The sequence below is a fragment of the Nonomuraea sp. NPDC005730 genome (genome assembly GCF_040630865.1).
Lineage (GTDB): Bacteria > Actinomycetota > Actinomycetes > Streptosporangiales > Streptosporangiaceae > Nonomuraea.
This window is the reverse complement of sequence record NZ_JBEXYK010000015.1, coordinates 110,327-164,221: the sequence shown is the minus strand read 5'-3', so window position 1 is coordinate 164,221 and position 53,895 is coordinate 110,327. Positions and strand designations below refer to the sequence as shown.

General features: G+C 71.5%; 53 protein-coding genes and 1 pseudogene. 32 read left to right on the top strand and 22 right to left on the bottom strand.

The features are described 5' to 3' along the window. From ABZ444_RS20470 to ABZ444_RS20455, 4 genes and pseudogenes are all read left to right on the top strand, one after another. Positions 1-413: pseudogene (locus ABZ444_RS20470) on the top strand (IS982 family transposase); the annotation flags it as partial. Between the two features lie 113 nt (positions 414-526). Next, complete coding sequence (locus ABZ444_RS20465; RefSeq protein WP_357998966.1) at positions 527-1,690, top strand: amidohydrolase; 1,164 nt, start codon at positions 527-529, stop codon at positions 1,688-1,690. Positions 1,691-1,717: 27 nt separating this feature from the next. Continuing rightward, positions 1,718-4,240: a Tex family protein gene (locus tag ABZ444_RS20460; protein WP_357998963.1), complete on the top strand. Its 2,523-nt coding sequence runs from the start codon at positions 1,718-1,720 to the stop codon at positions 4,238-4,240. Between the two features lie 326 nt (positions 4,241-4,566). Further along, positions 4,567-5,697, top strand: a complete 1,131-nt coding sequence (locus tag ABZ444_RS20455) for a hypothetical protein (RefSeq protein WP_357998960.1) — start codon at positions 4,567-4,569, stop codon at positions 5,695-5,697. Between the two features lie 535 nt (positions 5,698-6,232). Here the strand turns inward: ABZ444_RS20455 and ABZ444_RS20450 are convergent. The 8 genes from ABZ444_RS20450 to ABZ444_RS20415 all read right to left on the bottom strand — a co-directional run bounded on the left by ABZ444_RS20450 (position 6,233) and on the right by ABZ444_RS20415 (position 13,329). Then, on the bottom strand, positions 6,233-7,126 hold the full coding sequence (locus ABZ444_RS20450) for a sigma-70 family RNA polymerase sigma factor (protein ID WP_357998957.1): 894 nt from the start codon (positions 7,124-7,126) through the stop codon (positions 6,233-6,235). A gap of 10 nt (positions 7,127-7,136) precedes the next feature. Further along, entirely contained in the window at positions 7,137-7,523 is a 387-nt protein-coding gene (locus ABZ444_RS20445; RefSeq protein WP_352327166.1) for an STAS domain-containing protein, read from the bottom strand. Between the two features lie 52 nt (positions 7,524-7,575). Continuing rightward, positions 7,576-8,553, bottom strand: coding sequence for a phosphotriesterase-related protein (locus ABZ444_RS20440; RefSeq protein WP_357998954.1), 978 nt, complete (start codon positions 8,551-8,553; stop codon positions 7,576-7,578). Between the two features lie 110 nt (positions 8,554-8,663). Further along, positions 8,664-10,061: a methionine--tRNA ligase gene (locus ABZ444_RS20435; RefSeq protein WP_357998951.1), complete on the bottom strand. Its 1,398-nt coding sequence runs from the start codon at positions 10,059-10,061 to the stop codon at positions 8,664-8,666. A gap of 134 nt (positions 10,062-10,195) precedes the next feature. Beyond that, positions 10,196-10,699, bottom strand: coding sequence for a TrmH family RNA methyltransferase (locus ABZ444_RS20430; protein WP_357998948.1), 504 nt, complete (start codon positions 10,697-10,699; stop codon positions 10,196-10,198). A 92-nt stretch (positions 10,700-10,791) separates the two neighbouring features. After that, entirely contained in the window at positions 10,792-12,039 is a 1,248-nt protein-coding gene (locus tag ABZ444_RS20425; RefSeq protein WP_357998945.1) for an APC family permease, read from the bottom strand. A gap of 103 nt (positions 12,040-12,142) precedes the next feature. Then, positions 12,143-12,601, bottom strand: a complete 459-nt coding sequence (locus ABZ444_RS20420; RefSeq protein WP_357998942.1) for a universal stress protein — start codon at positions 12,599-12,601, stop codon at positions 12,143-12,145. Positions 12,602-12,711: 110 nt separating this feature from the next. Continuing rightward, a complete protein-coding gene (locus ABZ444_RS20415; protein WP_357998939.1) occupies positions 12,712-13,329 on the bottom strand; it encodes a DUF998 domain-containing protein in 618 nt (205 codons plus the stop codon). Positions 13,330-13,545: 216 nt separating this feature from the next. Between ABZ444_RS20415 and ABZ444_RS20410 the strand changes: the two genes are divergently transcribed. Together ABZ444_RS20410 and ABZ444_RS20405 are read left to right on the top strand one after the other, a co-directional pair. Next, complete coding sequence (locus tag ABZ444_RS20410; RefSeq protein WP_357998936.1) at positions 13,546-13,896, top strand: MerR family transcriptional regulator; 351 nt, start codon at positions 13,546-13,548, stop codon at positions 13,894-13,896. Further along, positions 13,893-14,867, top strand: coding sequence for an aldo/keto reductase (locus tag ABZ444_RS20405; RefSeq protein WP_357998933.1), 975 nt, complete (start codon positions 13,893-13,895; stop codon positions 14,865-14,867). The genes ABZ444_RS20410 and ABZ444_RS20405 overlap by 4 nt, the downstream gene beginning before the upstream one ends. Here the strand turns inward: ABZ444_RS20405 and ABZ444_RS20400 are convergent. Next, a complete protein-coding gene (locus ABZ444_RS20400) occupies positions 14,864-16,003 on the bottom strand; it encodes a low temperature requirement protein A (RefSeq protein WP_357998930.1) in 1,140 nt (379 codons plus the stop codon). The genes ABZ444_RS20405 and ABZ444_RS20400 overlap by 4 nt on opposite strands. Before the next feature lie 10 nt (positions 16,004-16,013). Then, positions 16,014-16,946, bottom strand: a complete 933-nt coding sequence (locus ABZ444_RS20395; RefSeq protein WP_357998927.1) for an anti-sigma factor RsbA family regulatory protein — start codon at positions 16,944-16,946, stop codon at positions 16,014-16,016. Positions 16,947-17,125: 179 nt separating this feature from the next. On the opposite strand from ABZ444_RS20395, the gene ABZ444_RS20390 reads away from it, so the two are divergent. After that, complete coding sequence (locus ABZ444_RS20390) at positions 17,126-17,680, top strand: DUF1707 domain-containing protein (protein ID WP_357998924.1); 555 nt, start codon at positions 17,126-17,128, stop codon at positions 17,678-17,680. Here ABZ444_RS20390 and ABZ444_RS20385 read toward each other — a convergent pair. Both ABZ444_RS20385 and ABZ444_RS20380 read right to left on the bottom strand, forming a co-directional pair. Next, positions 17,650-18,762, bottom strand: a complete 1,113-nt coding sequence (locus tag ABZ444_RS20385) for an aromatic ring-hydroxylating dioxygenase subunit alpha (RefSeq protein WP_357998922.1) — start codon at positions 18,760-18,762, stop codon at positions 17,650-17,652. The two genes, ABZ444_RS20390 and ABZ444_RS20385, sit on opposite strands and share 31 nt — an antisense overlap. Positions 18,763-18,825: 63 nt before the next feature. After that, positions 18,826-19,920 carry an NAD(P)/FAD-dependent oxidoreductase gene (locus ABZ444_RS20380; protein WP_357998919.1) on the bottom strand — a complete coding sequence of 365 codons (1,095 nt, stop codon included), beginning with the start codon at positions 19,918-19,920 and terminating at the stop codon, positions 18,826-18,828. A gap of 50 nt (positions 19,921-19,970) precedes the next feature. Here ABZ444_RS20380 and ABZ444_RS20375 point away from each other — a divergent pair, with 50 nt between their 5' ends. The 4 genes from ABZ444_RS20375 (at position 19,971) to ABZ444_RS20360 (ending at position 23,394) form a co-directional block, all read left to right on the top strand. Beyond that, positions 19,971-20,534, top strand: coding sequence for a TetR/AcrR family transcriptional regulator (locus ABZ444_RS20375; protein ID WP_357998916.1), 564 nt, complete (start codon positions 19,971-19,973; stop codon positions 20,532-20,534). 89 nt (positions 20,535-20,623) lie between these two features. Continuing rightward, positions 20,624-20,992 (top strand): hypothetical protein, encoded by a 369-nt coding sequence (locus tag ABZ444_RS20370; RefSeq protein WP_357998914.1) that lies wholly within the window; start codon positions 20,624-20,626, stop codon positions 20,990-20,992. A gap of 115 nt (positions 20,993-21,107) precedes the next feature. Then, positions 21,108-22,571 (top strand): DUF2079 domain-containing protein, encoded by a 1,464-nt coding sequence (locus ABZ444_RS20365; RefSeq protein WP_357998912.1) that lies wholly within the window; start codon positions 21,108-21,110, stop codon positions 22,569-22,571. A 31-nt stretch (positions 22,572-22,602) separates the two neighbouring features. Continuing rightward, positions 22,603-23,394: an NAD(P)-dependent oxidoreductase gene (locus tag ABZ444_RS20360; RefSeq protein ID WP_357998910.1), complete on the top strand. Its 792-nt coding sequence runs from the start codon at positions 22,603-22,605 to the stop codon at positions 23,392-23,394. On the opposite strand, the gene ABZ444_RS20355 is transcribed toward ABZ444_RS20360, so the two are convergent. After that, positions 23,391-24,473, bottom strand: coding sequence for a glycosyltransferase (locus ABZ444_RS20355; RefSeq protein WP_357978286.1), 1,083 nt, complete (start codon positions 24,471-24,473; stop codon positions 23,391-23,393). The two genes, ABZ444_RS20360 and ABZ444_RS20355, sit on opposite strands and share 4 nt — an antisense overlap. A 38-nt stretch (positions 24,474-24,511) precedes the next feature. On the opposite strand from ABZ444_RS20355, the gene ABZ444_RS20350 reads away from it, so the two are divergent. The 3 genes from ABZ444_RS20350 to ABZ444_RS20340 all read left to right on the top strand — a co-directional run bounded on the left by ABZ444_RS20350 (position 24,512) and on the right by ABZ444_RS20340 (position 29,906). Then, on the top strand, positions 24,512-25,330 hold the full coding sequence (locus ABZ444_RS20350; protein ID WP_357998908.1) for a PIG-L family deacetylase: 819 nt from the start codon (positions 24,512-24,514) through the stop codon (positions 25,328-25,330). A 49-nt stretch (positions 25,331-25,379) separates the two neighbouring features. Beyond that, a complete protein-coding gene (locus tag ABZ444_RS20345) occupies positions 25,380-26,435 on the top strand; it encodes a lysylphosphatidylglycerol synthase domain-containing protein (protein WP_357998906.1) in 1,056 nt (351 codons plus the stop codon). A gap of 66 nt (positions 26,436-26,501) precedes the next feature. Further along, positions 26,502-29,906, top strand: coding sequence for a BTAD domain-containing putative transcriptional regulator (locus tag ABZ444_RS20340; RefSeq protein ID WP_357998904.1), 3,405 nt, complete (start codon positions 26,502-26,504; stop codon positions 29,904-29,906). Here the strand turns inward: ABZ444_RS20340 and ABZ444_RS20335 are convergent. Beyond that, complete coding sequence (locus ABZ444_RS20335; protein WP_357998902.1) at positions 29,875-30,390, bottom strand: hypothetical protein; 516 nt, start codon at positions 30,388-30,390, stop codon at positions 29,875-29,877. The two genes, ABZ444_RS20340 and ABZ444_RS20335, sit on opposite strands and share 32 nt — an antisense overlap. Positions 30,391-30,545: 155 nt before the next feature. Here ABZ444_RS20335 and ABZ444_RS20330 point away from each other — a divergent pair, with 155 nt between their 5' ends. Further along, positions 30,546-31,067 carry a VTT domain-containing protein gene (locus ABZ444_RS20330; RefSeq protein WP_357978301.1) on the top strand — a complete coding sequence of 174 codons (522 nt, stop codon included), beginning with the start codon at positions 30,546-30,548 and terminating at the stop codon, positions 31,065-31,067. Here ABZ444_RS20330 and ABZ444_RS20325 read toward each other — a convergent pair. After that, positions 31,064-31,255: a DUF1508 domain-containing protein gene (locus ABZ444_RS20325; RefSeq protein WP_357978304.1), complete on the bottom strand. Its 192-nt coding sequence runs from the start codon at positions 31,253-31,255 to the stop codon at positions 31,064-31,066. The two genes, ABZ444_RS20330 and ABZ444_RS20325, sit on opposite strands and share 4 nt — an antisense overlap. A 102-nt stretch (positions 31,256-31,357) precedes the next feature. Here ABZ444_RS20325 and ABZ444_RS20320 point away from each other — a divergent pair, with 102 nt between their 5' ends. Next, a complete protein-coding gene (locus ABZ444_RS20320; protein WP_357998900.1) occupies positions 31,358-32,212 on the top strand; it encodes a serine hydrolase in 855 nt (284 codons plus the stop codon). 21 nt (positions 32,213-32,233) lie between these two features. Here the strand turns inward: ABZ444_RS20320 and ABZ444_RS20315 are convergent, their stop codons facing one another. After that, positions 32,234-32,854, bottom strand: a complete 621-nt coding sequence (locus tag ABZ444_RS20315) for a hypothetical protein (RefSeq protein WP_357998897.1) — start codon at positions 32,852-32,854, stop codon at positions 32,234-32,236. A 195-nt stretch (positions 32,855-33,049) separates the two neighbouring features. Between ABZ444_RS20315 and ABZ444_RS20310 the strand changes: the two genes are divergently transcribed. After that, the gene (locus ABZ444_RS20310) at positions 33,050-33,343 is read left to right on the top strand and encodes a hypothetical protein (RefSeq protein ID WP_357998894.1); all 294 of its coding nucleotides are present in this window, start codon (positions 33,050-33,052) and stop codon (positions 33,341-33,343) included. Positions 33,344-33,347: 4 nt separating this feature from the next. On the opposite strand, the gene ABZ444_RS20305 is transcribed toward ABZ444_RS20310, so the two are convergent. The 3 genes from ABZ444_RS20305 to ABZ444_RS20295 all read right to left on the bottom strand — a co-directional run bounded on the left by ABZ444_RS20305 (position 33,348) and on the right by ABZ444_RS20295 (position 35,437). Beyond that, positions 33,348-33,797 carry a group II truncated hemoglobin gene (locus tag ABZ444_RS20305; protein ID WP_357998891.1) on the bottom strand — a complete coding sequence of 150 codons (450 nt, stop codon included), beginning with the start codon at positions 33,795-33,797 and terminating at the stop codon, positions 33,348-33,350. 61 nt (positions 33,798-33,858) lie between these two features. Then, positions 33,859-34,671, bottom strand: coding sequence for an RNA methyltransferase (locus ABZ444_RS20300; RefSeq protein WP_357998888.1), 813 nt, complete (start codon positions 34,669-34,671; stop codon positions 33,859-33,861). After that, on the bottom strand, positions 34,664-35,437 hold the full coding sequence (locus ABZ444_RS20295; protein WP_357998885.1) for a DUF4184 family protein: 774 nt from the start codon (positions 35,435-35,437) through the stop codon (positions 34,664-34,666). The genes ABZ444_RS20300 and ABZ444_RS20295 overlap by 8 nt, the downstream gene beginning before the upstream one ends. A 141-nt stretch (positions 35,438-35,578) precedes the next feature. Here ABZ444_RS20295 and ABZ444_RS20290 point away from each other — a divergent pair, with 141 nt between their 5' ends. From ABZ444_RS20290 to ABZ444_RS20250, 9 genes are all read left to right on the top strand, one after another. Further along, the gene (locus tag ABZ444_RS20290) at positions 35,579-36,217 is read left to right on the top strand and encodes a hypothetical protein (protein WP_357998882.1); all 639 of its coding nucleotides are present in this window, start codon (positions 35,579-35,581) and stop codon (positions 36,215-36,217) included. 224 nt (positions 36,218-36,441) lie between these two features. Continuing rightward, positions 36,442-38,124, top strand: coding sequence for a substrate-binding domain-containing protein (locus tag ABZ444_RS20285; RefSeq protein WP_357998879.1), 1,683 nt, complete (start codon positions 36,442-36,444; stop codon positions 38,122-38,124). A 139-nt stretch (positions 38,125-38,263) separates the two neighbouring features. Next, on the top strand, positions 38,264-39,817 hold the full coding sequence (locus ABZ444_RS20280; protein ID WP_357998876.1) for a sigma factor: 1,554 nt from the start codon (positions 38,264-38,266) through the stop codon (positions 39,815-39,817). Positions 39,818-40,091: 274 nt separating this feature from the next. Beyond that, positions 40,092-40,460, top strand: a complete 369-nt coding sequence (locus ABZ444_RS20275) for a hypothetical protein (protein ID WP_357998873.1) — start codon at positions 40,092-40,094, stop codon at positions 40,458-40,460. Next, entirely contained in the window at positions 40,457-41,587 is a 1,131-nt protein-coding gene (locus ABZ444_RS20270; protein ID WP_357998870.1) for a GNAT family N-acetyltransferase, read from the top strand. The genes ABZ444_RS20275 and ABZ444_RS20270 overlap by 4 nt, the downstream gene beginning before the upstream one ends. Before the next feature lie 149 nt (positions 41,588-41,736). Then, the gene (locus ABZ444_RS20265; RefSeq protein ID WP_357978338.1) at positions 41,737-42,570 is read left to right on the top strand and encodes a glycosyltransferase family 2 protein; all 834 of its coding nucleotides are present in this window, start codon (positions 41,737-41,739) and stop codon (positions 42,568-42,570) included. Between the two features lie 11 nt (positions 42,571-42,581). Then, entirely contained in the window at positions 42,582-43,523 is a 942-nt protein-coding gene (locus ABZ444_RS20260) for a glycosyltransferase family 2 protein (protein ID WP_352351952.1), read from the top strand. After that, the gene (locus ABZ444_RS20255; protein WP_357998867.1) at positions 43,520-44,323 is read left to right on the top strand and encodes a polysaccharide deacetylase family protein; all 804 of its coding nucleotides are present in this window, start codon (positions 43,520-43,522) and stop codon (positions 44,321-44,323) included. Before ABZ444_RS20260 ends, ABZ444_RS20255 begins: the two co-directional genes overlap by 4 nt. Further along, positions 44,316-45,632, top strand: a complete 1,317-nt coding sequence (locus ABZ444_RS20250; RefSeq protein WP_357998864.1) for a hypothetical protein — start codon at positions 44,316-44,318, stop codon at positions 45,630-45,632. Before ABZ444_RS20255 ends, ABZ444_RS20250 begins: the two co-directional genes overlap by 8 nt. Before the next feature lie 148 nt (positions 45,633-45,780). Here the strand turns inward: ABZ444_RS20250 and ABZ444_RS20245 are convergent, their stop codons facing one another. Then, the gene (locus ABZ444_RS20245) at positions 45,781-46,215 is read right to left on the bottom strand and encodes a hypothetical protein (protein ID WP_357998862.1); all 435 of its coding nucleotides are present in this window, start codon (positions 46,213-46,215) and stop codon (positions 45,781-45,783) included. Positions 46,216-46,783: 568 nt separating this feature from the next. Between ABZ444_RS20245 and ABZ444_RS20240 the strand changes: the two genes are divergently transcribed. The 5 genes from ABZ444_RS20240 to ABZ444_RS20220 all read left to right on the top strand — a co-directional run bounded on the left by ABZ444_RS20240 (position 46,784) and on the right by ABZ444_RS20220 (position 51,898). Further along, positions 46,784-48,958: a hypothetical protein gene (locus ABZ444_RS20240; RefSeq protein ID WP_357998859.1), complete on the top strand. Its 2,175-nt coding sequence runs from the start codon at positions 46,784-46,786 to the stop codon at positions 48,956-48,958. A gap of 109 nt (positions 48,959-49,067) precedes the next feature. Beyond that, positions 49,068-50,234, top strand: a complete 1,167-nt coding sequence (locus ABZ444_RS20235) for a DUF418 domain-containing protein (RefSeq protein WP_357998856.1) — start codon at positions 49,068-49,070, stop codon at positions 50,232-50,234. 75 nt (positions 50,235-50,309) lie between these two features. After that, complete coding sequence (locus tag ABZ444_RS20230; RefSeq protein ID WP_352351957.1) at positions 50,310-50,648, top strand: winged helix-turn-helix domain-containing protein; 339 nt, start codon at positions 50,310-50,312, stop codon at positions 50,646-50,648. Next, positions 50,648-50,914 carry a hypothetical protein gene (locus ABZ444_RS20225; protein WP_352326042.1) on the top strand — a complete coding sequence of 89 codons (267 nt, stop codon included), beginning with the start codon at positions 50,648-50,650 and terminating at the stop codon, positions 50,912-50,914. Before ABZ444_RS20230 ends, ABZ444_RS20225 begins: the two co-directional genes overlap by 1 nt. 9 nt (positions 50,915-50,923) lie before the next feature. Beyond that, positions 50,924-51,898, top strand: a complete 975-nt coding sequence (locus ABZ444_RS20220; protein ID WP_357998853.1) for an NAD(P)-dependent alcohol dehydrogenase — start codon at positions 50,924-50,926, stop codon at positions 51,896-51,898. Here the strand turns inward: ABZ444_RS20220 and ABZ444_RS20215 are convergent. Continuing rightward, positions 51,895-52,353, bottom strand: a complete 459-nt coding sequence (locus tag ABZ444_RS20215; RefSeq protein ID WP_357998850.1) for a DUF2867 domain-containing protein — start codon at positions 52,351-52,353, stop codon at positions 51,895-51,897. The two genes, ABZ444_RS20220 and ABZ444_RS20215, sit on opposite strands and share 4 nt — an antisense overlap. A gap of 52 nt (positions 52,354-52,405) precedes the next feature. On the opposite strand from ABZ444_RS20215, the gene ABZ444_RS20210 reads away from it, so the two are divergent. Next, positions 52,406-52,981, top strand: a complete 576-nt coding sequence (locus ABZ444_RS20210; RefSeq protein ID WP_357998847.1) for a TetR/AcrR family transcriptional regulator — start codon at positions 52,406-52,408, stop codon at positions 52,979-52,981. Positions 52,982-53,101: 120 nt separating this feature from the next. Here the strand turns inward: ABZ444_RS20210 and ABZ444_RS20205 are convergent, their stop codons facing one another. Further along, positions 53,102-53,881: a methyltransferase domain-containing protein gene (locus tag ABZ444_RS20205; protein WP_357998844.1), complete on the bottom strand. Its 780-nt coding sequence runs from the start codon at positions 53,879-53,881 to the stop codon at positions 53,102-53,104. Between the last annotated feature and the right edge of the window lie 14 nt (positions 53,882-53,895).

Below are 53,895 nucleotides of genomic sequence, written 5' to 3'. Positions count from 1 at the left end.
TCGCGCTGAGCGGGGCCAAGGCCGATGAGCGCGAGGTGCTGCTGGGCATGCTGGCCACCGCTCCCCGGGTACTGGCCGACCATCGGCATCCGACGCTGATCGCCGACCGGCAGTTCTACGGCCGCGCCTTCGAACGCGAGCTGGCCGAAGGCGGGGTGCGGCTGCTACGCCCGGCCCGGGCCGGTGAGGCCGAGCGGGCCGGCGCACAGCTGTTCAAGCCGTTACGCCAGACCATCGAGTCGATCAACCAGACCTTCAAAGGCCAGCTGGACCTGGAGCGACACGGCGGACGCACGCCGGCCGGAGTCATCGTCCGCATCTTCGTCAAGGTTCTGGCTTTGACCGCGGCCATCTGGCACAACGATCACACCGGACAGCCGATCAAGAGATCACTCACCCGCTACGACCACTGATCACCCCGACCCCTTGGACTCAACCATCTAGCCGCCTCCGCCGTCGCGGGCGGCTCACGACCCTCACGTCCGGGGCACGGAAATCGTCGGTGCCACCCTTTAGGGTGCTGGGCATGACCGACGTGCTGATCCGCGGCGGGCGGCCCTGGGGGCTCGCGTTCCCGGCCGACCTGCTCGTCCGCGACGGCCGCATCCACAGCGTGGGCCCGTCCCTCGACGCGCCCGGCGCCCTCGTCCTCGACGTCTCGGGTCAGCTCGTCCTGCCCGGTCTCGTCGACGCCCACTGCCACCTCGACAAGACGCTCTACGGCGGCCCCTGGGTCCCCCACTCCGCCGACGACTCGCTGGCCGGCCGCATCGCCAACGACCTGGGCCGCCGCGCCGAGCTGGGGGTGCCGAGCGCCGAGCGCGCCGGCGCGCTGCTGGCCCGGATGAGCGAGGCCGGCACCACGCACGTGCGCACCCACACCGACATCGACCCGTCCGTGGGCCTGCGGGGCGTGGAGGCCGTGCGCGAGGCCGCCGCCCGCTCCCCCGTCGACGTGCAGCAGGTCGCCTTCCCCCAACACGGCGTGCTCACCAACCCCGGCACCGCCGACCTGCTGGCCGAGGCGCTCAGAGGCGGCGTCGAGGCGATCGGCGGCCTCGACCCGGCCGGCGTCGACCGCGATCCCGTGCGCCACCTCGACCTGATCTTCGGCCTGGCCGACCGGTTCGGCGCGCGCATCGACATCCACCTCCACGACGGCGGCTCGCTGGGCGGCTGGGAGCTGGAGCTGATCACCGAGCGCACCAAGGCGCTGGGGCTCGGCGGCCGGGTGACGGTCAGCCACGCGTACGCGCTGGGCGAGCTCGGCGACGCCGCCCAGGATCGCCTGATCCAGGGCTTCGTCGACGCGGGCGTGGCCATCGCCACCGCCGCCGTCTACAGCTACCCGGTGCCGCCGGTCAAGAAGCTGCGCGCCGCGGGCGTCACCGTCGCCTGCGGCCACGACGGCGTCCGCGACCTGTGGGGCCCCTACGGCTCGGGCGACATGCTGGAGCGCGCGATGCACCTCGCCTACCGCAGCACGTTCCGCCGCGACGAGGACATCGAGCTCGCCCTGGAGGCCGCGACCGTGGGCGGCGCGCTGGCCCTCGGGCTGCCCGACTACGGCCTGGCTCCGGGCGACCGGGCCGACCTCGTCGTGGTGCCCGCGAGCGGCCCCGGAGAGGCCGTGGTCGTTCACCCTCGGCGCACTCTGGTCATGAAAGACGGCGTAGTCCTGCACAATTGACCGGCGGGACCATCGAAAGGCAGGCAAGTGCTCTCTATTCACCAGCGGATCGCGGCAGAGCTCGACGTGCGCGACGGGCAGGTGCAGGCGGCGGTCGATCTGCTCGACGGCGGCGCCACCGTGCCGTTCATCGCGCGCTACCGCAAGGAGGTCACCGGCGCCCTCGACGACGCGCAGCTCCGCACGCTCGAGGAACGGCTGCGCTACCTCCGCGAGCTCGACGAGCGCAGGGCGGCGATCCTGGAGTCGATCGAGTCTCAGGGCAAGCTCGACGACGAGCTGCGCGCGCAGATCATGGCGGCCGAGACCAAGGCCAGGCTCGAAGACATCTACCTGCCCTACAAGCCCAAGCGGCGCACCAAGGCGCAGATCGCCCGCGAGCTCGGCCTGGAGCCGCTGGCCGAGAAGCTGCTCGGCGACCCGACGCTCCACCCGGCCACGGTCGCCGCGGAGTTCGTCACCGAGGGCGTGGCCGACGCCGCCGCGGCCCTCGAAGGGGCCAGGGCGATCCTGATCGAGCGGTTCGCCGAAGACGCCGACCTCATCGGCGACCTGCGCGAGCGGCTGTGGAGCCGTGGCCGGCTCGTGTCGAAGGTGCGTGAGGGCAAGCAGGAGGCGGGGGCGAAGTTCTCCGACTACTTCGAGTTCACCGAGCCGTTCACCAAGCTGCCCTCCCACCGCATCCTGGCGATGTTCAGGGGCGAGAAGGAGGAGGTGCTCAACGTCACGCTGGAGCCCGACGAGACCGCCGACTACGAGCTGCGCATCGGCGCCCGGTTCGACATCTCCGACAAGGGGCGTCCGGCCGACACGTGGCTGACCGAGACCGTGCGCTGGGCCTGGCGCACCCGCATCCTCGTGCATCTCGGCATCGACCTGCGCATGCGCCTGTGGCAGGCCGCCGAGGACGAAGCGGTGCGCGTGTTCGCCGCCAACCTGCGCGACCTGCTGCTGGCCGCACCGGCCGGCACCCGCACGACCATGGGCCTCGACCCCGGCCTGCGCACCGGCGTGAAGGTGGCCGTGGTCGACGCCACGGGCAAGGTCGTCGAGACCGCCACCATCTACCCCCACGAGCCCAAGCGCCAGTGGGACCAGTCGCTGGCCGTGCTCGGCGCGCTGGCCCAGAAGCACGGCGTCGAGCTCATCGCCATCGGCAACGGCACCGCCTCGCGCGAGACCGACAAGCTGGCCGGCGACCTGGTCAAGCTCATGCCGTCGATCACCAAGATCGTGGTGTCGGAGGCGGGCGCCTCGGTCTACTCGGCCTCGGCGTACGCCTCCCAGGAGCTGCCCGAGCTCGACGTGTCGCTGCGCGGCGCGGTCTCCATCGCGCGCCGGCTGCAGGACCCGCTCGCCGAGCTGGTCAAGATCGACCCCAAGTCGATCGGCGTCGGCCAGTACCAGCACGACCTGGCCGAGTCCAAGCTCTCCCGCTCGCTCGACGCCGTCGTCGAAGACTGCGTCAACGCGGTCGGGGTCGACGTCAACACGGCGTCCGCGCCGCTGCTCACGCGGGTGTCGGGCATCGGCGCGACGCTGGCCGAGGGCATCGTCCGCCACCGCGACGCCAACGGGCCGTTCCGCACCCGTACGGCGCTGAAGGAGGTCTCGCGGCTCGGACCCAAGGCGTTCGAGCAGTGCGCCGGCTTCCTGCGCATCCCGGGCGGCGACGACCCGCTCGACGCCTCCAGCGTGCACCCGGAGGCCTACCCGGTGGTCCGGCGCATCCTGAGCTCGGTCCAGACCGACCTCAAGTCGCTGATCGGCAACACGTCGGCGCTGCACACGATCCGGGCACAGGACTTCACCGACGACACCTTCGGCCTGCCGACCGTCACCGACATCCTGCGCGAGCTGGAGAAGCCGGGGCGTGACCCGCGTCCGGCGTTCAAGACGGCGACCTTCAAGGAGGGCGTGGAGAAGATCTCCGACCTGGTGGCGGGGATGATCCTGGAGGGCGTGGTCACCAACGTGGCCGCCTTCGGCGCGTTCGTCGACATCGGCGTCCACCAGGACGGTCTGGTCCACGTGTCGGCCATGTCCCGCACCTTCGTCAAAGACCCGCGCGACGTGGTCAAGCCGGGCGACATCGTCCGCGTCAAGGTCCTTGAGGTGGACATCCCGCGCAAGCGCATCTCCCTGACCCTCCGCCTGGAGGACGACGTCACCCAGCCGTCCTCGGAGGGCCGCCCGCCCCGCAAGTCGGGCGCCCGTTCGGACGGCTCCCGCAACGAGCCCCGCCGCGACGGCTCCGCTCGTGACGGCAGCGCTCGTGACGGCTCCGCCACTCGTGGCGAGGGCGGCCGCGACGGTGGCTCTCGCGGTGACGGCCGCGACGGTGGCCGGGGTGACGGCGGTCGCGGTGGTGGCGGTCGTGACGGCGGTCGCGGTCAGGGTGGTCGTGGCGACGGCGGTCGTGGCCAGGGTCGCGGTGACGGTCAGCGCGACGGTCAGCGCGGCGGACAGCGCCGCCAGGACCGTCCGGCTCCCACGGGCGCGATGGCCGAAGCCCTCCGCAAGGCGGGCCTCGGCGGCGACAACCGCTGACCTCAACCCCTGACGGCGGGCCGGCATCCACAACCGGCCCGCCGTCAAGGCTGCCCCCTGCCTACCGATCAGACTGCCCGAGCCCACGGTTCAAGCCGGCCCGGCCACCGCCCATCAATCAGGCCGCCTCGGGCACCGGCCCATCGTTGAACCTGCCCGAGCGGCCGGCCCACCGATGAGGGCGCCTCTGAGGGTGTCCCCACCAGCCCACAGTTCAGGTCGGCTCAGCCACCACCCCACCGTTCAGGCCGGCCCAGCCATCAGCTGGGCGGGGGGTTCTAGGTGGGGGGCGATACGGTCGGAGGGTGAGGACAACTGTGTTTTCCATGGCTGTCGGCCAAGCCCGCGACCTGCTTCGCTGGCGCTCGCCGCTGCGGACCGAGCTCTGGGCGGCCCGGCTCTCCGCCGCTCTGGAGCCCGATGAGGTGAGGCCGTTCCTGCGCGAGCTGGCCGAGGACGGGAGCGCTGAGGCGCGTCTCACCCTCGCCGCCCTGGCCGCGGTCGACAGGACGGGATGGCCTGAGGCGGAATCCCTTCCGGACGCTGATCAGGAGTCGGCCGAGTCTGGTGACATGCCGGTCGGTCGGCGCGGGGCGGATGGAGGTCGGGAGGGTTCGGAGCCGGGCGCGGGATCCACGGCGGGAGCAGCGGCGGAATCCGCGGCGGTGTCGGAGGCAGGGCCGGCGGCGGGGGTGCTGCGGGTTCTGGGGGTGGAGGTTCCCGGGACGACGGAGGCCGATCTCGGGCTGCCCGGTTGGGTGCGCCGCATGGGTCAGGTGACCTGCGAAGGAGCCTGGTACGGCAAGGCCGACCCGTACGGCGAGCAGACCCTGGCCGTCCTGTCCTTCAGGTACGCGAACGGCAAGGAGCCGCACATCCTCGTCGCCGGCATCGACCAGCCCAACGGCGGCCTCGCGGTGGACGCCGTCGTCGAGGAGGTCAAGTTCCTCGACGACCTGGGCCTGAGCCCGGCCGAGCCGGGGGTGGTGGCCGGGCGGGTGCTGGACGCGTTCGAGCTGGGTGACCGGATCATGGGGGCTCAGGTGGCCGACACGCTGCCCGCCGTCCGTCCGCTGGCCATCGCGCGGGCCCTCGCCGTGCCCGGGCTCGTACGTCAGGCGCCCGACGGGACGATGGCCGACTTCCACGATCTGCCTGATGTGCCGGGGGCGCGGGAGGCGTTCGAGAAGTTGGCGGAGTTCGTGGGTGAGCGTCCGCTTTGGTGGAGTCCGGCGCGGGTGAGCCAGTTCCTGACGTCATGGTTGCCGAGGGAGGCCATCCTGTCGGACACGGCGGTGGCGGCGATGCCGGAGGTCGTCCGGGCGTGGAGCCGTTTCAACGGTGCCCATCCCGCCGTACTGCACCAGATCGACGTGGACGCCCCGCGCCTGCCCGCCCTGATGGCCGACGAGTCCTTGGCGGGGCTCGGCAAACGCATCGCCCGCCAGCGCCTGTGACCCGGCTCGTCCCCATGCCCCGGCCACGGCTCCTGACCGTGACGGGAAGCCCGTGGAGGGCAGCCGCCGTGAGCGGTGGACAGCCGGTCGGGCCTTGGAGAGGGGTGTGGGGGTGGTCGCCCGGGATGTGGGTGGATCGAGTCGGGGGTGGGGGCGGCTATGCTGCGCAGTGACGTTTAGCGGTGCCCCACTTGGGCGTTTCGAGGGAGACTTGCGCGATGTACAAGGAGTTCGCTGTCGAGGCCGTCATGTGGCTCGTCCCGGTTGCGGTGCTGATCGGGGTCGCGCTCCTCGTCACCGCCTGATCCGAAGACCCGAGGAGAACGGGGGCCGAGCACACGCTCGGCCCCCGTCCGCTGTCCGGGACCGACCGGGTGACCGCGCCACGACGTCCACCGTCCGGGGCGGCGGGTGAAAAGCGGGGTAAGGGGCGGGCCGGGAGGTCATGAGGCTCCGGTGACAGAGGTGCGGCGTTCGGTGGCCGAAAGGTCCTGAGGGCCAGGTGACAGGGGTGCGGCGGTCGGGGGCTAGGGAGTCATGAGGCCCAGGCCAGGAGGGGGCTGTACTGGCGGAGGCGTTTCAGTGCCTGCTTCTCCAACTGCCTGATGCGTTCCCTGGTGAGCCCGAGCCGGTCCGCGATCTCGCGGTAGCTCTCCGCCTTCTGCCCGGTGAGCCCGTACCGGAGTTTGATGACGAACGCCTCGCGCGGCGGCAGCGACGTGACCACGTCCCGGACGTCAGCGCTCATGGCACGGCGTTCGGCGACCTCCTGCACCCCCACCCCGTCCTCGTCGGCGATCATGTCGGCGATGCGGCTCTCGCCGGACTCGCCGACCGGGAGGTCCAGGCTGACCACCTCCTGGCCGAGCCTGCGTAACGCGGCGACCTGGCCGGCGGTGAGCGACGCCGAGGCGGCGAGCTCGCCGTCCGTCGGCTCGCGGCCCAGGTCGGCGGCGAGCTGCCGCTCGACCCTGAGCAGCCGCGACAGGTCCTCGGCCACGTGGATGGGCAGCCGTACGGTGTGGCTCTTGTCGTGGATGCCGCGTTCGATGGCCTGGCGGATCCACCACATCCCGTACGTCGAGAACTTGTACCCGCGGGTGTAGTCGAACTTCTCCACGGCCCTGATCAGCCCGAGGTTGCCCTCCTGGATGACGTCGAGCAGCGGCAGCCCGCGGAAGGCGTACCGCCTGGCGGCGGCGACGACCAGGCGGAGGTTGGACCTGATCAGCTTGTCCTTGGCCCGCCGCCCGTCGCGCACGACGGCTTCGAGCTCCGGTGTCGCGGCGCCGCGCTCGATCAGGTGGCCCGCGTAAAGTCCTGCCTCGATCCGCCGGGCGAGGTCGACTTCGTCCGCGGCGGAGAGCAGGGGGTTCTTTCCGATCTGCTCCAGGTACATGCCGAGCAGGTCGGGCTCTGCGGCCGACATGTACCGGCAACTACCCGGTAAACGGCGGCGAATTCCCGGCTTCGTTGAGTTCGGCGATGGCCAGCTCCGCTGTGCTGCGGATGTCGAAGAACTTGTCCAGCGCGGTGATCGCGAACAGGTGCTTGCACCGGCCGTTCAGACCGGACAGCAGCAGCTTGCCGCCGGAGGCGGTGACGGCCTTGTGCAGGTAGACCAGCACGGACAGGCCGGAGGAGTCGCAGACGCTGACGGCCTGCATGTCGATGACGAGGAGCGGCGGCTGGGTGAGGTCGAGCGCCTTGGTGACCCGGTCGCGCACCTCGGCCGCGGACCCGAAGTCGAAATCCCCGGTCAGCCGTGCGATGACGCAGGGGCCCTGGAGTCCGAGGCTGATCGACAAAGCCTGCTCCGAAGTCACCCAGCTCCACCTACCCGCGTTGTTTCCCACTTGTCGTCACTTCTCGACCACTTTACGAGAAGTAGCGTCTCGGGTTGAACACCAGCATCTGTTCGATCTGGTCATCGGTGACACCAGAGCCGAGCAGTGCGGCCAGAACGTCATCGTGAATGTGATCGTAGCGCCAGTTCGGCGCGAGCGTGGTTCTGGCTTCGTCCCATGCGCCGCCGAAGTAGTCCATGAAGCAGGCGGTGTCGTGGCTGAGGACCATGCGGTCGGCGTATCCGCGCCGGCACAGGGCCGCGATCGTGGCCACGCGCTGCTCGGTCGGGTTGTAGACGTCGAGACCGAACCGGTCCATGCCCAGCGTCGCGCCGGTGTCGGCCAGGCGCATCAGGTAGTCGAGGTCGTTGCTGTCGCCCGCGTGCCCGATGACCACTTTCTCCAGGTTCACCCCTTCCTTGGCGAACAGGTCCAGCGCGAGCAGCCCGCTCTGGGTGAAGGCGTTCGTGTGGACGGTGATCGGCGCCCCGGTCAGCACGTGGGCCCGCGCGACGGCCCGGCAGATGCGCTCGACGCCGGGTGTCAGCCCCTTGTGCTCCACCACGCACTTCAGCAACGCGGCCTTCACCCCGGTGTCGGCGATGCCCTCGGTGAGGTCGCGGACGAAGTCGTCGATCATCGGGTCGGGGACGTCGAGGAACAGGCCGGGGCCGCGGTGCTCGTACTGGTGGGGCAGTTCCTCGAAGGCGTACAGGCCGGTGGCGACGACGATGTTCAGGCCGGGCACCTCGGCGGCCACGCGCTGGATGCGCGGGATGTGACGGCCGAGGCCCCACACCGTCGGGTCGACGATCGTCCGCACGCCCTTGGCCGCCACCGCGCCGAGCTTGGCGATGGCGTCGGCGACCCGGAACTCCTCGTCCCACCAGGAGCCTTTGCCGTAGTTGTCCACGTGCTCGGCGGCCACGACGAACACGTGCTCGTGCATCAGCGTCTGGCCGAGCTGTTCGACGTCGATCGGGCCCCGGACGGTGTCGACGGTGGGCATGGGACCTCCATACCAACTGGTCAGTAGGTGCGCCCAAACGTAGGCCGCCCCTGCCGCACCGTCAACCGTCCAGGGCGAGTCCCGAGCGGCGCGTCGGTACATGTCGGGATTCACCGGGCCAGGCGCGGGAACAGGGGTTCCGGCCGCGGCAGCCGCTCCCCCGACACCGCCGCCGCCACCCGCGCCGCCGCCGTCGGCAGGAACGGATCGAGCTGGACGGCCAGCGTCCGGCACGCCCCCACCAGCACGCCCAGCGACACCTCCCGCTCGCCCGCGGCCTGCTGCCACGGACGGACGCGTTCGACGTACCTGTTCGCCTCCTCCACCAGCCGCCACACCGCTCCGGCGGCCCGGCGGAAGTCGAAGTCCCGCAGCGCGCCGTGCACGTCGCCCGGCCCGAACTCCTCGCGCACCTCCGGCACGCTGCCGTCCAGGAACCGGTGGACCATGGTGGCCACCCGGTTGACCAGGTTGCCCACGCCGTTGGCCAGGTCCTCGTCGGCCCTCGCGATCAGGCGTTCCCCGGTGAAGTCGGCGTCGCCCACGCGCGGCACCTCGCGCAGCAGCCACCACCGCACTGCGTCCACGCCGTACGCGTCCACCAGGGCCACCGGGTCGACGGCCGTGCCGGACGACTTGCTGATCTTGCGGCCGTTCACGGTGAGGTAGTCGTGCACGAAGATCTGCGACGGCAGCGGTTCGCCGGCGGCCAGCAACATCGCTGGCCAGTAGACGGCGTGGAAGCGGATCACCCCCTTCCCGACCAGGTGCACCTTGTCCGGCTCGGACACCCACCAGCGCTCGCGGTCCGCGCCCTCCAGGGCGGTGACGTAGTTGGCGAGGGCGTCCCACCACACGTACACGACCTGGGAGGGATCCCCCGGCACGGGGATGCCCCAGCCGCGGGCGCGCGCCGCCGACCGGGAGACGCTGATGTCGGCCAGCCCCGCCTCGACGAACGCCAGCACCTCGTTGCGCCGGGCGGCCGGCTCGATGCGCAGGCCGCCGCCGCGGATGAGGTCGATCAGGGCGTCCTGGTAGCGGGAGAGCCGGAAGAACCAGTTCCGCTCCGAGACCACCTGCAAGGGCCCCTCGTGCCCTTCCGGACAAGGTTCTTCGGGGTAGAACTGCTCGCAGCCGACGCAGTAGAGCCCTTCGTAGTGCCGCTGGTAGAGGTCGCGTTCGACGGCCTTCCAGATGCGTTCGACCCCGGCGCGGTGCGCGGGGTGGCTGCTCGTCCTGACGAACGCGTCGAAGGACAGGTCCAGCGGTTCGCGCAGCCCTTCGAACGCGGCCGCGTTGCGGTCCACGAACTCCCGGACCGGCAGTCCTTCGGCCTCGGCGGCCAGCACGTTCTTCAGCGAGTTGTCGTCGGTCCCGGTCTGGAACCGCACGGGTTCGCCGCGCCGCCGGTGGTGCCTGGCCAGCACGTCCGCCTGGACGAGCTCCAGCGCGTGCCCGAGGTGCGGGCGGGCGTTGACGTAGGGGATGGTCGTCGTGATGTACATCGGTCGCCTCCCGAAAGGGGCCCCGACACGACGAGAGGCCCCGGGTCGCAGGGCCTCAACAGGACGTCGTCGGTGAAACCCCTACGGGGTCATCATCACCGTGCTGATCGTCATGTTCGGCATCGTACCTGGCCTCAGGCCAGCCCGGCCAGCTTGTAGAGCACCAGTGACCCGGCCACCGCCACGTTGAGGCTGGCCCCGGTGCCGATCATCGGGATCTCGACCACGGCGTCGAGCAGGTCGAGCGCCTCGCCGGGGATGCCGGTGGCCTCGTGGCCGAGCACGACGACGGTCGGCTCGCGGGCCATGGGCAGGTCGGCCAGCCTGATGGCGTTCTCGGCCAGCTCGACGCCCAGCACGCGGTCGCGCCGGGAGGCCAGCCAGGGCAGTGGATCGACCCAGTGGACGCATGCTCCGGCCCGGAGGGTGTTCCCCCTGGCCAGCGCCTCGGGGACCCAGGGCAGGCGGGGCACGGCCAGGCACGCGCCGGCCGCGTCGCAGGTACGCAGCAGGGTGCCGAGGTTGACGCCGTGCATGGGCCACAGGGGGGCGACGGTGAGATGGCCGAGGCATCGGGGCCGCCTGCGCCGCCGCTGGGCCCGGAGCTCTCTGGGGGTGCGCACCCGGATGCCGCTCATGCGGCCGGGCGGAGGTTCCTGACGCGGACGTTCACGAGAAGGGCGCTTTCGTCGGCACGCCCGGGCCATCGTCGAGAGGAATCACGCCCAGTCTACGCCCGTGAGCCGCTCGCGCGGTGGCGTACGGCCCAGACGGCCAGCCCCACGGCGAAGACGGCCACCCCCGCGAGCATGGAAACGAGCGGCAGCGTGAACGCCAGCACCAGGCACAACACCAGCCCGAGCACCGGCACGGCCTTGACCGGCGCGCCCTCGGCCCGGGAGAGGGTCAGCGCGCAGGCGTTGGCGATCGCGTAGTAGACCAGCACGCCGAACGAGGAGAACCCGATCGCACCGCGCAGGTCGGCCACCAGCAGCAGCACGACCACCGCGGCCCCGACCGCCGCCTCGGCCCGGCGCGGGACGCGGCGCTCCGGGTCGACCGCGGCCAGCACGCCCGGCAGGTCACGCTCCCTGGCCATCGCGAGCACGGTACGGGAGACGCCGAGCAGCAGCGCGAGCAGCGCCCCGAGCGAGGCCACCGCCGCCCCCGCCCCCACGACCGGGACCAGCCACTCCGCCCCCGCCCGGCGCACGACGTCGGTCAGCGGCGCCGCGGACCCGGCCAGCGCGGACGCCCCGAGCGTGCGCAGCGCGGCCACCGCCACCAGCGTGTAGACGACGAGCGTGACGCCGAGGGCGATGCCGATCGCCCGCGGGATGGCACGGGCCGGATCGCGCACCTCCTCCCCCAGCGTGGCGATCCTGGCGTAGCCGGCGAACGCGAAGAACAGCAGCCCGGCACCCTGGAGCACGCCCCACGGGCCGGCCCCGGACAGCCACGCACCCGGCATTCCCGGCGGCCGCTCCCCCGCCAGCCCGGCGACGATCACCGCGGCCAGCACGGCGAGCACGAGCACGACGATCACCCGGGCGACCGCGGCCGAACGCTGGACGCCGAACAGGTTGAGCAGGGTGAGCGCGACGACCGCCGCGACGGCCAGCGGCCGGGCCGCGCCAGGGGCGACGTACGAGCCGAAGGTGAGGGCCATCGCGGCGCACGAGGCCGTCTTGCCGACGGTGAAGCCCCAGCCCGCCAGGTAGCCCCACAGCGGGCCGAGCCGCCGCCTGCCGTAGACGTAGGTGCCGCCGGACTCGGGGTGGAGGGCGGCCAGGCGGGCCGAGGAGGTGGCGTTGCAGTAGGCCACGACGGCGGCGAGCGCGAGGGCGACGAGCAGTGAGCCGCCCGCCGCGGCGGCGGCCGGGGCGAAGGCGGCGAACACGCCCGCGCCGATCATCGCGCTCAACCCGACGACGACCGCGTCGCCGGTGCCCAGCCGCCGCGCCAGGCCCTCGGCCATGCCGCCCCCTCCCCCGGCCCGCACCCTTGATCGGGTCACCGGTCAGGAGATCCCGCGGCCCCCACTCTGCCGCACGCCACCGACATCCTCGCCGCCGGGTCGGTCAGGAGGTCGCCTCGGGCCCCGGGACCACCAGCACGGGCCGCCGGGCGTGGTGCAGGACGCGGTCCGAGGTGCTGCCGAGCAGCAGCGATCGCACGCCGCCCAGTCCCCGCGTCCCGGTGACGATGAGGGTGGCGTCGATCTCGTCGGCCACGTCCACGATGGTCGACCACACCGCCACCGAGTCCAGGTCGCACCGCGGCGTCGCGTCGAGGCCGGCCTCGCGGGCCAGTTCGGCGCCGTGACCGGCCAGCTCCGTCATCGCCTGGCCGATCGCCTCGTCCTCGGCCGCGGTGTTGTCGAGGGTCATCATGAGCCCGGCCGAGGCGCGGGCCGAGGTCATCGCCAGCCGCTCCCACACGGTCAGCACGACGGCGGACCTGTCCTGCACCGCCCGCCCGGCGTACGCGATGGCGGCCTTGGCGTCGTCCGAACCGTCATAGGCGATCAAAATGGTCATCTTCACAGCTCCTTGGGCGAGGTCAGAGCCTTACCTCTTTCCAGGAGCAGGCCGTTCTCACGCGAAAAGGGGCGGGAAGATCATCCCGCCCCTCGCGAACCGGCCGGGCGTCACGCCAGCACGGCCGGCACCCGCCGCGCCGCCGGCCTGAGCATCGACAGGCCCGCCAGCGCCAGCACCCCGATCTCGGTCACGACCACGACCCGCTGGGTCAGGCCCGCCGGGATGTCGTCGTTGCTCAGGGGGATGCCGAACATGCGCACCACGTACGGGACCACGACCATCAACAGCGCCCCGAGGGCCACGCCGCTCAGCACGCGCATCGTCCTGGCGTACCGGATCCTGGCCTTGGCCAGCAGGAATCCCGCGGCGGGCATCACCAGGAAGGCGGCGAAGGCGGCGTAGCGGTGGATGCCGCCGGACAACGAGAGCGGCACCCCGGGACGGTCGGTCGGGAACGCCCCGATCAGGAACATGCTCGCCCCCCACGCCACCAGCAGCGCGACGACCCAGCGGTTGGCGCCCGAGCGGCGCAGCGCCTCGGCGATCAGCCCGGACCCCACGGCGAACAGCGTCAGCGAGGCCGGCAGCAGCCATCCGGACGCCTGGAAGGCGTACTCGCTGATCACGCTGTGCAACGGGTCGAGACCCGATTCGGCGTGCAAGGTGAGCATCGCGCCGGCTCCGGTGCCGATGGCCGTGAACCCGCTGACAAGCAATCCCTTCATGCCTTAAAGCTCGCGTAAGGCCGCCTTGACCGACATCGGAGATGAGCCCCCAGCGTGCCCTGATCCGTCCCCTAATACCTTGGTCGGGAGGGTCCGGGGCCGGGCCTGTGACCTGCGGGAAGATGACCCTGAGTAGAGCCTGCCCCCTCAGGGTGGCTGCAGTGGGCGGCACCCCCGATTTGACTTTGAGTGCACTCGAAGGGTGACCCTGGATACATGACGATCCAAGAGGCCGCCCAGCGTTCGGGTCTCAGCGCCCACACCTTGCGCTACTACGAGCGCATCGGGCTCATCCACTCGGTCGGTCGCAACCTCAGCGGGCATCGGGACTACGCGGAGAAGGATCTCCAGTGGCTGGACTTCCTCACCAAGCTGCGGACCACCGGCATGCCCATCGCCGACATGTGCCGCTACGCGGAGCTGCGCCGGATGGGCGAGCACACCTCCGCCGAGCGCCTGACCATGCTGGAGCTGCACCGCGAGCGCGTCCGGGCCAGGATCGCCGAATTGAGCGCGGACATGAACGTCCTCGACCACAAGATCGACACCTACCGGGAGCGGATATGAAGACACGTGTTCTCGGGACCGGCGGCCCGCGGGTGTCGGCCCTCGGCCTCGGTTGCATGGGCATGTCGGAGTTCTACGGCCAAGGCGACGAGAAGGAGTCGATTGCCGTCATCCACCGCGCCCTCGACCTTGGCATGAATTTTCTGGACACAGCCGACATGTACGGACGCGGCCACAACGAGGAGCTGGTCGGCCGGGCCGTCAAGGACCGCCGCGACGAGGTCGTCCTGGCGACCAAGTTCGGCATCAACCGCCACGACGGCACCCGCACGGTCGAGAACAGCCCCGAGTACATCAGGACGGCCTGCGACGCCTCGCTCCGGCGGCTCGGCGTCGACCACATCGACGTCTACTACATGCACCGCCGTAACCCCGGCGTGCCGATCGAGGAGTCGGTCGGCGCCATGGCCGAGCTGGTCCAGCAGGGCAAGGTGGGCCATCTCGGGCTGTCGGAGGTGAGCGCGGACACGTTGCGCAGGGCCGCCGCCGTGCACCCGATCGCCGCGCTGCAGAGCGAGTACTCGCTGTTCACACGGGGTCTGGAGGCCGAGATCCGGCCCGCGGCCAGGGAGCTGGGCACCGCGCTGGTGGCGTACTCGCCGATCAGCCGCGGCCTGCTCGGCGGCGCGCTGCCGAGCGCCGACCAGCTCCCCGACGACGACTTCCGCAGGCACCTGCCCCGCATGTCCGGCGAGCACGCCGAGCACAACGCCCGCCTGGTCGAGCGGGTGCGCGAGATCGCCGCGGCGGCCGGGATCACCCCCGCCCAGCTCTCGCTGGCCTGGCTGCTGGCCCAGGGCGACGACGTGGTGCCGATCCCCGGCACGAAACGCCTGACGTACCTGGAGGAGAACGCCGCCGCGGCCGACGTCACGCTGACCGCCGACCAGCTCGACGCCCTGGCCAGGGCCGTGCCCGCGGACGCCGTCCGGGGCGCCCGCTACCCGAACATGTCGGAGGTCGAGCGCTAGGCCGCGCGCCTGGTCGCGCCGGTCACGACCACCAGCGCGACCAGGATGCCCGCCGTCAGCGGGATCGGCGCCGGCGTCAGCGCCGACAGCAGCACGAGCACGGCCGCGCCCAGGAAGGCCGCGCTGTCGGCGGGACCGTAGCGGTGGGGCCGCACGTGCAGCAGCCAGACCATCGACAGGAACAGCGCGACGGGCACCGACACGGCCAGCGCCGCGCCCGTGGCGGACAGGTGGGACGTGCCCGACGCGTGGTCGATGCTCACCTCGACCCCGGCGCTGAACGCCCCGACCGCCGCGAAGATCGCGTAGTGGCCGTACCCCCAGAGGAGGGCGTGCCTGGTGGAGTCGAGGATCTCGGCGGTCGGCGGGTCGAAGTAGAGCCACCACATGGCGAAGGCGATCACCAGCGCGCCCAGGGCCAGCACGATCAGCTCGGGCCGCAGGCCGGCGGCACTCGCCTCGGCCTGGAACGCGACCGTGGCGGCCAGCACGTTCTCACCCATCATGATGATCGTGAACAGGCCGTACCGCTCGGCGATGTGGTGCGGGTGCCAGGCGGTCGGGCTGCCCCGCTCGGCCCACACGGGCACCGCGAGCTCCAGCACCACGCCGAGCGCGAACGCCGCCAGATACCACTCCCCCGGCACGACGAGCAGCGGGATCCAGCCGACCTGCGCGACGCAGATGCCGACGGCGTACCGCACGGCCGTCCGCCGGCCCGGACGGTCGCCGCAGGCCGCCCGGAGCCAGTGGGCGGCCATGGCCAGGCGCATGATGACGTATCCGGCGTAGACCACGCGGAAGTCGTGCTCCTGGAACGCCCTGGGCACCCCGGCGGCCAGGACCAGCACGCCCGACATCTGGACGAGCGTGATCAGCCGGAACAGCCAGTCGTCGTTGTCGTAGGCGGAGGCGAACCAGGTGTAGTTCATCCATGCCCACCAGATGGCGAAGAACGTCGTCAGGTAGCCGAGGACGCCCTCGGCCAGGTGCCCTTCGCTGAGCGCGTGGTGGAGCTGGGAGCCGGCGAACGAGACCGCGACGACGAAGCACAGGTCGAAGAAGAGTTCGAGGTTGGTGGCGACGCGGTGGGACTCGCCCGCGTCGCGCGCCCGCATGGGCCGCAGCCGGATCATCCTCCGATGTCTACACCAGAGGGACCGGCAGGTCGAAGTAGGCGCGGACCGCGGTCGCGCCGGGGCGGCTGTGGACGCGTACGAGGTCGGCGAGCAGGTTGACGATGAGCAGGCCGCGCGAGCCGGAGCGGCGTGCCTCGACGGGCAGGCGCCCGGCCAGCGGATCGGTGATGTGACCGCCGTCGGCGACCTCGCAGACCAGCCGCGCGTCCTCGATCCAGACCCTGATCAGGCCGGCGCCGCCGCCGTAGTCGAGGCTGTTGGCGCCGAGCTCGGCCACCACGAGCCGGATGTCGTCGAGCCGGTCGTCCCCGAAGCCCGCCGCCTCGGCCTGGCCGGCCGCCAGGGTGCGGGCCGAGGCCAGGTTGGTGTGGTCGAAGCGCAGCGAGACGCACGCGGCCGGCTCGGCGAGCGGCTGGTTGTGCCGCGCGACGACCTCGTCCGGCGCGTAGCGGGGGCTGGCCCGCTCGCCGGAGGCGTCGAGCAGCACCGGGTGGGTGAGCTCGGCCTCGCGCAGCACCTCGGGCGTCAGCCCCTCCAGGTCGTACGGGCACAGGATCGTGACGCGCCGCCCCGTGAACGACAGGTTGATCAGCGCCTCGTGCTGGGCGCAGGCCGGGTATTCGGTCGCCGAGCGGCCGGGCCAGATCGGCTCGCCGATGATCCGTACGTGCTCGCCGGGATGCCGGTCGGCGACGGCCCGCAGCACGGCCGGGATGATCCGCCCCGGATTACGGCCCGCCACGCCCATGTCGAGCAGGGTCACCCGGGCCGCGTCGGCGCCCAGCCCCGCCTCGATCTTGGCCAGGTTCGCGGCGGGCACGGCCACCGCCACGGGCTCCCCCGCGGCCAGCCCCTCGCGCACGAAATCCGTGGTGGCAGCCACATACTCCGGGTCACCTCGGTAGAAGAGGGCCGGATGCACGAAAGGGTCCGCCGACATCAGGCACACGGTACCTCCGCATGAGGACTCTTAGACAATCAAATGGGTATTTACAGGGCGTGAAGCGACTTCAGCTCGTGCGCAGGCCCCCGCGGGGGCGCCGGTACTCCCACCTCGATCTGCGGACCCCTTCGGGGCGACGCCTCCCGTTCTGATCGCCGCGAACCTATGCTCAGGACATGTCGGAAATGCACATGCGGGTCTCCGACGAGGATCGGGAGCGCGCGGCGGAGCGGCTCCAGCACGCCTTCGTCGAGGGCCGCCTGACGCGTCCCGAGCTGGAGGACCGGCTCGGGCTGGCGCTCACCGCCAGGACCTACGGCGACCTGCTCGGCCTGATCACCGATCTGCCCGCCCCGGCGCCCCCGCCCGACGACGTGGTCGAGCTGGAGTCCAAGAGCGGGCACGTGCGCCGTTCAGGTGACTGGGCCGTCCCGCGGCGGCTGCGGATCTCCTCCCAGTACGGCGGCGTCGACCTCGACCTGTCCCAGGCCGTCATCCCCCACCCCGTCGTCGACCTCGAACTCGACCTCACGTACGGCTCCGCCAGGATCACCGTGCCCGAGGGCGCCGTCGTGAACGTGGACGCCTTCCGGACCGACTGGGGCCAGACCGTCGTCGGCGACGTCCCGGGCAGGCGGCGGCCCGGCGTCCTCTACCTGGTGATCGGCGGGCGGGCCAATTACGGCGGCCTGCGGGTGCGCTATCCGCGCAAACGCTGGTTCACCCACTGATGGAAGGCCGAGATGTGGTGCTCGCTCGGCACCAGCACGCCGCCCTCCCGGTAGGCGCGTGACCCCATGCCGAGCTGGGTCCGCTCGCAGGCGTCGAAGTCCTGCTCGTTGACCCGGTGGAACAGCTCGACCGACGGCGTCAGGTCGGCCCCCGTGGCCACCACGTCGGGGTGGTAGAGCCAGTCGCACTCGACGACCGTGCGGTCGGCGGCCATGGGGAACATCCGGTGCAGGATCACGTGGTCGGGCACCAGGTTGACGAACACCTGCGGCTTGACGGTGATCGCGTAGTAGCGGCGGTCCTGCTCCGGGGTCACGTCGGGGAGCCGGCCGAAGCCCGCGCCGCCGTCCACGGTGAAGCCCTCGGCGCGCTCGGCGAACTCCGCGCCGTGGCCCACGTAGTACTGGGCGGCGTACCCGCCGGCGAACTCGGGCAGCACGGCCACCAGCTCGGGGTGGATCGTGGCGCAGTGGTAGCACTCCATGAAGTTCTCGACGACCAGCTTCCAGTTGGCCTTGACGTCGTAGACCACGCGGCGGCCCAGGGCCAGCCGGTCGACGTGGTAGTTCTCGATGGCGGCGGGGTCGCCCAGGCGCTCGGTGGCCGCGTGGGTGACGGTGTCCTCGAACGAGGGCGGCTCGTCGGCCAGGCAGACCCAGGCGTAGCCGAGCCATTCGCGCAGGCTGACCGGGACCAGGCCGTACTCGACGCGGTCGACGTCGGGCATCTTCGCCAGGTTGGGGGCGGCGGTCAGCCTGCCGTCCAGGTCGTAGGACCAGGCGTGGTAGGCGCACCTGATCGTCCTTCTGACCTCGCCCCGTTCCTCCACGCACAGCCGCGCGCCGCGGTGGCGGCAGACGTTGAGGAAGGCGCGCAGCAGCCCGTCGCGCCCGCGGACCACGATCACGCTCTCCGTGCCCACCTGGACGGTCCGGAACGCGCCTGGTTTCGGCAGGTCACCGGCGCGCACGGCGCAGAACCACATGCTCTCGAAGATCTTGGCCTGTTCCTCGGCGAACAGGTCGGGGTCGGTGTAGGAGCGGCCGGGAAGCGTGGAGATCAAGCTCGACGTGGTGGTCAACCGACACCCCTTGTTGCGTATTACGCACCGAGTTGCTCTATATGCGACATCGTCCGGCGGCCTTCACGAGGCTGTCAAGAGGTAGGTGCTGAACCTGCGCAGCGACGCCGTGTGCATCCTGGTCGCCATCCAGTCGGGTACCAGGCCCGCGAACGAGCGCTGCCTGTTGGTCACCTCCGTACCGGCGATCATGGCGGGACGCCGCGCGATCCGCGCCCTGGCCCGCTCGTACGCGCGCAGGTCACCACCGGCTGAGCAGGTCAGCAGCCAGGCGTCCTCCAGGGCCTGGTTGGCGCCCTGCGCCATGGTGGGCGGCATGGTGTGGGCCGCGTCCCCGGCCAGCGTGGTCGGGCCCCTGCCCCAGACCCGGGGGATCACCTGCCGGTGGTGCGGGAAGAAGCCGATGTCCTCCATCGTCTCCAGCACGGTGGGCACCGGGTCGGCCCAGCCGCCGAACCGCTCGCGCAGCCGCGGCACGACGTCGGGGTCGTCCTGCCAGAATGGCCCGCCGGGTGACGCCTGGACGTCGAACCACCACAACAGCCGGCCCGCGCCCGCCGGGATCAGCCCGCACAGCTCCCGCCGTCCGGCGATCATCACGGCCCGGCGGGAGTGCGTCAGCGAGGTCGGCGCGGTGGTGAAGCCCTGCCAGGTGACCCAGCCGCTCAACGCGGCCGGATCCGCGCCCCACAGGGCGCGGCGCACCGCCGACCTGCGACCGTCGGCCCCCACCAGCACGTCGCCGCGCACGGTGCGGCCGCCGGCCAGCCGCGCCCGCGCCCGTTCCGGCTCGACATGCTCGACGCCCGCGCCGTAGACGACGGGCAGGCCCGCCGACAGCGCCTCGACCAGCTCGCGCCGGGCCACATGCACGCACGGATGCCCGTAGCGCCGCTCGGCCGCGGTGAGATCGACGGTGACCAGCCGGCGGCCGTCGTCGGCCCACGACTCCATGGTCTCCAGCCGCCATCCGAGGCCGGCGTACCCGACGCCCAGCTCGTCGAGGATGGCCGTGCTGCCGGGCCAGAGGGTCACCGATCCGCCCGCCGTGCGCAGCTCGGGCGCCTGCTCGTACACCTCGACGTCGTGACCGGCGTTCAGCAACCCGCGCGCCGCCGCGAGCCCCGCCAGCCCGGCCCCCGCCACGATTACCCTCATAGAAGCCCCACTTTGAGAGACTGGCAGTATCAGATACTAGGAGTATCACAATGTCCGCGCGCGGCCGCAAGCCCGATCCCACGGTCGACCACCGCATCAGGCAGGCCGCCACCGAGCTGCTGCTCTCCCACGGCCTCGACTTCACCATGGACGACGTCGCCAGAGCGGCAGGCGTGGGCAGGGCGAGCGTGTTCCGGCGCTACGCCACCAAACGCGACATACTGCTCGAATCACTCGGCGGCCTCATGGACACGCACGTCGCCGTCCCCGACACCGGCTCGCTCCGCGGCGACCTGCGCGTGGTGGTCTCCGACACCCTCGCCCTGTGGCAGCACCCCGGCGTCGCCCGCCTGACCAGGCAGATGTACGGCGAGACCGGCCGCGACCCCGCCGTGGCCGAGATCATCCGCACCGGCATGCGCACCCGGATGCGGCGCTCGCAGGTCGTCTACGAGCGCGCGATCGACCGCGGCGAGCTGTCCCCGGACGCCGACCTGGACCTTCTCACGGACCTGTTCGCCGGCCTGGTGACCTACCGCGGGCTGCTCGACCTGCCCATGCCCGACGCCGAGCAGGTCGTTCACGTGCTGTTGCGCGGCTTTACGCCCACCTGACGGCCGAAATGTTAGCGGCGTGCAAGCGGGGATCAACCAGAGATCGCTAATGTCCTCCTCGTACGGAAAACCAACGAAGGGCACCAAAAATGACTCCCCCTCGCCGACTCGCCCTCGCAGTCGCGACGATCTCCCTTGCCGCTCTGTCCACCGCCTGCGGTGTCGGCCAGGCCGTTGACTGCAACACCGCCGTCAACGAGCTCTCGAAGATCACCACCGAGTGGAGCGGCGCCATCACGAAGAACGCCACGGACACCGCGGCGCTCGGGGACGCCTCCAAGGCCGCCGCCGCCAAGACCAAGGAGCTCGCCGGCAAGTACGACGGCGACGTCGCGGCCGCGCTGAACGACTTCGCCGCCGGCTTCGAGAGCCTGGAGAGCGGCGACCTGAGCAAGGCCACCGAGTTCAGCGGCAAGATGAGCGGCTTCACCTCGAAGATCACCGCCGCCTGCTCCTGATCGGCCCGCGGTCGCCGCACCGTCTGCGGGGGGCAGGCCGGCGCGGTGACCGCGTCATCCGGTCCGCCGGAACGGGGGACGGACAGGACCGGATGATCCCCTTACGCTTGCTGCCGTGACGGACGAAACGGTGATCGCACGGCCTCCGGCAGGCACCGCACTCCCCGCCAGAGTGCTCTTCCGCCACCGCGTGCGGGTCGGCGCCCTCGCGCTGCTCGCCGCGGTGGCGTACGCCGTTCTCGGGCTGGTCAAGCTGGCCACCTTCCGGGCGACCACGTTCGACCTGGTGATCGTGGACCAGGCGGTGCGCAACTACGCCCGCTTCCGGCCGCCGTACGTGCCCGTGCTGGGCGTCTTCCACGAGCGCGGCACGGAGTACCTCCAGCTCGCCGACCACTTCTCGCCGATCTACGCGCTGCTCGCGCCGTTCTACTGGGTGCACGACGGGCCCGAGTCGCTGATCGTGGCCCAGGCGCTGCTGTTCGCGGGGGCGATCCCGTTCCTGTGGCTGTTCACCCGCCGCGTGCTGGGCATCGGGCCCGCCTACCTGGTCGCCGTGGCGTACGCGCTGTCGTGGCCGATCGCCCAGGCCGTCGCCTTCGACGCGCACGAGGTGATGTTCGTCCCGCTGCTCACCGCGATCATGATCGAGCGCTACCACGCCGGACGCGTGCTGCCGGCGTTCCTGGCGATGCTCGGGCTCCTGCTCGTCAAGGAGGACATGGGGCTCCTGGTGATCGGGGCGGGGCTGTACCTGTTCGTCGTCGGCGACCGCCTGCGCGGCGTCGTGTGCGTGCTGGTCGGCGCGGGGGCCGTCGTGCTCGTCCGGGGCCTGCTGATCACCTCGTTCGGTGGCGACAGCAAGGACTTCTGGGCCTACGGCCACCTCGGCCCCGACGCGCCCGCCGCGCTGCTCGCGCTGCTGCGCGACCCGATCGCCGCCCTGCTGCTGCCCTTCAGCGACGAGGCCAAGGTCGACACGCTGTTCCTGCTGGCCTGGCCGACGTTGCTGCTGTGCCTGCTGTCGCCGCTGTCGCTGGCGGCGCTGCCGCACGTGCTCGAACGCCTGCTGTCCGACCGTCCCCAGTGGTGGCAGGCCGACTTCCAGTACAGCGCGTTCACCGTGATGATCCTGTTCTGCGCCGGCGTGGACGGCCTGGCCAGGCTGCTGCGCTGGACCGGCCGCGCCGACGCCAAGGGCCTCAGGCTGGCCTGGGCCGCCGCGGCCTGCGCCGTCGCCCTCACCCTGGTGCCCAGGTTCGCGCTCGACCAGCTCTACCATCCCGCCTTCTACAAGGAGGACAAGGCCGCCGCGGCGGCCGAGGCGGTGAGCAGGGTGCCCTCGGGGGTGACGGTCGAGGCGGTCAACTCCGTGGGCCCGGCGCTGTCCTCGCGCACCACCGTCCTGCTGTGGAGCGCGGCCCCGCGCGGCGCACCGTGGATCGTGGCCGACACCGCCCGCTGGGAGTTCCCCTTCGGCTCCGCCGACGACCAGCGCAACCGGGTCGAGCAGCTCCAGACCGAGGGGTACACGAAGGTGTTCGAACGCGACGGGTACGTCGTTCTCCGGCGGAACTGACCGCATCGGCCCGATGCCGCACAATGTCGGCATGGAGATGATCGTGCTCACCGGCGCAGCCGGCATGGTGGGCGGCGCCGTACGCGAGCGGCTCCGCCGGTCCGCCACCAGGCTCGTCCTGGCCGACCGGGAGCCCATGGAGGCCGGGCCGGGCGAGGAGGCCGTCCGCACCGACCTGTCCGACCTGGCCGGGACCGTGGCGCTGGTCAAGGGCGCCGACGCGATCGTGCACCTGGCCGGGGTGCCGGACGAGGCGCCCCTGCCCGACCTGCTCGACGGCAACGTGCTGACCACCCACCGCGTGCTGGAGGCGGCCCGGCTGGCCGGCGTGCCGCGCGTGGTGCTGGCCGGCAGCAACCGCCTGACCGGCATGTACCCGGCCACCGCCACGATCTCCCCCGACCTGCCGCCGCGCCCCGACGGCCTGTACGGCGTCAGCAAGGCCGCCGTCGAGGCCCTCGGCCGCCTGTACGCCGACAAGTTCGGCCTCGAGGTGGTCTGCCTGCGCATCGGCAGCCTGGAGGCCGAGCCCCAGGACGTCCGCCACCTGGCGACCTGGCTGAGCCCGCGCGACTGCGCCGGGTTCGTGCACGCCGCCGTCACCACGCCCGGCCTGCGCTTCCTGGCCGCCTACGCCGTCTCGGCCAACACCCGCCGCTTCTGGCTGCTCTCCCCCGAGCTCGGCTACGAGCCCGAGGACGACGCCGAGTCGTACGCCGCCCGGGTGACCGGCACGCCGGCCGCCTTCTTCACCGACGGCACCCCGCAGGGCGGCGACTTCGCCGCGCCGGAGTACACGCTGCGCAGGGGCGGGCTGGCCTAACGCGCGATCGCCTGCTCGTAGGCCCGGTCGAACCCCTCCAGCACCCCGGCCCACGAGCCCGCGACGGGCGGCGTCGAGCGGTTGTGGGCGGCGATCTCCCGGCGCAGCCCCGCGTCGGAGCACAGCCGCGCCACCGCTCCGGCGAGGTCGTCCAGGGTGCGGCCGAGCAGCCCCTCGGTGCCGTCCTTGACGAAGTCGGCGACGCCGCTCTGGGCCCTGGCCACCACCGGCACGCCGGCCGCCCGCGCCTCCAGCGCCGCGATGCCGAACGACTCCCTGGGCGCCGGGGCCACGAAGACGTCGGCCGACTCCAGCAGCTTGGCGATCTGCTCCCGCGAGTAGCGGCCCGGCAGCGACACCCAGCCGGTCATGCCGTGCTCGGCCAGGAAACGTTCCATGCGAGCGCGCGCGGGGCCGTCGCCGACGATCGTGGCGCGCATCGGGATCCCGGCGGGCACCCGCGCCCGCGCGGCCCGCAGCAGCCTGAGCAGCCGTACGGGCTGCTTGCGCGGCGCCAGCCGGCCGACGGCCACCACGTGCACCTCCGCCCGCGCGGCCGGCACGCCGGGGCCGGGCGCCCAGCCCGACAGGTCGAGGCCGTTGGAGACCACCCGCACCGGCACGCCGGGCCCGGCCACCGCCCTGATCGGCGCCGCCGCCGCGGTGCTCACCGTGGTGGCCACCAGCCCCCACCGCTGCCAGCCGAACGCCAGCCGCAGCAGCCGGTAGAGCGCCCGCGTGACCGGGTCCCACATGCTGTGCACGGTGACCACGCACGGCACCCCCGCCCGCCGCGCCGCCCGCACCCCCATCCAGGCGAACGGCGAGACCGCGCCGGTGTGCACGTGCACCACGTCGGGCCGGACGACGGAGATGCCCCGAGTGAGATGCCCCACTCCGAACGGATGGACCGGCAGGTCGAACGGCATCCTGGCGACGACCCTGCGCACGCCCGGCAACGCCTCGCCCCTGGTCGCCGTGGCCACGACCACGTCGTGCCCGGCCTCGCGCTGCGCCCGCACCAGGTCGGCCACCTGGACCTCGATCCCCCCGAGTCTCGGCAGGTAACAGTCACTCACGTGAAAGATCCGCACCCCTCCCAGACTAATCTGGGCGTGTGCCTCCACGTACCGCGGTCTTCTTCCACGCCCATCCCGACGACGAGGCCCTGCTCACGGCGGGCACCATGGCGATGCTCGCGGCCGAGGGCCACCGCGTGGTGCTCGTGGTCGCGACCGCCGGCGAGCGCGGCCTGGCCGAGATCGGCCCCGGCGAGGAGCTGCGCGAGACCAGGCTCAAGGAGCTCTACGAGTCGGCCGCGCTGCTCGGCTGCGCCCGCGTCGAGTGCCTGGGCTACGGCGACTCCGGGCTCAGCCCCAAGGGCGGCGTCGCCGAGGAGCGGCCCGACAACGCCTTCATCGACGCCGACACCGAGGCGGCGGCCAGGGCCCTCGCGGCGATCCTGGAGGAGGAGAAGGCCGACCTGCTGTCGATCTACGACCCGGCCGGCGGCTACGGGCACCCCGACCACGTCCAGGTCCACCGGGTGGGCAAGCGGGCGGCGCAGATCGCGGGCACGGAGATCGTCCTGGAGGCGACGGTCAACCGCGACCCGCTGGTGCGGCTGCTGCGCATGGCGGGCCGGGTGTACAAGTTCCCGCCGGAGTTCGACGTGCGCACGTTCGAGAGCGCGTACTCGGCGAGCGACACGATCACCCACCGGGTCAACGTCCGCCGCTACGCCCGGCAGAAGCGCGCCTCGATGGCCGCGCACGCGTCCCAGGCCAGCGGCGGCGACAGCGACCGCACCCTCGCCGTCATGCTGAAGGTCCCCGGCCCGCTCTACCGCCTGGTCTTCGGCACCGAGTGGTTCGTACGCCGTGACCTGCCCCCCGGCACCCGGCTCACTCACCCCTTCGACCCATGGCCGAAGTAGCACCTGAGGGTGACGTGCCGGCTCCGGCGACCCGTCAGACTGGTGGGCGATGAAGAACAAGCCGCTCCAGATCGCCCTGTCCGTCGTGTCGCTCGGGCTGGCCGTGCTGCTCGTGGTCTACCTGCCGCAGATCGTGCGCGCGCTCACCGGCAAGCCGGTCTCCTGGCGCGAGATCGGCGCGGTCTTCGGGGCGCTCAGCTTCGGCCAGATCGCCCTGATGACGGCCCTGTGGCTGCTGAGCCTGCTGGCGTACACGTTCGTGCTGACCAACTCGCTGCCGGGGCTGAACAACCTCCAGGGGCTGGCGCTCAACGCGGCGGGCAGCGCGGTCAGCAACCTGCTGCCGTTCGGCGGCGCGGTCGGGGTGGCGCTGTCGTTCGCCATGACCAGGGGCTGGGGCTTCGCCAACCGGCCCATCGTGGTGATGACGCTGGTCAGCGGCATCTGGAACACGCTGTTCAGGTTCATCCTGCCGGCCGTGGGCATCATCGCGCTGCTCATGGCGGGCGAGGTGCTCGACCCGACGTTCGTCAAGGCGGGCTGGACGGGCGCGATCTCCATCCTGGTGCTCTGCGTGGTCGTGGCCGTCGCCCTCTACTGGGACCGCGCCGCCGCCGTGCTCGGCCGGGCGCTCGACGGGCTCACCCGGCTGCTGCGCCTGAAGGTGCACGCCTCCGAGGCCTTCCACCGGCTGCGCGCCGACACCGCGGAGATCGTCCGTACGCGCGCGCTCGGCCTGTCTCTCGGCATGGTGTTCTTCCTCGGTTTCCAGTGGGCGATCATGGCGGCCTGCATGACGGCCACCGGCGCCTGGCCTGGCCTGGCCCAGTCGATCGCGGTCTTCGCGCTGTCCCGCGTGCTCACCAGCGCCGTGGTCACGCCCAGCGGGGCCGGGATCATGGAGAGCGGGGTCGCCGCGCTGCTGATCACGTTCGGCGTGCCGGGCACTCCGGCCGTCGCGACAGCACTACTTTTCGGCTTCTGGACTTACACTATCGAGATCCCGTTCGGCGGTCTCGCGCTCGGCGCGTGGGCGCTCCTGCGCAGGCGCAACGGCCGGAACGCCGCCGCGGAACCCCCGTCCGCGATCTCGAAGGCCCCGTAGTGACAATCCCAAAGCCATCAAAGACCTTGTGCGTCGTTCGGAAGCCCGCATAGCGTGGCGGCTGACATGGTGGCGTTCCGGGTTCTGGGGCCAGTCGAGGCGTACGAACACGACGACGAACTCGACCTCGGCGGGTTGCGGCAGCGGGCCGTCCTCGCCCGACTTCTCGTGGCCAGAGGTCAGGTCGTGCCGGTTGACACGCTTCTTTACGATCTGTGGGACGACGACGCCGCCAAGGGCGCCCAGTCGGGCCTGCAGGTCTACATCTCCCGCCTGCGCAGGGTGCTCGAACCGGGCCGGCCGCGCGGCGGCCCCAACCGCCTGCTGGTGACCGTCGCCTCCGGCTACGCTCTGCGCGTGGCCGCCGAGCAGGTCGACGCGCTGCGCTTCGAGCAGCTGGTCAGGGCGGCGGGCGAGCACCTCGAAGAGGGCGACCCGCAGTCCGCCCGCGGCCGCCTGGAGAAGGCGCTCGGGCTGTGGCGCGGCACCCCCTACTCCGACTTCGCCGACCAGCCCTGGGCCGAGGCCGAGGTCAACCGGCTGGCCGAGCTGCGCCTGGTGGCCCGCGAGCGGCACGCCGACACCGGCCTGCGGCTGGCCCTGCACGCCGAGACCGTCCCCGACCTGGAGGCGCTGACCACCGAGCACCCGCTGCGCGAGGAGGGCTGGCGGCTGCTGGCCCTCGGCCTCTACCGCTGCGGCAGGCAGGGCGACGCGCTGGCCGCGCTGCGCAGGGCCAGGAACATGCTGGCCGACGAGCTGGGCATCGACCCCGGGCCCGCGCTGCGCAAGCTGGAGTCCGACATCCTGGCCCAGTCCCCCGAGCTGGAGCTGGCCGCGCCGCCGCGCCCCGCCCGGCCCGCCCCGGTCACCGACACCTGGCCGCCCAGACCGGCCGCCGCCCACGTCGAGCCGCCGCCGCTGGAGCCCGAGCCGTTCGTCGGCCGCGACGCCGAGCTGGCCAGACTGACCACGGCCGCCTCGCGCACCGGCCGCTTCCAGGTCGCGATCGTGACCGGCGTCGCGGGCGCGGGCAAGACCACGCTGCTGCGCCAGCTCGACGGCAGGCTCGGCGCCGACGGCTGGATCACCGCCTCCGGCGCCTGCCCCGACTCCAGCGCGACCCCGCCGGGCTGGGCCTGGGTGGAGATCCTGCGCTCGCTGATCGACGCGACCGGCGCCGGCGAATACGCCCAGCTTCTCGCCCCCCTGCTCGACGACACCGCCCCCGACCCCGACGAGGACGAGGTCTCGGGCGGCTTCCGCCTGCACCGCGCGGTCGGCGGCTACCTCGCCGGCGTGGCCCGCCGGGCGCCGGTGCTGCTGACGCTGGAAGACCTCCACTGGGCCGACGACCAGACGCTGGCCCTGCTGCGCGCGCTGCCGAGCCTGCTGGCCACCAGCCGCGTCCTGCTGGTCGTGACGTGCCGGGAGAGCGAGCTCGACGACCGCCAGTCCGACGTGCTGGCCGCCCTGGCCCGTCTCGAACCGCTGCGCGTGGGCCTGTCGGGCCTCGACCCCAAGGCCGTGGCCGAGCTGGTCAAGGCCACCTGCGTACGCGAGATCGACGAAGACGCGGTCGAGTCCATCGTCGAGCGCACCGGCGGCAACCCGTTCTTCGTGCGCGAGACCGTCCGGCTGCTCGACGCCGAGGGCGCGGCCGACCGGGCCAGCGCCACCCAGGTGCTCTCGCGCGTGCCCTCGGGCGTGCGCGACGTGCTGCGGCGGCGCATCTCGCGGCTGCCCGCGGGCGCCCAGCAGATCCTGCTCCAGGCCGCGGTGATCGGCCGCGACGTCGACCTCGACGTGCTGGTCACGGTCGCCGGCGACGAAGACGCGGTGATCGAGGCGGTGGAGGCCGCGCTGCTGGCCGGGCTGGTGACCGAGCCGGGGCCGGGGCTGCTGCGCTTCGACCACGACCTGGTGCGCGACACGATCTACTCCGACGCCTCCCGCCTGCGCCGCACCCGCCTGCACGCCGCCGTGGCCGCGGTGATCGAGCAGCGTACGTCCTCCGACGTGGCGGCGCTGGCCCACCACTACTTCCTGGCCGACGCCGCCGAGAAGGCCGTCCACTACGCGGGTCTGGCGGCCGAGCAGGCCGAGCGGCGTTTCGCCCACCGCGAGGCGGCCACCCTGTGGGAGCAGGCCATCGCGGCCTTCGACCGCGGCGGTCCGCGCAAGGACGACAAGGGCCGCGAGTCCGAGCCGGAGCGCGCCAAGGAGCGGCTGCGGCTGATGCTCCGGCAGATCAAGGCGCTGGCGTTGTGCGGCGACATGACGGCGGCCAGGCTGCTGCGCCGCCAGGCCATGGACGCCGCCCTGCCGCTCGGCGACCTGGAGATCACCGCGAAGGTGGCCGCGTCGCTGGCGGTGCCGCACAAGGGCATGGCACGCGACTTCACCCGCACCGCGTGGGAGATCGTCGACGTCACCGAGCAGGCGCTCATCGAGCTGCCCGCGGGCGAGCAGCGCCTGCGGGCGAGCCTGCTCACCACGCTGGCGCTGGAGCTGGAGGGCTCCTCCGCGCCCGAGCGCGGACGGCAGGCGTCGCTGGAGGCGCTGGAGCTGGCCAGGCAGAGCGGCGACCCGACGCTGATCGCGGCGGCGCTGAGCGGCCGGCTGCGCCAGTCCTACGACATCCCGGCCGTCGACACCCGCGAGGGCATCGGCAGGGAGCTGCTGGAGGTCGCCCAGCGCTCGGGCCAGATGGCCACGCAGGCCCTGGCCCACCTGGTGCTGCTGGAGTGCGCGGCGGCCAGGGGCGAGTTCGCCGCCGCCGACGAGCACGCCGCCGCCGCCGACCGCCTGGCCAAGCAGTACGACCTGTCGGCCCCCGCCGCCGTCGTCGTCTGGTACGCCGGCCAGCGCCTGATGATCGCCGGCGACTACGCGGGCGCCGAACGCGCCTACCGCGAGGCCGCCAGGATGACCGCGCGGGCCGGCATGCTCGAAGGCCGCCAGGACCTCCCGCTGATCACCGCGTTCTGCCTGCAGCTCGTCGACGGCCGGGCGGCCGAGACCGTCGACCTGCTGGCGGCGGCCCACCAGCGCGGCGCCAAGTGGACGCTCGACGCCTACGCCCTCGCGCTTGCCTCGGCCGGGCACCTCAACGACGCCAGGGCCGTGGCCGCCACCCGCCCGCCCGTGCGGCCCGACTTCCTCTACGAGCTGGCGATGACCTGGCGGGCCCTGGCGGGCATGCTGCTCGACGACCGCGAGCGCATGGTCGACTGCTACGACAAGCTCAAGCCGTTCGCCGACCGGGTGGCCGGTGCGGGCACGGGCGTCGTGGCGTTGTGGCCGGTGGCGCTGACCCTGGGCGACCTGGCCATCCGGCTGGGCCAGCCCGACGCGGCGCGCGAGCACTACGAGAAGGCTCTTGAGGTGGCCCAGCGGGTGGGCGTGCCGCGCTGGGTCGAGGCGGCGCGCCGCTCGGTCAGCAGCTCACCTGGAAACGCTCGCTCGTGACGGTCCCGCCGGGCCGGGCGATCAGCTCGACCCGGTACCACCCGGCGTTGCCCGAGATCTGCGGCTGCCACTCCACGCTCTGGTTGTCGCCGGCGAACCCGGAGTGGTCCACCAGGTAGGTGCGCCACGTCCCGGCGGCCGGGCTCCAGCGCGACAACCTCCAGCGGTACAGGACCGTCGTGCCGGGCCGCGGGTTGACCAGCAGGCTGCGGGCCAGGAACGACTTGCCGCAGCCGGGGGCGCCGTCGGTCAGGGCGCTGAGGGCGATCTCGCCCGCCCGGACCGGGGCGCTCTGCCGGGCCGGGGCGGTGATGGGCAGCTCACGGGCCGAGAGGGTGACGGTCCGCACCGGCTCGGCGGCCGATCCGGCGCTGCTGTAGGCGGAGAAGCCGACGTAGGCGCTGGTGAAGGCGAGCGCGGCCACGAAGAGCTTGACCGCGTTGGCGGTACCGCCTGCCAGGACCACCGCGCTTCTCGACGACATGATCAACACCCCTTTTGCTCAGTTCAGGTATAGGGCGGGATGGTTGAGGGGTGGTTGTCGGCTACTTGCAGCCGGTGGCCCGGCCTTGCAAGCTGATGTGGCGAAACGCCTCTTCCTTGACTAAGGTAAGGCTGACCTAAGGCGTTGGAGTGGGGGTGAGCGGGCTCATGTGGCATGCGGCTGCCGCCCTCCCCGATCCCGCCCGGCCGTTCTGGTTCGGGCTGCCGTACTGGCTGGTGGGGGCCGTTCTCATCCTCGCGCTGTTCGGCGCGTTCCAGGTCTACTACTGGGTCGGCCGCAAGCTCGGCGAGAAGCTCTACGAGTCCAAGGTCGGCGTGCGGCTCGGCCGCGAGCGCGTCGCGCGGATCGAGGGCGTCGTCGAGAAGTGGGGCGCGCTGGCCGTCTACGGCTGCTTCTGGGTGCCCATGCTGCGGCACACGCTGCCGTGGGTGGCGGGCGCGCTGCGGGTGTCCTATCCCTGGTACGTGGTGGCGAGCGCGCTCGGCTGCCTGACCTGGGCGCCCATCTGGTGGTTCGGGCTCACGGCGCTGGTGTGGGGCTGGCTGCAGCTGGCCGCCCGCTCGCCCGTCAGCGCGCTGGTCCTGCTGCTCGCGGTCGCGGCCGGCGTGGCCTGGTTCTTCGTCCGCCGCCGGCGCAAGGCCCTGGCCTCGTCCTAGATCGCGGCCGGGGTCTGGTCGTCGATGGCGGCCTCGGGAGCGTTCCTGCGCACGGTCTCGATGCCGTTGACGCAGGCGGCCTTGCTCGGATAGCCCTCGCCCACGGCCAGCGTCTGCCCGTTGTTCGCGACGAGCGCGAAACGGAACGTGCCCCGCTCGTCCTGACTGATGATGAACCTGCCTGCCACGGCCTCGTCTCCCCGCAGATGTCGGATCTATCAAGCATTTACCCCCAACTGAGGGCCACTTACGGCCGAGTTTCGCAAACCAACCCTTGATCTCCTGCGAACATGTCTGGCATGCGTATTGGGGGTTTCATCGGCTCTGCCGTACTCGCGTTGCTTGTGGGGATCTCGTACCCGGCGTCCGCCGCACGGGCCGCCGGCGTCCCGACCGTGAAAGCGGGGGCGGCATATGTAGTGGACTCGGACGGAACGATCCACTTCGCGAAGCGGGAGACCCGGCGGATGCCGGTCGCCAGCCTGGTCAAGGTGATGACGGCCTACGTCGTCCTGCGCGAGGGACGCCTGAACGAGCCGATCACCGTCACCGCCGCCGATATGAAGCACGCGACCAGCAACGGCGCGACCACGGCCGGCCTGCGGACGGGCGAGCGCCTCACGGCCAGGGACCTGCTGTACGGCCTCATGCTCCCCTCGGGCGCCGACGCCGCCAACGCCCTGGCCAGGAAGTACGGGCCGGGCAAGACCGCGTTCGTGGCCAAGATGAACCGGGCCGCGCGCTCGCTCGGCCTCGGCGACACCCGATACACCAACCCCGACGGACTGCCCACGCCCGGCAGCGGCGGCTACTCGACCGCAGTGGACCAGGTCAAGCTGGCGCAGCGGGCGATGGCCGACCCGGTCTTCCGCACGGTGGTGGGCAGCAAGGTGTACAAGGTCGCCAAGTCGGGCCTGCACCGGGCGCACACCTGGCGCAACTCCAACAAGCTGCTCGGCCGCTCCGCGGACGTCGTGGGCGTGAAGACCGGGTACACGAACGCGGCGCAGTACTGCCTGCTGTTCGCGGGCGACCGCGGCGGCAGGCGCGTGTTCGGCGTCCTGCTCCACGACGGGGACGAGCGTCGCTTCGGCACCGCCGAGCAACTGCTGGACTTCGCGGGTGAGCAGATCGCCGGCGGCTGACCCGCGAAGGTGGGCCGGAGGTCAGCCGAAGGTGAGCCGGCCCGCCGCGGACAGCGTGCTCAGGCCCCCGGTCGCGCAGGACAGGAGGCCCATGGCGGGCGTGATCGTGCCGCGGACGCCCTCGCGGGCCAGCGGCCCCGACACGACCGTGCCGGTCAGGAAGCTGTCGGCCGGGCTCTGGGTGGCCAGCCGGTCGGCCCGCGTACGCACCTCCGAGGTGCCGACCGGCCGCCCGTCGAGGCCGAACCAGGTGATGCGGGCGGTGCCGTGGACCTGCCGGGCGCTCGCGCACGAGGCCCGGCCGACGCTCTTCAGGGCGACCCAGCCCGAGCGCAGGTAGGGGGCCGAGCCGTCGCCCGACAGGCAGCCGGTGAGCTGGAGGTTGCCGCGGGCCGACACCGGCCGCGCGGTCAGGCCGATGCGCGGGCTGAAGGTCAGCGGGCGGCCCGGGGGCGAGCTGACGGCGCAGGTCAGGGCGCTGCGGTCGGCGGAGGCGGCCCGCGGGTGCGTGGTCGCCGCCGGGCGGGCGGCCGCTCCCGCGCGCGGGAGCGTCCAGGCGTGCGGGGTTGTCCAGGCGTGCGGGGTCGTGAATGCGGGCGGGGTGGCCGCGACCGCGGCCGCGATGATCCAGGTCGGCTTCACGAGACCTCCGTCGGTCGCTCTCGGTGATCGGCGCATCACATCTTGCCGCATCCTGTCGCGATTGAGGCCGCCGATCTCGGGTACCGGCTCGTCGCAACCGACGCCACCCAGGCGGACTTTCGCCGCCAGAAGCCGACCCCATGGTCGATTCACGCAGATAGGGTGGTGAATGTACCCTCCGCAATAAGGAAGATCATGGCGGAATTCCTCGAAGTCCGCACGACGATCGAAGGCCATGAGCAGGCCGCCGCGCTCGCGCACACGATCCTGCTCGCGGGGCTGGCCACCTCGATCGACATCGCGGAAGCCCCGGCCGCGCAGGCCGGGGTCTCCTGGCAGCTCACCCTCATCACACCACGCGAACAGGCCGCCGACCTCGCGGCGCACATCGGCGCGAACGGCGGCACCGGCACCGTCGAGACCCAGCCGGTGCTGCACGACATCGACGCCTACCCCGACTGGCTCACCGAGGACACCGACCGCCCCTGACCGGCTACTCCGGCGGCCGCTCCCAGTCCCAGCGCGGCACCTCGCGCAGCGGGTGGAGCTGGTCGTCGGTCTCGGCGTGGGAGTTCTGCAACGCCACCTGCGTGCCGAACTCCACGTGCGAGCGGAGCGAGGCCCGGAACGGCTCGTCGCCGGGCAGCCCGGCCGCGTCGGCGGCCTCCATGTACAGCTCGACGAACCGCCGCCGCTGGGCCTCCTCGATGCCCAGCCCGCGGTGCGCCTCGATGAGCAGCGGGAAGCCGCCCATCTCCGCCGAGAACGTGTCGGGGCCGCCGAACGTCTCGACGGTGAAGGCGGTCAGGTTGTCCACGTGGCTCGCCTTGCCCTCGCCGAAGAGCGGCTGGAGCAGCGGGTCCGCCAGCAGGCTGCGGTAGAAGATCTCGATGAAGCGGCGTAAGCCCTCTTCGCCGCCGGCGTGCTCGAACAGCGTATGCATGATTACAGGGTTACACCCCTGCTCGAAGCGCCGCCAGACCCATTCGCGCGCCCTCGGCCGGTCAGCGCCCGGCGGAGCGCATCAGCCCGTGGCAGGCGATCGCCGCCGCGGCCACCACGTTGAGCGAGTCGACGCCGGCGTCCATCGCGGCCGGGCTCATGGGGATGCACACCGCGTGGTCGGCCTCGTGCAGCCAGTGGGAGGACAGGCCGTCGCCCTCGGCGCCGAGCAGCAGCGCCACCCGTTCGCCCATCGCGACCCGGTCGAGGGGGACCGCGCTCTGGTCGGGGGTCAGCGCGAGGCTCTGGAACCCCGCCGCCCGCAGCTCGCCTAGGCCGGTGTACCAGTCGTCGAGCCGCGCGTACGGGATCGAGAAGACCGCGCCCATGGAGACCTTCACCGCCCGGCGGTAGAGCGGGTCGGCGCAGCGCGGCGAGAGCAGGACGCCGTCGACGCCGAGCGCGGCGGCGCAGCGGAAGATCGCGCCGACGTTGGAGTGGTCGACCAGGTCCTCCAGGACCAGCAGCCGGCGGGCGCCCTTGACCAGGGTCTCGGCCGTGGGCAGCGGCAGGCGCCGCATGGAGGCCAGCGCGCCGCGGTGGATAGGGAAGCCCGCGATGCCGGCCATCAGCTCGTCGCTCACCTCGTAGACGGTGGCGTCGCCGATGACGTCGGACAGCGACTCGTACCAGCGCCGGGTGGTCAGGACCGAGCGGATGGGGTAGCCGGCGGCGATGGCCCGCCGGATCACCTTCTCCCCCTCGGCGAGGAACAGGCCGCGCTCCGCCTCCAGGCTCTTGCGCAGCTCGACGTCCCGCAGCCGGGTGTAGTCGGCGATTCGGGGGTCGTCGGCGTCGAACACGTAGTCAGGCACCTTCCGATACTGCCATGCGCCGCCTGACCTGCCAGACGACCGCGTAGCAGGCCAGGACGGCCGAGAGCCCGACCACGGTGCCCGCGCCCGTCTTGGTGAGCACGCTCCGGAAGCCGAACGCGGGGTTGGGCTCGTCCACCAGCGGCCACAGGAGGGCGCCGGCGACCGTGCCGAGCGCGCAGGCGGCCAGCACGGCCCACCGTACGGCGGGCGCGAGCCGCAGGCGGCCCGGCACGTCGGCCGCCTGGGTCCGGGACAACGCGCGCCAGGCCCACCACACGACCACGGCCAGCCCGACGGCCGACGAGGTGTACTGCAGCACGCTGAAGAGCCTCGTCGTGCCGAAGACGGGGGTGTCCGGCCAGGCGCCCCAGCGGGCGGAGGCGTAGGAGTGGGTGAAGGAGTCCCAGAACAGGTGGGTGGCCGAGCCGATCACGCCCCCGACCGCCACCGGGAGGATCCTGAGCCGTCCGGGCCGAAGAAGCGCTGTGGCCGGCCCGGCCAGGGACGGCGGCAGCAGCGAGATCAGCGGATCGCGCAGCACGAGGTGGAACAGCGGCAGGAGCAGCAGCACCGCGGCCAGGTCGAGGGTGAACACGCCCGGCAAGGAGTGCCAGTCACCGTAGACCGGCAGGAACGGCAGGAAGAGCGGCAGGTCGGGGACCATCGCCCCGAGCGCGAGCGCCCACGGATCGGCGAACCGCCGCACCCGTCCGGACGCCACCAGCGGCAGCACGGCGGCGATGTGACTAGGCGTGAACGGCACGATCCCTCCCCCGGACGCGATCACCGCCATTATCCGGCGAATCTTGAACATCCTTTGCCACACAGGCCTTAGGGTCACGTCGAGTCACGGGTACGTTACGTAACGCTGTCGACGGCCGGATAGCCGGGAGTTCGGGGGTTCATGGTGTCTGACCAGCGGATTCATGAGCATCCGGCCGCGACGGCCGACTGGCTGCGGGCCGCCCGCGCCGCGCGTGCGCTGTCGGTGGCCACGCTCGCCTGGCTGGCCGTGGAGAGCACGCTGGGCCTGGCCGCCGGGCTGTCGGCGCATTCCGTCGCGCTGATCGGGTGGGGGCTGTCGGCCTTCGCCGAGGCCGGAGCGAGTTTGATCGTGGTGTGGCGCTTCACCGGCGCCCGCACGCTCTCGCCGCACGCCGAGACCACCGCCAGGCGCGCGGTGGCGGTGAGCTTCTGGCTGCTCGCCCCCTACCTCGTCGTGCACGTCGCGCACGACCTCGACGCCGGCCACCGGGCCATGCCGACCGTGCTCGGCATCGTCGTCACGACGGTCAGCCTGGTCAGCATGCCCGCGCTGGGGCTGGTCAAGCGGCGGCTGGGGGCGCGGCTGGCCTCGGCGGCGACGTCCGGCGAGGGCACCCAGAACCTGATCTGCGCCGCCATGGCGGCCGGTGTGCTGGCCGGTCTGTGGCTGAACACGCTGGGCTGGTGGTGGGTGGATCCGGCCATGGCGGTGGCCCTCGCGGCGGTCGCGGTGCGTGAGGGAGCGCGCGCCTGGCGCGGTCACGCCTGCTGCCATTGACCGCCACTCTCCGTAATAGGCGCACCAAAAGAGCGGTTTTGCCACACAGAGCCCACCGAGTAGTGTTCCCGGAGTATTGCGGAGCAACTCCCGCTAGGGTCTCCGGAAGGTCTCAACACACCTAAGAGGACATCGTGGGGCGACACCGGACAGACGAGCTCGATGGCGGCTACCGAGCCCAGGAACCACCCTCCCGCAGGCGGTCGGTCAGCGGGCGTGGCAGGGTGCTCGTACCGCTGGCCGGGGCCGTCGCGCTGGCCGTGCTCCTCGGTGTCGCGGCGTTCGTGATCTTCAATCGGGAGCACGACTGCTCGGCCGGCAAGCTGCCGCTGCGCGTCGTGGCCACCCCCGACATCCACCCCGCGCTCAACAAGATCGCCACCAACTACACCAAGGCCCTGCACTCGATCGACAGCAAGTGCGTCGAGGTCACCGTGACCAGGGAGGCGGCGGCCAAGACCGCGAACGGGCTGGCCGCCGGCAAGTCGGGCGCGGACGTGTGGGTGGCCGACTCCAGCCTGCTGGTGGGCAACCTCCGCAACTCCCCCGCGGGCTCGGCGCTGCCCGAGCCGGCCGGCTCGGTCGCCCTGTCGCCCGTCGTGCTGGCGGCGGCCAAGTCCGCGGCGGCGAAGTTGTCCGGCAGTCTGACGCCGAGCTGGGCGGGCATGATCGCGGCGGCGAACGTGGCCAACCCCGACGGTCCCGGCAGGAAGGTCCGGGTGCTGGCGCTCGACCCGCAGAAGAACTCGGCCGGGCTGGCCGCGCTGCTGGCCGCCGCCACCTCGGCCAAGGAGGCCGGGCAGAACAAGGCGCTGGTCGGCGCGCTGAAGGAGATCTCCGGCCAGCTCGCCTCCGACCCGGCGGCGCTGCTGGCCAGCCTGACGGTGAGGTCGGGCAGCAAGGTGCCGGTCGGCGTCGCCTCCGAGCAGGCCGTCTACGCCCACAACGCCAAGAAGCCCGAGGCCCCGGTGGTCGCCCTCTATCCCAAGGAGGGCACGCTCAGCCTCGACTACCCGCTCACGATCGTCACCAAGGACCCGGCGGTCCAGAAGGCGGCCGCGGACTTCAAGCAGGACCTCGGCACGGACGCGGCCAAGAAGATCCTGCGCGACGCGGGCTTCCGCAGCCCCGACGGCAAGGCCGGCGAGACGCTGACGAAGGAGAAGGGGTTCGTCCCCGCCAAGCCGGAGGCACTGCCGAGGCCCGACGCCAAGAGCGTGGCCGCGATGGTGCAGACCTGGTCGCGGCTGAACCTCGGCACCCGGCTGCTCACCCTGCTCGACGTCTCCGGCACGATGGCGCTTCCCGTCCCCGGCACGAACATGACCCGCATGCAGGCCATCAACAAGATCGCCATGGAGGGCCTGGGGCTGTTCCCGGCCGACTCCGAGCTGGGTCTGTGGACGTTCTCCACGCACATGGACGGACAGGGCAAGGACTGGCAGGAACTCGTCTCGGTCGGCCCGCTCGCCGAGTCCACCAACGGCGTGCTCCGCAAGCAGGCGCTGGTCCAGCGGTTCGGGCAGATCCAGGCCAAGGCCACCGGCGACACCGGCCTGAACGACACCATCAAGGCCGCCTACGGCGAGCTGACGAAGACGTACCAGGAAGACAAGATCAACACGCTGCTGATCCTCACGGACGGCGCGGGCAACGACGACCCCGACGGCGGCGTCACGAACGCCCAGATCCTGCAGTACCTCAAGAAGACCTACAACCCGAAGCGGCCGATCAGCATCCTGCTCATCGCCTTCGGGCCGGAGGCCGAGGCGGGCAGGAAGCAGATGGACACGCTGGCCAAGACGACCGGCGGCGAGGCCTACATCGCCAAGGACGTGCTCCAGGTCCGCGACTTCTTCCTCCAGGGCATGGAACGCCGGCTCTGCGCCCCCGACTGCGACGGCTGAGCCACTCCCGTCACACGGATCACGAGGTCATGCCGGTTGGGCATGACCGCGGCCGCCCCGGTCAACCTGGCCGATCGAGGCGGCGTCCTCTCCCGCGTGGGGGCTTCAGCGCCCGTTCCACCCGCGGGGAGGGGAATCCGTGCCTGGATGGCCGACGGTCGGCCGCGCCGACGATCAGGAACTGGTCGCCGCTCTGCGGCGGGCCGACACCGACGCTCCCGCCGCCCTGTACGACGCCTACGGCGAACGGCTCTACGACTACGCCCTCTCGCTGATCGGCGACCGGGACTCGGCCGCCGACGCCGTGCACGACGCCCTGGTGACCGCGCAGGGCTGCGTGGACCGGCTGAAGGAGGCCGGCCGCCTGCGCGCCTGGGTGTACGCGCTGACCAGGTTCCAGGTCCGGGCCAGGATGGCGCACCGCGGCACGCCCGCCGGAGGCCTGCCGCAGGCGCATCCGTCCGCGCCGTCGTCCGGGGAGCCGGACTCCGAGCTGGCCGGGCTGGTCCGCGAGACGCTGGGCGAGCCGAGCGGGAACGAGCGCGAGATCGTCCTGCTGTCGCTGCGTCACGGCCTGACGCCGGTCGAGGTCGCCTCGGTGCTGGGGCTGACCTCCCGTCAGGCCGCCACCCGGCTGGGCCGGGCCCGCGACCAGCTGGAGAACGCCGCCGCGGCGGTCGTCCTGGCGAAGACGGGCCGCGCGCACTGCCCGGACCTGTCGGCGATGGTGGACTCGTGGGAGGGGCCGCTCACTCCGTTGCTGCGGCGGCGGCTGTCGGGGCACATCGCCGGGTGCGAGGTGTGCACCGAGGGCAAGCACCGGCAGGTCCCGGCGTCGCGGCTGCTCGACCTGGTGCCGGTCGAGTTCCCGCCGCTCTCGCTGCGCCGCCGGGTGGTGGACACCTGCGTCGATCCCGGGCGCGACCAGACCAGGACGCTGATCACCGACCGCGGCGACAACTTCGACCGGACCGGCTTCCCGGTGGCCGCCGAACGGCGTTCGCGCCGCCGCCGTCCGCGCCGTCTCGGGCCGGTGGTGCTGGCCGGGGCGTGCGTGCTGGCCGCGACCGGGGCGGTGGTCGTGATGAACGGCGGCGACGCCGCACAGACCGCGCTCACCCTGACGCCCACGCCCACCCTCTCCTTCTCCCCCGAGCTCACACCGGAGCCGGCGCCGGAGGAGGACGTGACGCCCGAGCCCACGCCGAGCGCCGACGCGCCGGAGACGTCCCCCTCCGCCACGCCGACGGTCCGGCGGCCCGCCCGGCGGCCCAGCGGCGGGCCGGCCGCGCCCACGGTCAGCCGCCGCAGGCCCGCGCCGGTCGCCCGGCTCGGCACGACGTGCCCCGCCTCGATCGCGGGCGCCGCCAAGATCGGGCTGCGCGCCCGCAACGCCGCGGTCTCCTGGGTGGCGACCGCGTCACAGGGCCTGGACGTGTTCCCCGCCAGCGGCTCGGTCAAGGCCGGCGGCTCGGTGTCGATCTGGGTGACCGTCGTGGACCCGAGCGCCGGCGGCCGCGGCCGCGTGTCGTTCACCTCGAACGGCGGCGCCGCCAGTTGCTCGCTGGCCTGGAACGCCGACCGCGCCCCCGAGTCCGATCCCCCCTCCGATCCGCCCACCCCCACCGCCGAGCCGTCCGAGACGCCGAGCGAAGCGCAGACGTCGAATGTGGACGCGGCACCACAAGGGTGACGAACAGTTCCCCAGAGCGAGCGGACATAACGGGATAAACAGGACCCTGGCTCGAACATCATAGGCCACATAGGGCATTCTGGTTAGCTTGGGGAACACGTCCGGAAACCCGGAGTCACCACGTCATGTGGCGGAAGTCACAGGAGAAATTTCGCCATGCCGGTGAACCTCAAGGGCTCACCAAGCGTCGGCATTGACGTGCCCGGACCCGGATTGGTCCCATGAAATTCGATCAACCATGTCTTGACCAGAAAGAGCAGGAGAGAAACAGGAGATGCTCAAGCACCGCAGAGCGCTGGCATGGCTGCTGGCGCTCGCCTGCATAGCGGGGGCCGTGGTCGCGCTGTTCGACCTCGACACGCCGCTGCGCCCGTTCTTGATCTCCCTGTTCCTCATGGTGGTGCCGGGGGCGGCAGTGGTGGGACTGTTGCGCGATCGTGACCCCCTTGCCGCACTATCAGTAGGAGCCGCGGCCAGCCTCGTCCTGAACGTGCTCCTCGCCGAAGCCATGCTGCTGTTCGACGCATGGTCGCCCAGAGCCGGCGTGGCGACGGTCGCCGTGCTCGGAGGGTTCATGTACGTGCTTCGCGTGTTGTACCGGGGGAAGAACATGCAGACCGAACAGGGGGCCAGGGCAAGGTGAACATCCAGGTAGTGCGCCCGAGAGACCTCGGAGACTCCGAACGCGCCCGATGGCGCGAGCTCCAGAAGGCCGATCCGAGTCTGGACAACCCGTTCCTCTCCGTCGAGTTCGCCGTGGCGATGGACCGCTTGCGTGACTACGTGAGGGTGGCGGTCATCTCCGACGGCAACCGCATCGCCGGGTTCTTCCCGTACGAGCGGCACAGCTTCGGCATCGGCAAGCCGCTGGGCGGCTTCCTGACCACCTGCCATGGCCTGATCGCGGTCCCCGACCTGCGGCTCGACGCCAAACAGCTGCTGCGCGCCTGCAAGCTCAGCGTGTTCGACTTCGACCACCTGGTCGCCGGCCAGCCGACGTTCGCCCCGTACGAGGCCGACGTGCGCCCGGCCCCCGTGATGGATTTCACCTCCGGCTTCGACTCCTGGCTGGAGCAGGTCAAGACCAACTCCCCCAAGAACCTCAAGACCGTCCGCTACAAGGAGCGCAAGTTCGGCCGGGAGCAGGGCGGCCTGCGCTTCGAGTGGAACGCCACCGACCCCGAGGTCCTGCGCACGCTCCTGGCCTGGAAGTCCGACCAGTACCGGCGCACCGGCCGGGTCGACCGGTTCGCCCAGCCCTGGATCGTCGAACTCATCGACATGATGCATGCCGAGAAGTCATCGGACTTCTCCGGCATCCTCACCATGCTTTATGCCGGGGACGTGCCTGTTGCCGGGCATTTCGGTCTCCGTACGGCCACGACGCTTGTAGGGTGGTTCCCCGCCTACGACACCGAGTACGCCCGCTACTCGCCCGGCATCGTCCACCACCTGCAGATGGCCGAGGCCGCCGCGAACGACGGGATGCACATGGTTGACATGGGCAAGGGCGGCAAGGAGTACAAAGACTGGCTCAAGAGCGGGGTCCTGTACGTCGCCGAGGGCCGCATCTCACGACCGTCCGCGACAGCGGCCGTCCACTGGATGGGCCGAACTCCTTTCAACAAAGCTCGAACAATCGTGTTGGATCGACCGTCTCTTTATAAGGCGGCCGACCGCGTCCTCAAGGGCTTTGGTCGGGTGCGCAGCTCGATGCAGCAGCAGCAGGAGTCACCCAATGTAGTCAAGGAACCAACGGGAGCCGGCTGAACGCTCCCGGCACCACCCCCCGGCACAGCACACACCCTCACTCCACAGGACCCAACAATGCACCGCTCGTCGGCTCCGCCATTCCCGCAGCACCCGGGGATGGCTCCGTGCGGTGAACAGGGCCGGGTCCCGGAAGGATATCCCTCGTCATGAGTCCCGAGATCACCAAGCACAACGGCAAGGTCCAGAAGTCGCCCTTGCGTTCCATGCCGCCCCCTTCGAGCTTCACGCCCGTCACCCCTCACCTGGCCATTTCCCCTACGGTGAGCGTGGTCGTCCCGGCGATGAACGAGGCCGAGAACCTGCCGCACGTCTTCGCGACGATCCCCCAGTGGGTCGACGAGATCGTGCTCGTCGACGGCAACTCCGTCGACGACACCGTCGAGGTCGCCAAGCGCCTGCGGCCCAACGTGAAGATCGTCACGCAGACCGGCAAGGGCAAGGGCGACGCCCTGTCCGCCGGCTTCGCCGCGTGCACCAGCGACATCATCGTCATGATCGACGCCGACGGCTCGACGGACGGCCGCGAGATCATCTCGTTCGTGGGCGCCCTCGTGACCGGGGCCGACTTCGTCAAGGGCTCGCGCTACGCCGCCGGCGGCGGCAGCGACGACCTGACGCTCAACCGGCGCCTGGGCAACAAGGTCCTCACCGGCATCGTCAACGTGATGTACAAGACCAGCTACACCGACCTGTGCTACGGCTACAACGCGTTCTGGGCGCGTCACCTCGACGTGCTCGACCTCGACTGCGACGGCTTCGAGGTCGAGACCCTGATGAACGTGCGGGCGGCCAAGGCCGGGCTGAAGGTGCACGAGGTGCCCAGCCACGAACGCAACCGCATTCACGGCGAGAGCAACCTGCGTGCCGTACGAGATGGCTTCCGTGTGCTCAAGACGATCCTGAAGGAGTGGCGCCGCCAGCCCTCCGCCCCTCAGCCTGAGCCCACCGCCACTCCCGCCGCTGACCGAGGCGTCGCGTAAGAGGAACCGTTGTGAACACGTCTGTTGTCATCTGCGTCTACACAGAAGAGCGCTGGGAGGACATCAGGCAGGCAGTCGAGTCGGTCGAGAACCAGAGCCGCCCGGCACACGAGCTGATCCTGGTGGTCGACCACAATCCGGACCTGCACCTGAAGCTCAAGCGCGCCTATCCACAGGCCATCGTGGTGGAGAACACGCACGAGCAGGGGCTGTCCGGCGGCAAGAACACCGGCGTGGCCACGGCCACCGGTGAGATCGTCGCGTTTCTCGACGACGACGCGGTCGCCGACGCGGGGTGGCTGGAGGCTTTGGAGGAGGGCTTCCAGGAATCCGGTGTGGTGGGCGTGGGCGGGCGTACCGACCCCCTGTGGGCGTCGAAGCGCCGGCCCCGCTGGTTCCCGTACGAGTTCGACTGGACGGTCGGATGCACGTACCGCGGCATGCCCGCGGTACGCGCGCCGATCCGCAACGTCATGGGCGGCAACGCCGCCTTCCTGCGCGAGGTCGTCGCCGAGGTCGGCGGCTTCCACAGCGGCATCGGCCGCAGCGTGCAGGGCCGCAAGTCGCGCCCGCTGGGCTGCGAGGAGACCGAGTTCTGCATCAGGCTGAGCCAGCGCAAGCCGGGCTCGGTCATGCTGTTCGAGCCCCGCGCGGTCATCGGGCACAAGGTGTCCAGGCAGCGCGAGGGCTTCGCCTACTTCAGGTCCAGGTGCTACGCCGAGGGCCTGTCGAAGGCCCTGGTCACGCGGGAGGTCGGCACCCAGGACGGCCTGGCCAGCGAGCGCGCCCACGCGATGAAGACGCTGCCGCTCGGCGCGCTGCGCGGCGTGGGCGACGCCCTGCGCGGCGATCTGTCCGGACTGGGCAGGGCCGCCGCGATCGTCGTCGGCCTGGCCTGGACGACCTGGGGTTACGTGGTCGGCACGGCACGGCTGAAGGTGGCACGCTCATGATCCGCATTCCGATCCTGATGTACCACTCGGTCAGCGACAGCCCCAACGACGACACGCGTCCGCACGCCGTGCGGCCGTCCGACCTGGCCGAGCAGCTCGCCTACCTGTCGGAGAGCGGGTTCACCCCGCTCACGCTGGGCGACCTGGTGGCCGCGCTGAACAAGATCGACGGCCGTACGGTGCCGGCGAAGCCGGTCGTCCTGACCTTCGACGACGGCTACGCCGACTTCCACAGCCAGGCGCTGCCCCTGCTCGACCGCTACAACTTCCCGGCCACGGTCTTCCTGACCAGCGGCTGGGTGTCCGACGCGGGCAAGGACGCCGCGGGCCGTCCGCTCGACGACATGCTGTCGTGGGGCCAGGCCCGTGAGGCCGCCCAGAACGGCATCGAGATCGGCGGCCACAGCCACAGCCACCCGCAGCTCGACCAGCTCCGCACCGACGATCTGCGGCAGGAGCTGCGCAGGAACAAGGGCCTGCTGGAGGAGAAGATCGGCGCGCCGGTCGCCACCATGGCCTACCCCTATGGCTACTCCAGCGCCCGGGTCCGCCACGAGGTGCGCAAGGCCGGCTACTTCGCCGCCTGCGCCGTGAGCAACACCATCGCCGCCGACCGCCACGACATGCTCGCCATCCCCCGGCTGACGGTCGGCAAGCCGACGACCATCAGCATGTTCAGGCGCGCCGTCGAAGGCAACGCCGTACCTCTCATCTACCTGCGCGAACGCATCCTCACCAAGGGGTACGCGGTCGTCCGGCGGACGAGGTACGGGCTGCAGCGGGTGCGCGGAAATGTCTAGCCTGCGGGAAAAGATCCTCCGCGACCTCAGCAATCCGCTCTTCCGCCAGGGTTACGCCCTGATGGCCAACACGGTCGTCACGGGCACCCTCGGCATGGGCTACTGGCTGCTCGCGGCGCACTTCTACACCCCCGAGGAGTTCGGGCGCGGCCAGGCGGTGATCACCGCGATGCGGCTGTTCGCGTCGCTGACCGCGCTCGGCTTCGTGGGCGCGCTGGCCCGCTTCCTGCCGGTGGCCGGGCGGCGCACGCCCGAGCTCATCCTGCGCGGCTACGGCCTGGCCGCCGCCACGGGCGGGGTCGCGGCGCTCGGCTTCCTGCTCACGCTGCCGTTGTGGGGGAAGACGTACTCGGTGCTGGCCGGATTCGGGCCGGGGCTGTTCTTCCTGGCCTCGGTGCTGGTGTGGGCCGTCTTCACGCTCCAGGACGTCGTGCTGACCGGGTTGCGCAAGGCCACCTGGGTGCCGGTCAACAACCTGGTGTTCGGCCTGGTCAAGATGGGCCTGCTGGTCGCGCTGGCCGGCGCGCTGCCCGACGGCGGGATCTTCGTCTCGTGGATGATCCCCACCGCGCTCGCGCTGATCCCGGTCAACTGGCTGATCTTCGGCGTCGTCGTGCCCCGGCACGTCAAGAGCCTCGGCACCGCCCACGAGCCGCCCGGCCTGCGGCAGATCGGCCGGTTCCTGGCCGGTGACTTCCCCGGCACCCTGTCGATCCTGGCGATCGTCTACCTGGTGCCCGTGGTGGTGGCGACCAAGGTGGGCGAGGCCACGTTCGGGCGCTTCTCGATGGCCCACACCCTGGCCAGCATGATCGAGCTGCTGGCCATGAACATGGCGGTGTCGCTGACGGTCGAGGGTTCGTTCGATCGTTCCAAACTGGCCCTGAACTGCCGGCGGGCGCTGCGGCGCGGCTTCATGATCGTGACTCCGATCATCGTGGTGGCGATCATCGGCGCGCCGCTGATCCTGACCGTCTTCGGCGCCGAGTTCGCCGACGAGGGGTCCACGCTGCTGCGGCTGATGGCGCTGGCCGTGCTGCCGCGGGTGCTGATCGAGGTGTACCTGAGCGCGTTGCGGGCACAGAGCCACGCGCGCACGCTGGCGCTCGTGCAGATCGGGCTGGCGGTGCTGGTGCTGGTGTCCACGGTGGCCCTTTTCCCGCGCTTCGGGGTGAACGCAGTGGGTTACGGGCTGCTCTTCAGCGAGTTGCTGGTGGCACTTCTGATCTTCGGAAATCTACGCAAAATACTCAAATTTGGTGAAACTGGGCAGCCGACTGTCACTCAGGGGTCGTCCGGGGCCGCATGATGGTCAACGTGAGGCAACGGGACGGCGATGGCATGACTAAGGGGAAGACCGGCTCCTCCGACGTTCGCAAGGACGCCGGGGAGGAGACAGAGACGCCCTTCGATCCGGAGGCCACGGGGGTGATCCCGCGGCTGACGTTCGACGACGGTCAAGGGGGCGCTCCGGCGTCCCCATCGGCGTCGGACGAGGAGGCGCCGGAGGCGTCCGACTCCTCGGCGGAGGTGAACGCCGAGACGACGACGGCCTTCCGCGTCCCCGGAGCCGTGCACATCGGCCACCCGCCCACGGCTGACGAGCCCGCTACCGGGCCTGCGCAGGCGTTCGCGGAGCGTGACGCGGAGGGGCAGCCCGAGTCCGCGGGGCCCAACGCGTTCACCGCCAGGGCACCCCACGCCCCGCCCCCGGCGGCCGGCCCGTCCGGCCCTGAGGGGGCGCCCACGGACGGCGCGGCTTCGAGCGGCGCGGCTTCGAGCGGCGCGGCTTCGAGCGGCGCGGCTTCGGGCTCGAAGGGCTCGTCGGCCGCCGGGACCATGCCGATGCCTGCGGCGGAGTCTTCCCAGGCTTCCGCGTCCGGGGCCGCCAAGGGCGGCTCCCCCACGACTGCTGACAGCGGCGACACCTCCTCGAAGAGCCCCGAGGCATCCCCAAGTGCAGGAGGCGGCCCGAAGGGCTCCGGCTCGGGTGCTGCGGGCTCGGCTGGAGCGCGTGCGACGGGGGCTGCTCGTTCTGGGGCGTCCGACGCGGGGGGCACTTCGCCGAACGGGGAGGCGGGCGCTGGTCGCAGCGGTGTCGCCGACGCGGGCGCGTCCGGCGCGGATGCCGCTGGTGCCGCCCGTACTACCGGCGCCGGTGCGTCTGGTGTGTCCGGTGCCCAGGGCAGCGGGCCCGAGGGGGCTGGTGCCACCGGTTCCAAGGCGGGCCGTCCTGGTGGGGCTGCCGTCGAGGGCGACGGTGAGAGTGACGGTGAGAGTGACGGCAGGACCGTTGCCTTCCGGGCGCCTGCTTCCCGGACGGCCGGCGGTGCTGCTGGTGCCGGTGCTGCTGGGAGTGTTGTGGCGTCGGGGGTTGGGGCTCCGGTTGTCGAGCGGCCCCCGGCGGCTTCCGGTGACGGGCAGGTCGTGGGCGGTCCGCGGGGCGGCGAAGGCGCGCCCGTGGCCGCGGGCCAGAAGGGCCGGGTCGCCGGAGGGCGGGTCGGGGCGCTGATCGCCAGCGCGCCCAAGTGGTTGCCCGTCGTCCTCGTGCTCGAGGGCCTGCTCATGTACATCCTCGCCCTGCGCGTGCCCCCGGGCCCGCTGCGGGGTGTGGACCCGGCGAACATCAACGGCCTGGGCCTGATCGCGGCGCTGCCGGCGACGGCGTTCATCGCCATCCTGATCATGATCGTGTCGTTCTTCGTCACGGTCGCCCAGAGCACCGACCGCAAGTTCCTGCTGCTGTTCCAGATCGCCGCCATCACGTTCGCCCTGCACGGCGCGGGCGCGCTGGTGGCCAGCGAGCCGCGCTTCCCCACGGCGTACATTCATGCCGGTTTCGTGGAGTTCATCTCCAGGACGGGCGAGACGGCGATCAGCATCGACGCCCGCATGGGCTGGCCGGGCTTCTTCGCGTTGTTCGCGTTCGTCACCAAGGCCGCCGGCATCACCGACATGACGACGATCCTGCAGTGGACGCCGCTCCTGTCGAACCTGCTCTACCTGCTCCCGTTCGTCCTGATCCTGCGCCAGGTGGTGGCGACGACGCGGGCGCGCTGGTTCGCGGCGCTGCTGTTCATCCTCGTGCAGTGGATCGGGCAGGACTACTTCTCGCCGCAAGGGTTCACCTTCGCCCTGTATCTGGCGTTCGTGGCGATCCTCTTGCGCTGGTTCGGACGGGTGGAGCCGCGAACCAAGCCGGTCCCGCCCAAGGGGCTGCGCAAGCTGCTGGGCAGGCTCGACGCGATGACGCCCGGCGAGATCGTGAACACCGGCACCTACCGGGCCGACAAGCTGCTGATGCTGCTGATGTTGCTGGCGTTGTTCTTCGCGTCGGTGGCCTCGCACCAGATCACGCCGTTCATGATGATGGGCGTGGTGACCGCGTTCCTGATCTTCAAGCGGACCTCGCTGACGTGGGCGCTGCCGTTCTTCCTCGGTCTCGTGACGCTGGCGTGGATCAGCTACATGACGGTCGGGTTCTGGGCGGGCCAGATCGACGCGATCTTCGGCGGCCTGGGCAAGATCCTGCAGAACATCGGCAGCGCCACCTCCGACCGCGTCGAGGGCAGCGACCCGGCGCACGCGCTGGTGTTGCAGGCGCGGCTCGGCATCCTCGGGGTCATCCTCTCGCTGGCGGCGGCCGGGCTGGTCCGGCGGCTGCGCCGCGGGGTGTTCGACCGGTCCGCGCTGATCCTGCTGTGCGTGCCGGTGCTGGCGCTGGGGCTGCAGAGCTACGGCGGCGAGATCGGGCTGCGCATCTACATGTTCGCGCTGCCGGGCTCCTGCCTGCTGGCCGCCTACGCGTTCTTCCCGAACCTGCCGGCCGACAGCGCGGACGTGCGCGAGGAGACCGTGCCGCTGCGCAGGCGGAACGTGCGCTTCAACCCCGAGCTGACCAGGAAGATCTCGGTCGTGCTCGCGGCCTGCTTCGCGGTGCTGTTCGCCTTCGCGTTCCTGCTGGCCCGGTACGGCAACGAGAAGTTCGAACGGGTCACCACCGGCGAGGTCGCCGCCCTGCACTACGTCTACGACCACGACAAGCCGAGCGCCAAGGTGCTCTACCTGGTGCCCAAGGAGGGCCGGGAGGTCACGCCGACCCTGCCGTGGGGCGAGCGGGACGTCGAGCTGGTCAACTTCGGCGTCCAGGCGCTGGTGCACAAGGACCCGACGCAGATCGCCGACGCGGTGGCCAAGCTGAAGGAGCAGCCGCGCAACTCGTACCTGATGGTGAGCCGCGGGCAGGTCAGCTACCTGCAGCTCAACGAGGGCTTCCCGGAGGACTGGGGACAGCGGTTCCGGGCCGCGCTGGACGCCTCGCCCGACCTGAAGAAGGTCTTCTCCAACGACGACGCCGCGCTCTACACCTGGAAGAAGTTCGTGAAGGGCATGGAGATCCCCGATCCCAACCCCTACAAGGGGCGTGGCGACCCCACCTCGCCGTGGACGCCCGTCGGCATCGGGGCGCTGGTCGTGACGTGGGTGGCGCTGTTCGGCTACGAGGTCATCCGGCTGAACGGGCCGGACCGGGCACGACGGGCGCGCAGAGGGCTGATGTTCCTGGCCATCCCGGCGTTTTTGATCTCTGTAGCAGTGATCGTGGAGAGATTTATCCACATCGCACTAAATAACTGAATTCACAGGAAACGCTAAGGTTTTGCGGGATGATGTACGCCTGATGAGGACACAGGAGACACTTCCCGCCATGCCCGATGCACGACTCGCGGCTGCGAGGATCACTTCTGTGGACGCCCTGCGCGGCTTCTCGCTGCTGGGGATCCTCGTCGTCAACATCGCCTTCCTGGCCTCCGGCTACCGGATGGCCGGGATGGCGGAGCCCGGCTTCGACTCCTCGCTCGACTGGGTCGTGCGCTGGACCGTGACGCTGTTCATGGAGAACAAGTTCTACCTGCTGTTCTCCTTCCTGTTCGGGTACAGCTTCACGCTCCAGCTCGACTCGGCCGTCCGGCAGGGGCGGGCGTTCGTGCCGATGTTCCTGCGCCGCCTGGGCGGGCTGCTGCTGATCGGCCTGGCCCACGCGGTGCTGCTGTTCCCCGGCGACATCCTCACCACGTACGCGTTCGTCGGGATCGCGCTGCTGGTGCTGCGCAGGATCGGTCCCAAGACCGCGATCGTGCTGGCCGGGCTGCTGACCCTGATGCTCGCGTTCGGGTTCCTGATGCTGGCCCTGCTGGCGATGGTCGGCCTGGACGCGTCCGGCACGGTCGCCGAGGGCACCGCCGAGGCCGCCAGGTCCGACACCGCCCTCGGCGGGGTGTTCTGGCAGATCATCTCCGAGCACATGCGCAAGCTGTCGCTGATCGTCCTGCTGCGGGTGCTGTTCCAGGGGCCGGCGGTGCTGGCCGCGTGCCTGATCGGGCTGGCGGTCGGCAAGCTGGGCGTGCTGCGGAACCTGTCGGAGCACAAGGTGGCGCTGCGCCGGTTGCAGTGGACCGGGTTCACGGTCGGGCTGGCCGGCGCCTTCGTCTACACGCAGTCGGCCTGGAACGGCACGGTGAACAAGTTCCTGGGCGAGGCCATCGACCTGGTGACCGCGCCGCTGCTGGCCGCCGCGTACGCGGCCACGTTCCTGCGGGTGCTGCCGTACCTGCCGCGGGTGGGCCGGGCCCTGGCCGCTCCCGGGCGGATGGCCCTGTCGAACTACCTGGGCCAGTCGCTGATCTGTTCGCTGATCTTCACCGGTTACGGCCTGGCTCTGGTGGACCGGGTCAGTCCCGCGGTCGAGGTGCTGATCGCGCTGGCCATCTTCGCCGTCCAGGTGCTCTACAGCCACTGGTGGCTCAGGGACCACCGGTACGGGCCGGTGGAGTGGGTGCTGCGCTTCCTGACGTACTGGCGCAGGCCCACGGGCGAGCGGCGCCGGACCCGCGACTCCGCGCAAGCCGTCTGAATTCGTCTGTCCAAAGACCCCTTGGGCGATGTACGCTCCTACGTGTAAGGAAAATCTTTCACGTGACGGGAAACCATGACCGATGCCGGGCCGACCGGTGACGAGCTGGTCGAGATGCTGGCGGCGCTGGGCAACCCCCTGCGGGTGCGCATCGTCGCGACCCTGGCCGCCGGCCGCGACTATGTGAGCCACCTGGCCCGCGAGATCGGCGTCAGCCGTCCGCTCCTCCACATGCACCTGCGGCGGCTGGAAGCGGCCGGCCTGATCGTCGGCACGCTGGAGCTCTCCGAGGACGGCAAGGCCATGAAGTACTACGAAGTCACCGACTTCGACGTCCACCTCACCGCAGCGGCGCTGGCCGAGGCGGCCAAGACCCTCACCGCGCCCGACCCGGAGCCCAAGGAGCGCCCCTGATGCCCACCGCCTGGCCCGAGGTGATCTTCATCCTCGGCGTGCTGCTCGTGACCGGCTTCCTGATCTGCCTGGTCATCGTCGGCCTCTTCGACTTCCGCAAGGCGAAGCTGGAGGCCCTGCAGAAGGACGACCTGCGCCGGCTCGTGCACAGGTTCGAGCAGCTCGCCGAGAACACCCTTGACGCCCAGCAGCGCTCGGCCGCCGACCTGGCCGAGCTGCGCGCCCGTACGGCGTCGATCGAGCAGATCCTCAGAACCGTCGAGTAGGAGCGTGCCATGAAGGCCATCCGTTACGCCGCCTACGGTCCGCCCGAGGCCGTCGTCGAACTGCGTGAGGTCGATCCGCCGCCGGTCGGCGACGACGACGTGCTGGTCCGGGTGCGGGCCGCGGCCGTCAACCCGGGTGACTGGCACTTCGTGCGCGGTCTGCCGTACGTGATGCGGGCCGTCTCCGGGCTGCGCCGGCCCAAGTTCGAGGGGCTCGGCATGGACCTGGCCGGGCAGGTCGAGGCGACGGGCCGCAACGTCACCCGGCTGAAGCCCGGCGACGAGGTGTTCGGCCACTTCCGGGGCGCCTTCGCCGAGTACGTCGCCGTCCCCCAGGACAAGGTGCTGCTGGAGAAGCCGGCCGGTGCGACGTACGAGCAGGCGGCGGCCGTGCCGCTGGCGGCGCTGACCGCCTACGAGGCCCTGGCCACCAGAGGCGAGGTCAAACCGGGGCAGAAGGTTTTGGTCGTCGGTGCGGCGGGCGGGGTGGGGACGTTCGCCGTGCAGATCGCCAAGGCGCTGGGCGCCGAGGTGACCGGCGTGTGCAGCGGCGGCAAGGCGGAGCTGGTCGCGTCCTTGGGGGCCGACGAGGTCATCGACTACACCAGGCAGGACTTCACCCACCACACCGGCCGGTACGACGTCATCCTCGACAATGTCGGCGACCGGCGTCTCGCGGACTACCGGCGGGCCCTGACCTCCGCCGGCACCTACGTCCCCAACTCGGGCTCCGGCGGCGGGTCGCTCCTCGGGCCGATCGGTCGCATCCTGCGCATCCTCGCGACGAAGCCGTTCGTCCGGCAGCGCCTGGTCAACTTCGTCACGGCCGGGGACCGGGACACGCTGGCCGCCGTGCGCGGGCTCATCGAGGCGGGCGAGGTCGTCCCGGTCGTCAGCCGGACGTACCGGCTGGACCAGGTGCCCGAGGCCATCGCCCACATCGAGCAGGGCCACGCCACGGGCAAGGTCGTCGTCACCCTCTAGACGCTCGCCAGGCGGCGCTGGGCGGAGCGGAGCATGGCCCGGACGACGATCGGGTGCACGAGGCGTACCGGCCAGAAGTAGAGCCGGCCGCGCCGGCCCTTCAGCCGGACGGTGGTCGTGACCCGCACGAGCCGGGCCTCGCGATCGACCCCCACCCCGCAGCGGAAGTCCAGGTGCCGGTCGTCGGCCACGATCAGCGCCTCGTCCCCCTCGACCCGGGCGACCTGGAAGACGTCGCGCGGCGCGCGAGGGATGCCGACCAGCGGCACGACCGCCTGGCGCAGCCACATGGCCGCGGTGATCCAGCGGGGCATGGACCTGATCGAGAAGACGGCCTGCGCCCAGGTCCGCGGGTCGTCGGTCGCGCGCGGCGGCAGCACGCCGACGATCACGTCGGCGTAGTCGGGCGCGGGCATGTCGTCCAGGGCGGACGACCAGTAGACGGGTGTTCTCATGACGCCTCCATACGGTGCCGTATGGTGATGACTATACGGTACCGTATGGCGAATGGCGCAAGGGGGCCGGATCACGGCGGAACAGTGGGTGGACGCGGCGTACGCGCGGTTCACCAAGATCGGGTTGGACTCGGTGCGGGTCGAGGCCGTCGCCCGCGACCTCGGCACCACCAAGGGCTCCTTCTACTGGCACCACGCCGACCGCGGCGCTCTCGTCCGGGCGGTCATGGAGCGCTGGGAGGCCGAGGAGACCGAGCACATCATCGCGGCCGCCTCCGCCGAGAGCGAGCCGCGCGCCCGGCTGCGCGCCCTGTTCGGCACGGTCGCGGCCCGTGCGGGGCGGCGTGGCGGCGAGAGCCGCCTCTACCTCGACGCCGAACGCGAGGGCGTCGCCGACATCGTCACCCGGGTCACCCGCCGCCGCGTCGACTTCGTCGCCGGGCTTCTGGTGGCGCTGGGCTTCGACGAGGAGGAGGCGGAACGGCGCGCGCTGCTCGCGCTGGCGGTGGTGCTCGGCCTCCAGCAGCTCGAACGCGGCACACGACCGCACATCCCGCTCGACCACGCACTCCTCACCGAGACCGCCTTCACGATGGCTGTCACGCCGCCGCGCGCCCAGGGTGGATGAGGGCCGATCGCGCAGGTTCGTCAGGGCTGCGTCGGGGCCGCTTCGGGGATGTCGGGCCGCCGCTGAGCCGTTCAGACTGGCGGCCCTTTGAGATGGGCGGCCCGTTCGGGCGGGTGGTTGTCAGGCGTCTGGGCCGTTGCGCTGGAGTTCCAGGAAGTCCTGGTCGCAGCTCAGGCGGTAGCCGTCCGGGGTGCGGAAGTGTTCCTGGAGGTAGGCGGCGACCTCCTCCATGACGGGCGGCTGCGACAGCGGGACGACGTTCAGCATGAACTGCGCGACGGCCAGGGCGGTTTCCAGGTCGGGCATGGTGACGGAGGCCGGGTCGGTGCTGATGCCGATCTCCCACTCGGTGCCGGCGCTGGCGGCGAAGGCGCGTCCGAGGGCGTCCAGGTCGTAGCGGTGGCCGGTGAAGCGGCGCAGCAGGCGCATGCAGTCGCTGTCCGGGTTCTGCATGACGACCACCGTGAAGCCGCCCTCGGCCGTCCAGGAAGCCAGCTTCTGGAGCTGGCGCAGCCAGGACTGCTGCGGCAGGTAGTACAGGACGTGCGCGCACAACACCAGGTCGGCCGTCTCCGCCGGATCGGCGGTGGCGATGTCCTGGCTGAGGAGCGTGGCCTCGGGACACCGGCGGGCCAGCTCCGCCCGCAGGTGCTCGTTCGGCTCGATGGCGATCGTCCGGTCGAACCTGGGGGCCAGCCACGCGGTGGTCTCGCCCGTCCCCGCGCCGGCGTCGATGAACGTACGGCGGTGGGGCAGCCGTCCCACGACCCGGGCCAGTTCTTCGCGGGCCCGGATCTTCTGGTCGGTGTGGGCCAGGAAGGTGGCGAAGGCGGCGTCGTAGGCCGCGCTCATCGGGTCGAGGATGTGCACGATGGGCGGCTCGGCGTTGCTGTCGGTCATCACGGTCCCCGGCA

Excerpts from the sequence above, each read along its gene's own strand:
- ABZ444_RS20420 (WP_357998942.1), bottom strand. The coding sequence starts at position 12,601 with ATGACCATTTTGATCGCCTATGACGGTTCGGACGACGCCAAGGCCGCC.
- ABZ444_RS20250 (WP_357998864.1), top strand. The coding sequence starts at position 44,316 with ATGTCTAGCCTGCGGGAAAAGATCCTCCGCGACCTCAGCAATCCGCTC.
- ABZ444_RS20340 (WP_357998904.1), top strand. The coding sequence starts at position 26,502 with ATGGTGGCGTTCCGGGTTCTGGGGCCAGTCGAGGCGTACGAACACGAC.
- ABZ444_RS20290 (WP_357998882.1), top strand. The coding sequence starts at position 35,579 with ATGGTGTCTGACCAGCGGATTCATGAGCATCCGGCCGCGACGGCCGAC.
- ABZ444_RS20275 (WP_357998873.1), top strand. The coding sequence starts at position 40,092 with ATGCTCAAGCACCGCAGAGCGCTGGCATGGCTGCTGGCGCTCGCCTGC.
- ABZ444_RS20390 (WP_357998924.1), top strand. The coding sequence starts at position 17,126 with ATGTCGGAAATGCACATGCGGGTCTCCGACGAGGATCGGGAGCGCGCG.
- ABZ444_RS20265 (WP_357978338.1), top strand. The coding sequence starts at position 41,737 with ATGAGTCCCGAGATCACCAAGCACAACGGCAAGGTCCAGAAGTCGCCC.
- ABZ444_RS20225 (WP_352326042.1), top strand. The coding sequence starts at position 50,648 with ATGCCCACCGCCTGGCCCGAGGTGATCTTCATCCTCGGCGTGCTGCTC.
- ABZ444_RS20400 (WP_357998930.1), bottom strand. The coding sequence starts at position 16,003 with ATGATCCGGCTGCGGCCCATGCGGGCGCGCGACGCGGGCGAGTCCCAC.
- ABZ444_RS20220 (WP_357998853.1), top strand. The coding sequence starts at position 50,924 with ATGAAGGCCATCCGTTACGCCGCCTACGGTCCGCCCGAGGCCGTCGTC.
- ABZ444_RS20205 (WP_357998844.1), bottom strand. The coding sequence starts at position 53,881 with ATGACCGACAGCAACGCCGAGCCGCCCATCGTGCACATCCTCGACCCG.
- ABZ444_RS20320 (WP_357998900.1), top strand. The coding sequence starts at position 31,358 with ATGTCTGGCATGCGTATTGGGGGTTTCATCGGCTCTGCCGTACTCGCG.
- ABZ444_RS20360 (WP_357998910.1), top strand. The coding sequence starts at position 22,603 with ATGGAGATGATCGTGCTCACCGGCGCAGCCGGCATGGTGGGCGGCGCC.
- ABZ444_RS20405 (WP_357998933.1), top strand. The coding sequence starts at position 13,893 with ATGAAGACACGTGTTCTCGGGACCGGCGGCCCGCGGGTGTCGGCCCTC.
- ABZ444_RS20455 (WP_357998960.1), top strand. The coding sequence starts at position 4,567 with ATGGCTGTCGGCCAAGCCCGCGACCTGCTTCGCTGGCGCTCGCCGCTG.
- ABZ444_RS20410 (WP_357998936.1), top strand. The coding sequence starts at position 13,546 with ATGACGATCCAAGAGGCCGCCCAGCGTTCGGGTCTCAGCGCCCACACC.
- ABZ444_RS20255 (WP_357998867.1), top strand. The coding sequence starts at position 43,520 with ATGATCCGCATTCCGATCCTGATGTACCACTCGGTCAGCGACAGCCCC.
- ABZ444_RS20345 (WP_357998906.1), top strand. The coding sequence starts at position 25,380 with ATGAAGAACAAGCCGCTCCAGATCGCCCTGTCCGTCGTGTCGCTCGGG.
- ABZ444_RS20375 (WP_357998916.1), top strand. The coding sequence starts at position 19,971 with ATGTCCGCGCGCGGCCGCAAGCCCGATCCCACGGTCGACCACCGCATC.
- ABZ444_RS20425 (WP_357998945.1), bottom strand. The coding sequence starts at position 12,039 with ATGGCCGAGGGCCTGGCGCGGCGGCTGGGCACCGGCGACGCGGTCGTC.
- ABZ444_RS20435 (WP_357998951.1), bottom strand. The coding sequence starts at position 10,061 with ATGTACATCACGACGACCATCCCCTACGTCAACGCCCGCCCGCACCTC.
- ABZ444_RS20230 (WP_352351957.1), top strand. The coding sequence starts at position 50,310 with ATGACCGATGCCGGGCCGACCGGTGACGAGCTGGTCGAGATGCTGGCG.
- ABZ444_RS20215 (WP_357998850.1), bottom strand. The coding sequence starts at position 52,353 with ATGAGAACACCCGTCTACTGGTCGTCCGCCCTGGACGACATGCCCGCG.
- ABZ444_RS20440 (WP_357998954.1), bottom strand. The coding sequence starts at position 8,553 with ATGCCCACCGTCGACACCGTCCGGGGCCCGATCGACGTCGAACAGCTC.
- ABZ444_RS20415 (WP_357998939.1), bottom strand. The coding sequence starts at position 13,329 with ATGAAGGGATTGCTTGTCAGCGGGTTCACGGCCATCGGCACCGGAGCC.
- ABZ444_RS20210 (WP_357998847.1), top strand. The coding sequence starts at position 52,406 with ATGGCGCAAGGGGGCCGGATCACGGCGGAACAGTGGGTGGACGCGGCG.
- ABZ444_RS20465 (WP_357998966.1), top strand. The coding sequence starts at position 527 with ATGACCGACGTGCTGATCCGCGGCGGGCGGCCCTGGGGGCTCGCGTTC.
- ABZ444_RS20430 (WP_357998948.1), bottom strand. The coding sequence starts at position 10,699 with ATGAGCGGCATCCGGGTGCGCACCCCCAGAGAGCTCCGGGCCCAGCGG.
- ABZ444_RS20335 (WP_357998902.1), bottom strand. The coding sequence starts at position 30,390 with ATGTCGTCGAGAAGCGCGGTGGTCCTGGCAGGCGGTACCGCCAACGCG.
- ABZ444_RS20380 (WP_357998919.1), bottom strand. The coding sequence starts at position 19,920 with ATGAGGGTAATCGTGGCGGGGGCCGGGCTGGCGGGGCTCGCGGCGGCG.
- ABZ444_RS20370 (WP_357998914.1), top strand. The coding sequence starts at position 20,624 with ATGACTCCCCCTCGCCGACTCGCCCTCGCAGTCGCGACGATCTCCCTT.
- ABZ444_RS20310 (WP_357998894.1), top strand. The coding sequence starts at position 33,050 with ATGGCGGAATTCCTCGAAGTCCGCACGACGATCGAAGGCCATGAGCAG.
- ABZ444_RS20305 (WP_357998891.1), bottom strand. The coding sequence starts at position 33,797 with ATGCATACGCTGTTCGAGCACGCCGGCGGCGAAGAGGGCTTACGCCGC.
- ABZ444_RS20395 (WP_357998927.1), bottom strand. The coding sequence starts at position 16,946 with ATGTCGGCGGACCCTTTCGTGCATCCGGCCCTCTTCTACCGAGGTGAC.
- ABZ444_RS20450 (WP_357998957.1), bottom strand. The coding sequence starts at position 7,126 with ATGTCGGCCGCAGAGCCCGACCTGCTCGGCATGTACCTGGAGCAGATC.